The organism is Streptomyces sp. (assembly GCF_035644915.1).
Taxonomy (GTDB): Bacteria; Actinomycetota; Actinomycetes; order Streptomycetales; family Streptomycetaceae; genus Streptomyces.
On record NZ_DASQNP010000070.1, the window covers coordinates 113,170 to 170,296 of the forward strand.

Annotated in this window: 54 protein-coding genes (2 of these 54 running past the window's edge); 35 read left to right on the plus strand and 19 right to left on the minus strand. The window is 72.9% G+C overall.

All coding sequences use genetic code 11. The annotated features are described in order from the left end of the window. The 4 genes from VE546_RS07495 to VE546_RS07510 form a co-directional block, all read left to right on the plus strand. On the plus strand, positions 1-593 hold the final stretch of the coding sequence (locus VE546_RS07495) for a class II fumarate hydratase (protein ID WP_324919844.1). 826 nt of this gene lie to the left of the window's left edge; 593 of the gene's 1,419 nt are visible here — the last part of the coding sequence; the start codon falls outside the window, past its left edge; its stop codon occupies positions 591-593. A 104-nt stretch (positions 594-697) separates the two neighbouring features. Beyond that, positions 698-1,381: a cytidylyl-2-hydroxypropylphosphonate hydrolase gene (fomD, locus tag VE546_RS07500; protein WP_324919846.1), complete on the plus strand. Its 684-nt coding sequence runs from the start codon at positions 698-700 to the stop codon at positions 1,379-1,381. Positions 1,382-1,557: 176 nt separating this feature from the next. Further along, complete coding sequence (locus tag VE546_RS07505; protein WP_324919848.1) at positions 1,558-2,235, plus strand: class I SAM-dependent methyltransferase; 678 nt, start codon at positions 1,558-1,560, stop codon at positions 2,233-2,235. A gap of 56 nt (positions 2,236-2,291) precedes the next feature. After that, positions 2,292-4,382: a SpoIIE family protein phosphatase gene (locus VE546_RS07510; RefSeq protein WP_414720423.1), complete on the plus strand. Its 2,091-nt coding sequence runs from the start codon at positions 2,292-2,294 to the stop codon at positions 4,380-4,382. Positions 4,383-4,522: 140 nt separating this feature from the next. On the opposite strand, the gene VE546_RS07515 is transcribed toward VE546_RS07510, so the two are convergent. Both VE546_RS07515 and VE546_RS07520 read right to left on the minus strand, forming a co-directional pair. Further along, positions 4,523-5,059, minus strand: coding sequence for an alkyl hydroperoxide reductase (locus VE546_RS07515; protein WP_324919852.1), 537 nt, complete (start codon positions 5,057-5,059; stop codon positions 4,523-4,525). Between the two features lie 11 nt (positions 5,060-5,070). Beyond that, entirely contained in the window at positions 5,071-5,625 is a 555-nt protein-coding gene (locus VE546_RS07520; RefSeq protein WP_324919854.1) for a peroxiredoxin, read from the minus strand. A gap of 132 nt (positions 5,626-5,757) precedes the next feature. Here VE546_RS07520 and VE546_RS07525 point away from each other — a divergent pair, with 132 nt between their 5' ends. Further along, on the plus strand, positions 5,758-6,753 hold the full coding sequence (locus VE546_RS07525; RefSeq protein WP_324919856.1) for a LysR substrate-binding domain-containing protein: 996 nt from the start codon (positions 5,758-5,760) through the stop codon (positions 6,751-6,753). Positions 6,754-7,019: 266 nt separating this feature from the next. Further along, positions 7,020-7,379, plus strand: coding sequence for a WhiB family transcriptional regulator (locus VE546_RS07530; protein ID WP_324919858.1), 360 nt, complete (start codon positions 7,020-7,022; stop codon positions 7,377-7,379). Between the two features lie 122 nt (positions 7,380-7,501). On the opposite strand, the gene glpX is transcribed toward VE546_RS07530, so the two are convergent. After that, positions 7,502-8,536, minus strand: coding sequence for a class II fructose-bisphosphatase (glpX, locus tag VE546_RS07535; protein ID WP_324919860.1), 1,035 nt, complete (start codon positions 8,534-8,536; stop codon positions 7,502-7,504). A 236-nt stretch (positions 8,537-8,772) separates the two neighbouring features. On the opposite strand from glpX, the gene VE546_RS07540 reads away from it, so the two are divergent. Beyond that, a complete protein-coding gene (locus VE546_RS07540) occupies positions 8,773-9,267 on the plus strand; it encodes a DUF4245 domain-containing protein (protein ID WP_324919862.1) in 495 nt (164 codons plus the stop codon). A gap of 177 nt (positions 9,268-9,444) precedes the next feature. Here VE546_RS07540 and VE546_RS07545 read toward each other — a convergent pair whose 3' ends face one another. Together VE546_RS07545 and xseA are read right to left on the minus strand one after the other, a co-directional pair. After that, the gene (locus VE546_RS07545; RefSeq protein WP_324919999.1) at positions 9,445-9,726 is read right to left on the minus strand and encodes an exodeoxyribonuclease VII small subunit; all 282 of its coding nucleotides are present in this window, start codon (positions 9,724-9,726) and stop codon (positions 9,445-9,447) included. 58 nt (positions 9,727-9,784) lie between these two features. Next, a complete protein-coding gene (gene xseA, locus VE546_RS07550; RefSeq protein WP_324919864.1) occupies positions 9,785-11,008 on the minus strand; it encodes an exodeoxyribonuclease VII large subunit in 1,224 nt (407 codons plus the stop codon). A 138-nt stretch (positions 11,009-11,146) separates the two neighbouring features. Here xseA and VE546_RS07555 point away from each other — a divergent pair, with 138 nt between their 5' ends. Next, complete coding sequence (locus VE546_RS07555) at positions 11,147-12,130, plus strand: 4-hydroxy-3-methylbut-2-enyl diphosphate reductase (protein ID WP_324919866.1); 984 nt, start codon at positions 11,147-11,149, stop codon at positions 12,128-12,130. On the opposite strand, the gene VE546_RS07560 is transcribed toward VE546_RS07555, so the two are convergent. After that, positions 12,127-12,798, minus strand: coding sequence for a DUF6542 domain-containing protein (locus tag VE546_RS07560; protein ID WP_324919868.1), 672 nt, complete (start codon positions 12,796-12,798; stop codon positions 12,127-12,129). The genes VE546_RS07555 and VE546_RS07560 overlap by 4 nt on opposite strands. 137 nt (positions 12,799-12,935) lie before the next feature. On the opposite strand from VE546_RS07560, the gene ychF reads away from it, so the two are divergent. After that, a complete protein-coding gene (gene ychF, locus VE546_RS07565) occupies positions 12,936-14,024 on the plus strand; it encodes a redox-regulated ATPase YchF (RefSeq protein WP_324919870.1) in 1,089 nt (362 codons plus the stop codon). Between the two features lie 109 nt (positions 14,025-14,133). On the opposite strand, the gene VE546_RS07570 is transcribed toward ychF, so the two are convergent. Continuing rightward, on the minus strand, positions 14,134-14,715 hold the full coding sequence (locus tag VE546_RS07570) for a Uma2 family endonuclease (protein ID WP_324919872.1): 582 nt from the start codon (positions 14,713-14,715) through the stop codon (positions 14,134-14,136). Between the two features lie 343 nt (positions 14,716-15,058). On the opposite strand from VE546_RS07570, the gene VE546_RS07575 reads away from it, so the two are divergent. The 4 genes from VE546_RS07575 to VE546_RS07590 all read left to right on the plus strand — a co-directional run bounded on the left by VE546_RS07575 (position 15,059) and on the right by VE546_RS07590 (position 20,895). After that, positions 15,059-15,811 carry a GntR family transcriptional regulator gene (locus tag VE546_RS07575; RefSeq protein ID WP_324919874.1) on the plus strand — a complete coding sequence of 251 codons (753 nt, stop codon included), beginning with the start codon at positions 15,059-15,061 and terminating at the stop codon, positions 15,809-15,811. Between the two features lie 168 nt (positions 15,812-15,979). Next, positions 15,980-16,207: an SPOR domain-containing protein gene (locus VE546_RS07580; protein WP_324919876.1), complete on the plus strand. Its 228-nt coding sequence runs from the start codon at positions 15,980-15,982 to the stop codon at positions 16,205-16,207. A 90-nt stretch (positions 16,208-16,297) separates the two neighbouring features. Further along, positions 16,298-18,787, plus strand: coding sequence for a SpoIIE family protein phosphatase (locus VE546_RS07585; protein ID WP_324919878.1), 2,490 nt, complete (start codon positions 16,298-16,300; stop codon positions 18,785-18,787). Positions 18,788-19,110: 323 nt separating this feature from the next. After that, positions 19,111-20,895 (plus strand): ATP-binding SpoIIE family protein phosphatase, encoded by a 1,785-nt coding sequence (locus VE546_RS07590; protein WP_324919880.1) that lies wholly within the window; start codon positions 19,111-19,113, stop codon positions 20,893-20,895. 50 nt (positions 20,896-20,945) lie between these two features. On the opposite strand, the gene VE546_RS07595 is transcribed toward VE546_RS07590, so the two are convergent. The 4 genes from VE546_RS07595 to VE546_RS07610 are packed head-to-tail and all read right to left on the minus strand — an operon-like array spanning position 20,946 to position 24,897. After that, on the minus strand, positions 20,946-21,749 hold the full coding sequence (locus tag VE546_RS07595; protein WP_324919882.1) for a succinate dehydrogenase/fumarate reductase iron-sulfur subunit: 804 nt from the start codon (positions 21,747-21,749) through the stop codon (positions 20,946-20,948). Further along, positions 21,746-23,683, minus strand: coding sequence for a fumarate reductase/succinate dehydrogenase flavoprotein subunit (locus VE546_RS07600; RefSeq protein WP_324919884.1), 1,938 nt, complete (start codon positions 23,681-23,683; stop codon positions 21,746-21,748). The genes VE546_RS07595 and VE546_RS07600 overlap by 4 nt, the downstream gene beginning before the upstream one ends. A gap of 16 nt (positions 23,684-23,699) precedes the next feature. Next, entirely contained in the window at positions 23,700-24,521 is an 822-nt protein-coding gene (locus VE546_RS07605) for a hypothetical protein (protein WP_324919886.1), read from the minus strand. Positions 24,522-24,579: 58 nt separating this feature from the next. Further along, positions 24,580-24,897: a hypothetical protein gene (locus VE546_RS07610; protein WP_324919887.1), complete on the minus strand. Its 318-nt coding sequence runs from the start codon at positions 24,895-24,897 to the stop codon at positions 24,580-24,582. Positions 24,898-25,216: 319 nt separating this feature from the next. On the opposite strand from VE546_RS07610, the gene typA reads away from it, so the two are divergent. The 6 genes from typA to VE546_RS07640 all read left to right on the plus strand — a co-directional run bounded on the left by typA (position 25,217) and on the right by VE546_RS07640 (position 34,009). Further along, positions 25,217-27,082 (plus strand): translational GTPase TypA, encoded by a 1,866-nt coding sequence (gene typA, locus VE546_RS07615; RefSeq protein ID WP_324919890.1) that lies wholly within the window; start codon positions 25,217-25,219, stop codon positions 27,080-27,082. A 662-nt stretch (positions 27,083-27,744) separates the two neighbouring features. Next, complete coding sequence (locus tag VE546_RS07620; RefSeq protein ID WP_324919892.1) at positions 27,745-28,779, plus strand: ABC transporter permease; 1,035 nt, start codon at positions 27,745-27,747, stop codon at positions 28,777-28,779. 97 nt (positions 28,780-28,876) lie between these two features. Then, a complete protein-coding gene (locus tag VE546_RS07625) occupies positions 28,877-30,676 on the plus strand; it encodes an ABC transporter substrate-binding protein (protein WP_324919894.1) in 1,800 nt (599 codons plus the stop codon). 122 nt (positions 30,677-30,798) lie between these two features. Beyond that, positions 30,799-31,776, plus strand: a complete 978-nt coding sequence (locus VE546_RS07630) for an ABC transporter permease (protein WP_324919896.1) — start codon at positions 30,799-30,801, stop codon at positions 31,774-31,776. A 10-nt stretch (positions 31,777-31,786) separates the two neighbouring features. Beyond that, a complete protein-coding gene (locus VE546_RS07635; protein WP_324919898.1) occupies positions 31,787-32,851 on the plus strand; it encodes an ABC transporter ATP-binding protein in 1,065 nt (354 codons plus the stop codon). A 12-nt stretch (positions 32,852-32,863) separates the two neighbouring features. After that, positions 32,864-34,009 (plus strand): dipeptide ABC transporter ATP-binding protein, encoded by a 1,146-nt coding sequence (locus tag VE546_RS07640; protein WP_324919900.1) that lies wholly within the window; start codon positions 32,864-32,866, stop codon positions 34,007-34,009. A gap of 93 nt (positions 34,010-34,102) precedes the next feature. Here the strand turns inward: VE546_RS07640 and VE546_RS07645 are convergent, their stop codons facing one another. Then, positions 34,103-36,310: a S9 family peptidase gene (locus VE546_RS07645; protein ID WP_324919902.1), complete on the minus strand. Its 2,208-nt coding sequence runs from the start codon at positions 36,308-36,310 to the stop codon at positions 34,103-34,105. 309 nt (positions 36,311-36,619) lie between these two features. Between VE546_RS07645 and VE546_RS07650 the strand changes: the two genes are divergently transcribed. From VE546_RS07650 to VE546_RS07665, 4 genes are all read left to right on the plus strand, one after another. Beyond that, positions 36,620-36,814, plus strand: coding sequence for a hypothetical protein (locus tag VE546_RS07650; protein ID WP_324919904.1), 195 nt, complete (start codon positions 36,620-36,622; stop codon positions 36,812-36,814). Positions 36,815-36,842: 28 nt separating this feature from the next. Further along, on the plus strand, positions 36,843-37,763 hold the full coding sequence (mshB, locus tag VE546_RS07655; RefSeq protein ID WP_324919906.1) for an N-acetyl-1-D-myo-inositol-2-amino-2-deoxy-alpha-D-glucopyranoside deacetylase: 921 nt from the start codon (positions 36,843-36,845) through the stop codon (positions 37,761-37,763). After that, complete coding sequence (locus VE546_RS07660; RefSeq protein ID WP_324919908.1) at positions 37,760-38,152, plus strand: DUF6113 family protein; 393 nt, start codon at positions 37,760-37,762, stop codon at positions 38,150-38,152. Before mshB ends, VE546_RS07660 begins: the two co-directional genes overlap by 4 nt. A gap of 238 nt (positions 38,153-38,390) precedes the next feature. Continuing rightward, positions 38,391-40,487 (plus strand): hypothetical protein, encoded by a 2,097-nt coding sequence (locus VE546_RS07665; protein ID WP_324919910.1) that lies wholly within the window; start codon positions 38,391-38,393, stop codon positions 40,485-40,487. A gap of 39 nt (positions 40,488-40,526) precedes the next feature. Here the strand turns inward: VE546_RS07665 and VE546_RS07670 are convergent, their stop codons facing one another. Both VE546_RS07670 and VE546_RS07675 read right to left on the minus strand, forming a co-directional pair. Then, complete coding sequence (locus VE546_RS07670) at positions 40,527-41,366, minus strand: transglutaminase-like domain-containing protein (RefSeq protein WP_324919912.1); 840 nt, start codon at positions 41,364-41,366, stop codon at positions 40,527-40,529. Between the two features lie 20 nt (positions 41,367-41,386). Continuing rightward, positions 41,387-42,400: a GNAT family N-acetyltransferase gene (locus VE546_RS07675; RefSeq protein WP_324919914.1), complete on the minus strand. Its 1,014-nt coding sequence runs from the start codon at positions 42,398-42,400 to the stop codon at positions 41,387-41,389. A gap of 144 nt (positions 42,401-42,544) precedes the next feature. Between VE546_RS07675 and fdxA the strand changes: the two genes are divergently transcribed. Together fdxA and dapC are read left to right on the plus strand one after the other, a co-directional pair. Next, a complete protein-coding gene (fdxA, locus tag VE546_RS07680; protein WP_093661226.1) occupies positions 42,545-42,871 on the plus strand; it encodes a ferredoxin in 327 nt (108 codons plus the stop codon). A gap of 117 nt (positions 42,872-42,988) precedes the next feature. Beyond that, positions 42,989-44,086: a succinyldiaminopimelate transaminase gene (gene dapC / locus VE546_RS07685; RefSeq protein WP_324919918.1), complete on the plus strand. Its 1,098-nt coding sequence runs from the start codon at positions 42,989-42,991 to the stop codon at positions 44,084-44,086. A gap of 132 nt (positions 44,087-44,218) precedes the next feature. Here the strand turns inward: dapC and VE546_RS07690 are convergent, their stop codons facing one another. Both VE546_RS07690 and VE546_RS07695 read right to left on the minus strand, forming a co-directional pair. Continuing rightward, positions 44,219-44,821 (minus strand): ATP-binding protein, encoded by a 603-nt coding sequence (locus VE546_RS07690; protein WP_324919921.1) that lies wholly within the window; start codon positions 44,819-44,821, stop codon positions 44,219-44,221. Between the two features lie 362 nt (positions 44,822-45,183). Continuing rightward, a complete protein-coding gene (locus VE546_RS07695; protein WP_324919923.1) occupies positions 45,184-46,107 on the minus strand; it encodes a heavy metal transporter in 924 nt (307 codons plus the stop codon). A 127-nt stretch (positions 46,108-46,234) separates the two neighbouring features. Between VE546_RS07695 and dapE the strand changes: the two genes are divergently transcribed. Next, a complete protein-coding gene (dapE, locus tag VE546_RS07700; RefSeq protein WP_324919925.1) occupies positions 46,235-47,377 on the plus strand; it encodes a succinyl-diaminopimelate desuccinylase in 1,143 nt (380 codons plus the stop codon). A 228-nt stretch (positions 47,378-47,605) separates the two neighbouring features. Continuing rightward, positions 47,606-48,406, plus strand: a complete 801-nt coding sequence (locus VE546_RS07705; RefSeq protein ID WP_324919927.1) for a TIGR00730 family Rossman fold protein — start codon at positions 47,606-47,608, stop codon at positions 48,404-48,406. A 10-nt stretch (positions 48,407-48,416) separates the two neighbouring features. Here VE546_RS07705 and folP read toward each other — a convergent pair whose 3' ends face one another. After that, positions 48,417-49,277, minus strand: a complete 861-nt coding sequence (gene folP / locus VE546_RS07710; protein ID WP_324919929.1) for a dihydropteroate synthase — start codon at positions 49,275-49,277, stop codon at positions 48,417-48,419. Between the two features lie 166 nt (positions 49,278-49,443). Between folP and VE546_RS07715 the strand changes: the two genes are divergently transcribed. Beyond that, positions 49,444-49,821, plus strand: coding sequence for a DivIVA domain-containing protein (locus VE546_RS07715; RefSeq protein ID WP_324919931.1), 378 nt, complete (start codon positions 49,444-49,446; stop codon positions 49,819-49,821). Next, complete coding sequence (locus VE546_RS07720) at positions 49,818-50,435, plus strand: DNA-3-methyladenine glycosylase I (protein ID WP_324919933.1); 618 nt, start codon at positions 49,818-49,820, stop codon at positions 50,433-50,435. The genes VE546_RS07715 and VE546_RS07720 overlap by 4 nt, the downstream gene beginning before the upstream one ends. 54 nt (positions 50,436-50,489) lie before the next feature. Here VE546_RS07720 and VE546_RS07725 read toward each other — a convergent pair whose 3' ends face one another. After that, positions 50,490-51,278: an enoyl-CoA hydratase/isomerase family protein gene (locus VE546_RS07725; RefSeq protein ID WP_324919935.1), complete on the minus strand. Its 789-nt coding sequence runs from the start codon at positions 51,276-51,278 to the stop codon at positions 50,490-50,492. A gap of 278 nt (positions 51,279-51,556) precedes the next feature. Here VE546_RS07725 and VE546_RS07730 point away from each other — a divergent pair, with 278 nt between their 5' ends. Next, positions 51,557-51,724, plus strand: a complete 168-nt coding sequence (locus VE546_RS07730; RefSeq protein WP_014137929.1) for a DUF3117 domain-containing protein — start codon at positions 51,557-51,559, stop codon at positions 51,722-51,724. Positions 51,725-51,847: 123 nt separating this feature from the next. Here the strand turns inward: VE546_RS07730 and VE546_RS07735 are convergent, their stop codons facing one another. Beyond that, positions 51,848-52,537, minus strand: coding sequence for an O-methyltransferase (locus VE546_RS07735; RefSeq protein ID WP_324919944.1), 690 nt, complete (start codon positions 52,535-52,537; stop codon positions 51,848-51,850). Between the two features lie 152 nt (positions 52,538-52,689). Here VE546_RS07735 and sigE point away from each other — a divergent pair, with 152 nt between their 5' ends. The 5 genes from sigE to VE546_RS07760 form a co-directional block, all read left to right on the plus strand. Beyond that, positions 52,690-53,460, plus strand: a complete 771-nt coding sequence (sigE, locus tag VE546_RS07740; protein ID WP_324919946.1) for an RNA polymerase sigma factor SigE — start codon at positions 52,690-52,692, stop codon at positions 53,458-53,460. Positions 53,461-53,480: 20 nt separating this feature from the next. Further along, positions 53,481-54,350 (plus strand): zf-HC2 domain-containing protein, encoded by an 870-nt coding sequence (locus VE546_RS07745; RefSeq protein WP_324920000.1) that lies wholly within the window; start codon positions 53,481-53,483, stop codon positions 54,348-54,350. Positions 54,351-54,534: 184 nt separating this feature from the next. Next, entirely contained in the window at positions 54,535-56,028 is a 1,494-nt protein-coding gene (locus tag VE546_RS07750) for a S1C family serine protease (RefSeq protein WP_324919948.1), read from the plus strand. A 110-nt stretch (positions 56,029-56,138) separates the two neighbouring features. After that, positions 56,139-56,654 carry a sec-independent translocase gene (locus VE546_RS07755; protein WP_324919950.1) on the plus strand — a complete coding sequence of 172 codons (516 nt, stop codon included), beginning with the start codon at positions 56,139-56,141 and terminating at the stop codon, positions 56,652-56,654. 162 nt (positions 56,655-56,816) lie between these two features. Continuing rightward, a protein-coding gene (locus VE546_RS07760) for a hypothetical protein (RefSeq protein WP_324919952.1) crosses the window boundary here: on the plus strand, positions 56,817-57,127 show its start. Its footprint extends 331 nt past the window's final position; only the first 311 of its 642 coding nucleotides appear in the window; it begins with the start codon at positions 56,817-56,819; the stop codon falls past the right edge of the window.

Genomic DNA, 57,127 nt, shown 5'->3' on the forward strand with positions numbered 1-57,127 from the left:
GGGACGGCCTGGTGGAGACCTCCGGCCAGCTCCGCACGATCGCCGTCGGCCTGACCAAGATCGCCAATGATCTGCGCTGGATGGCCTCCGGCCCGCGCACCGGCCTGGCCGAGATCCGCCTGCCGGACCTCCAGCCCGGCTCCTCGATCATGCCCGGCAAGGTCAACCCGGTGATCCCCGAGGCGGTCCTGATGGTGGCCGCCCAGGTCATGGGCAACGACACCACGGTCGCGGTGGCCGGGGCGTCCGGCAACTTCGAGCTGAACGTGATGCTCCCGGTGATCGCCAGGAACCTGCTGGAGTCGATCCGGCTGCTGGCGAACGCCTCCCGCCTGCTGGCCGACCGCACGGTCACGGGCATCGAGGCGAACGTCGAGCGCGCCCGCGAGTACGCGGAGTCCTCGCCCTCCGTGGTGACCCCGCTGAACAGGTACATCGGCTACGAGGAGGCCGCGAAGGTCGCCAAGCGGTCCCTGGCCGAGCGCAAGACGATCCGCGAGGTGGTCCTGGAGTCGGGCTACGTCGAGCGCGGCCTGATCACGCCGGAGCAGCTCGACGAGGCCCTGGACGTGCTGCGCATGACCCGCCCCTGAGGCCCGTGGCGCCCGCCCGGCCCGTCCCCGCCGCCCTCCCGCGGCGGGGACGGGCTGTGGCGTGGATCGCGGAACGTTCCGCCGGCCGCGACTAGGATCCGTGCATGACAGCGCAAACGGAGGACAACACGGACACGGCGGGCGGCACCCGCTGGAGAGTCGGCGAGCACATCCTGTGGCGCTACCGGGCCAACGGGAGCGATCACCTCCACATCTGCCGGCCCATGACCGTCGTCCGCGACACCCCGGAGCTGCTCGCCGTGTGGATGGCTCCCGGAACCGCTTGCGTCAAGCCGCAGCTCGCCGACGGCACGCCCGTGCACCGCGAACCGCTCGCCACCCGCTACACCAAGCCGCGCAGGACCGTCCGGTCGCGGTGGTTCGGCACCGGGGTGCTGAAGCTGGCGCGGGCCGGCGAGCCCTGGTCGGTGTGGCTGTTCTGGGAGCCCGGCTGGCGGTTCAAGAACTGGTACGTGAACCTGGAGGAGCCGCTGCGCCGCTGGGCGGGCGGCGTGGACTCCGAGGACCACTTCCTGGACATCGTCGTCCACCCCGACCGCACCTGGGAGTGGCGGGACGAGGACGAGTTCGCCCAGGCGCAGCGCGCCGGCCTGATGGACGCCGCCCAGGCCGAGCGGGTGCGGGCCGCGGGGCGCCGGGCCGTGGAGGTGATCCGCGCGTGGGGCAGCCCCTTCCGCGACGGGTGGGAGGACTGGCGGCCCGACCCCGCCTGGCCCGTGCCCCGGCTGCCGCTGGACTGGGACCGCGAACCGGCCCGGATCGGTTGAAAGGACTGGTGGGGGCGCCCCTGCTTCTCGCATGATGGCGACGGACATTCCGCAACCCCTTGCTGTGCCCCCGGACGGCGACCGTAGGATCGACCCGGACTGCCGGACAGCCCACCCGCACGAACTCCTGGGCCCCACAAGGGACTTGGCGCACGGCCGCGAGAGGAGCCCCAGACGTGAGCAACACGGACGGTCATCGGACGTACGCGGGCTACGACCGGACGGCGATCGACCGCACCGGGCAGGCCGAGGCCTTCGACGCCATCGGGGACCGCTACGACGAAGCCTTCCCCCACAAGGAGGGGCAGCTCGCCGCCGGTGCCTGGCTGGCGGAGCAGCTCCCCGCCGGGTCGCGGATACTGGACGTCGGGTGCGGCACCGGGGTCCCCACGGCCCGCCAGCTCACCGAGGCCGGTCACCGGGTCGTCGGCATCGACCTGTCCCCGGGCATGGTCAAGCTCAGCCGGGACAACGTCCCCGGCGCCGAGTTCCACCGGATGGACCTCGCCGACCTGGAGAGCCGCGGCCTGGGGCCCTTCGACGGCGTCGCCGCCTTCTTCGCCCTGCTGATGCTGCCCCGCGGGGAGATCCCCGTCGCCCTGCGCACGCTGCACGGCCAGTTGCGGCCCGGCGGGCTGCTGGCCCTGGGCATGGTCGAGGCGGACGTGGACGACTTCGCTATCCCGTTCCTGGGGAATACGATCCGGGTATCCGGCTATCTACGGGACGAACTGCGCCAGGTGGTGCGCGACGCGGGCTTCGAGATCGCCGGGGAGGAGTCGTTCGCCTACGCACCGGCCAGTACGGACGTCTCCCCCGAGATCCAGCTCTTCCTGCACTGCCGACGCCCCTAGCCCCCAAGCGCTGGGCACGCCCGATGCGCGGCCCCGGACGGATGGAAACCCAACGCGTGACGGAGTATCCGACCCCCCAGCAGTCCGCTGCCCGGCCGACGGGCGGCGGCGCCCGCACGGCCACGCCCGTGGCGGGCCACGCCGACGCCGCGCGCGCCGCGCTTCCCGAGCCCCGCGACGACCGGCGCGCGTCCGAGCGCACGGCCACCGCGTCCCAGGACGCCCCCCACAGCATCCCCGCCCAGCCTCCCGATCCGGCGGCGTCCCCGCCCGCGCCGGAGACGGGCCACACCCGGCCCGCCGGCGGTGACGAGGAACACGCGAGCCGCCTCAGGCCCGGCGCGCCGGACAGACCGGGCCGGGGCACCGCGCCCGGCGCGGTCGAGCACCCGACCGGGGACGAGCGGGCCGAGCGGGAGCGGCGCGGGGGCGACCGGCTGCGCTTCGTGGGCGCCGCCACCCGCCGGATCGCCCGGGGCGTGGACCTGGACGAGACCGTGCTCGGACTGTGCCGGGCCACCGTGCCCGCGTTCGCCGACGCGATCCTGGTCTACCTGCGCGATCCGCTGCCGGTGGGGGACGAGCGGCCCACCGGCCCCGCCCTGCTGCGGCTGCGGCGCACCGACCGGCTGCCGGACTACGCCGCCCCGGCCCCCGCCGACCAGGACGGGTCCGACACCGGTGAGTTCCCGCTGCCCCTGCTCGCCGTCCCGCCGGAGGGGGCCGGCAGCGGCGCGTCGGAGCTGATCGAGGTGCGCGGCGGCGGTCCGCTGGCCGAGGTGCTGCGCGGGGTGCGGCCGGTCTTCGGCGACGCGCCCACCGCCCGCGAGGCCCTGCCCGAGCTCCTCGGTCCCGGGCGCGACGTCCCGGCCGGGCGCCGGGCGATCCTCGCCCCGCTGCGCGGCCGCCGCCGGGTGATCGGCGCGGCCGTGTTCCTGCGCCGCCCGGACCGGGCCGCCTTCGAGTCCGACGACCTGCTGGTCGCCGCGCAGCTCGCCACGCACACCGCGCTGGGCGTGGACAAGGCGGTGCTCTACGGCCGCGAGGCGTACATCGCCGACGAGCTGCAGCGCACCATGCTCCCCGACGAGCTGCCCCAGCCCACCGGGGTGACGCTGGCCAGCCGCTACCTCCCGGCGGCCGAGACCGCCCGCGTCGGCGGCGACTGGTACGACGCCATACCGCTGCCCGGCGGCCGGGTGGCGCTGGTCGTCGGGGACGTCATGGGCCACTCCATGACCTCCGCGGCGATCATGGGCCAGCTCCGCACCACCGCGCAGACCCTGGCCGGTCTGGACCTGCCGCCGCAGGAGGTGCTGCACCACCTCGACGAGCAGGCCCAGCGCCTCGGCAGCGACCGCATGGCGACCTGCCTGTACGCCGTCTACGACCCGGTCGCGCACCGGATCGTGGTGGCCAACGCCGGGCACCCGCCGCCGGTGATGCTCCACCGCGACGGCCGGGCGGAGGTGCTGCGCATCCCGGCGGGCGCGCCCATCGGGGTGGGCGGCGTGGACTTCGAGGCGGTGGAGCTGGACGCCCCGGCGGGCGCGACGCTGCTGCTCTACACCGACGGCCTGGTGGAGTCCCGGCACCGCGACGTGTGGACCGGGATCGAGCACCTGCGCGAGAAGCTCACCGAGACGGCCGGGCTGACCCGCCCCGACACCCCGCCGCCGCTGGAGCCGCTCTGCGACGAGGTGCTGGACATCCTGGGGCCGGGCGACCGGGACGACGACATCGCGCTGCTGGCGGCCCGCTTCGACGGGATTCCGCCGAGCGACGTGGCGTACTGGTACCTCGACCCGCGCGCCCAGACCGCGCGCCAGGCCCGCCGCCTGGCGCGGCGCGCCCTGGAGCGCTGGGGTCTGGAGGAGCTGACGGACTCCGTCGAGCTGCTGGTCAGCGAGGTGGTGACCAACGCCGTCCGCTACGCCGAGCGGCCCATCACGCTGCGGCTGCTCCGTACCGACGTGCTGCGCTGCGAGGTCGGGGACGACGTGCCGCAGCTCCCGCGGCTGCGGCAGGCCCGGGCCACGGACGAGGGCGGCCGGGGCCTGTACCTGGTCAACCGGCTCGCCCGGCGCTGGGGCGCGACCCGGCTGAGCACCGGCAAGGTGGTGTGGTTCGAGATCCCGCTGCCGTGACGTGACCGGACGCAGCGGGCCGGACCGCCGCGGACCGGACGCCGCGGAGGAGGGACGGACCGGAACGGACCGGACGGCCCCGCACCCAGGGGGGTGCGGGGCCGTCCGCCTCCGCGTGCGGCGCGGGGCGCCGGGCCGTGTCAGACGCCGGCCAGCGTGGCCTCGGCGTCCAGCACCGTGCCGACGGCCTGGATGACGGCGGCGATCTTGAACGCCTCCTGGATCGTCTCGCGGTCCACCCCGGCCTTGCGCAGCACCTGCTCGTGGGAGTCCAGGCACTGCCCGCAGCCGTTGACGGCGGAGACGGCCAGCGACCACAGCTCGAAGTCGGTCTTGTCCACGCCCGGGTTGCCGATGACGTTCATCCGCAGACCCGCGCGCAGGTTGCCGTACTCCGGGTCCGACAGCAGGTGCCGGGTGCGGTAGAAGACGTTGTTCATCGCCATGATGGCGGCGGCCGCCTTGGCCGCGGTGTACGCCTCGGGGGAGAGGTTGGCCTTCGCCTCCGGCTCCAGCTCGGCCAGCACCTTCGGCGAGCGCGAGGCGATCGCGCAGGCCAGCACCGTGCCCCACAGCTGCTGCTGGGGCAGGTCGGAGTTGCCTATCACGGAGCCGAGGTTGAGCTTGAGGTCCTTGGCGTAGTCGGGCAGGGCCGACTTCAGGTCGTCCAGAGCCATGGGTCGGATCCTCACTCGCCGGCGAGCAGCTTGACCGGGTCGAGGGTCTCCTCGCCCTTGGTCCAGTTGCAGGGGCACAGCTCGTCGGTCTGCAGGGCGTCCAGCACCCGCAGGACCTCCTTGGGGTTACGGCCGACGGAGCCGGCGGTCACCATGGTGAACTGGATCTCGTTGTTCTGGTCGACGATGAAGACCGCACGCTGGGCGTAGCCGTCCTCGCCCTCGACGCCGCAGGCCCGCATCAGCTCGTGCTTGGGGTCGGCCAGCATCGGGAAGGGCAGGTCGCGCAGGTCGGGGTGGTCCTTGCGCCAGGCGTGGTGCACGAACTCCGAGTCACCCGAGACACCGAGGATCTGGGCGTCGCGGTCGGCGAACTCGTCGTTCAGCTTGCCGAAGGCGGCGATCTCGGTCGGGCAGACGAAGGTGAAGTCCTTCGGCCAGAAGAACACGACCTTCCACTTGCCCTCGTAGGTCTTGTGGTTGATCTGCGTGAACGCCTTCTCGGCGTCCAGGTCCACGCAGGCGGTCAGGTCGAACTCGGGGAACTTGTCACCGACAGTGAGCACACGCTCTCCTTGTTGCGCGGAAATGCCCCTGGGTGGGGTTTTCCTGAGGGTTGGACGTGATCCACACTGCCATAGCCAACATTGATCACAGAAATAGCTAGAATCACTGGCGTTGATCGGAGGTGGTTATCGGTGACCCCGTCGGCCCGCAGGCCGCGGCGGCAGTCCCATCGGGCCGGGCGGGCCCGTCAGCCCAGCCTGTCCCAGCTCAGAGCGTTCGCGGCCGTGGCGGAGCATCTGCACTTCCGGGAGGCAGCCGCGGAGATCGGCATGAGCCAGCCCGCCCTCTCGGGCGCCGTCGCGGCGCTGGAGGACTCGCTGGGAATTCAGCTTTTGGAGCGTACGACGCGCAGAGTACTGCTCTCCCCTGCGGGTGAACGGCTGGCCGTCCGGGCCCGCACGGTCCTGGACGCGGTGGGCGAGCTGATGGAGGAGGCCGAGGCGGTGCGGGCGCCCTTCACGGGCGTCCTGCGGCTCGGTGTGATCCCGACCTGCGCGCCGTACCTGTTGCCGACGGTGCTGCGACTCGTTCACGATCGCTATCCCGAACTCGACCTCCAGGTGCACGAGGAGCAGACCGCCTCGCTGCTCGACGGACTCCTGGACGGGCGGCTCGACCTGCTGATGCTCGCGGTGCCGCCGGGCGCGCCGGAGCGGGCGGACGCCGACGGCGTGGTGACGGTGCCGCTGTTCGACGAGGACTTCGTGCTGGTGACGCCCCGCCACCACGAGCTGGCCGGCCGGGACGGGGTGCCGCGCGAGGCGCTGCGCGAGCTGGACCTGCTCCTTCTGGACGAGGGCCACTGCCTGCGCCAACAGGCCCTGGACGTCTGCCGGGAGGTCGGGCGGTCCGAGGGCGTGTCGGCCACCACGAGCGCCGCCGGGCTCTCCACGTTGGTCCAGCTCGTGGCGGGCGGGCTGGGCGTGACGCTGCTGCCGCGCACCTCGCTGCACGTGGAGACGGAGCGGAACGAGCTGCTGGCGACCGCCCGCTTCGCCGACCCGGCGCCCTCGCGGCGGATCGGCCTGGCGATGCGGGCGGGCGCGGCCCGGCGGCACGAGTTCGAGACGCTCGCCAAGGATTTGCGGGAGGCAATGCGTCCGCTTCCGGTGCGGATCGTGGCCTGACGGCCCGGCGGCGGGGCGCCGCCCCGCTGGTCGCACCGCGCTCACGCTGCGCACACCGTGCCGTGCGCCCTGCCGTGCGCCGCCGGCGGCGGCGGGGACGGGGGCTGCCGGTGATACGCCACCGTATGCATAAGCGCGCGCACAGTGGGTAGGCCGCATGCATCGTCTCTCGTACGGCCGCAGCGCGAACTGCCGTGCGCAGCAAGGCGGAACAGGGTGACTCAATCGACAGATCGAACAGCCGTAGCCGTCGTCAGGAGTAGACCGTGCTGCCAACGCCGCATCAGTCTCTGCAGGCCGCCGCCGTCCCCGTCCAGCGCACGTCCTCGCGGGAGCAAGCCGGACCGTGGCACTCCGAGGCGGTCTGCCGCAGGGACGAGGCCGGGTTGTTCTTCGCGCCCTCCAAGGAGCCCACTGCCGCCCGTCTTTCCCGGGAACAGGCGGCCAAACGGGTCTGCGCGCGCTGCCCGGTGCTCATCGAGTGCCGTGAGCACGCGCTGCTCCAGCCCGAACCCTACGGCGTGTGGGGCGGGCTGACGGCGGCCGAGCGCAGGGTGATGCTCGCCCGTCGCCGCCGCCGCGACACCGACCTGGGCCAGTCCGCGCAGGTGTCCCGCATCGCCTGACCGGACCGGCCGCCTGACCGGACCGGCCGTCCCCGGCCGACCCGGTCACCGGGCCGTGCCGGTGCGCACGCCCGTCGCGGCGCCCCGCGAGGCGGCGGGCCCGCGGCCCGCCGCCGGGGCGGTCAGCGGGCCCGGTCGAAGTCGATGGCGCTGTAGGCGCGCAGCTTCGACAGCTTGTGGGTGGAGTCGATCAGCCGGATCGTGCCGGACTTCGACCGCATCACCAGCGACTGGGTGGTGGCGGTCTCCGCGCGGTAGCGCACCCCCCGCAGCAGCTCGCCGTCGGTGATGCCGGTGGCGACGAAGAACACGTTGTCGCCGCTGACCAGGTCGTCGGTGGTCAGGATCCGGTCCAGGTCGTGGCCGGCGTCGAGGGCCTTCTGCCGTTCCGCGTCGTCCTTCGGCCACAGCCTGCCCTGGATGACGCCGCCCAGGCACTTGATCGCGCAGGCGGCGATGATGCCCTCCGGCGTGCCGCCGATGCCCAGCAGCAGGTCGACGCCCGTGCCCTCCCGCGCGGCCATGATCGCGCCCGCCACGTCGCCGTCCGAGATGAACTTGATCCGGGCGCCCGACTCCCGGATCTCCTTCACGATGCCCTCGTGGCGGGGCCGGTCGAGGATCACCACGGTGACGTCCTCGGGGGCGCCGCCCTTGGCCTTGGCCACCCGGCGGATGTTGACCGAGGGCGGGGCCGTGATGTCGACGAACTCGGCCGCTTCGGGGCCGGTGACCAGCTTGTCCATGTAGAACACGGCGCTCGGGTCGAACATCGAGCCGCGCTCGGCCACGGCCAGCACCGACACCGCGTTGGCCATGCCCTTGGCGGTCAGCGTCGTGCCGTCCACCGGGTCCACGGCCACGTCGCACTCCGGGCCGGTCCCGTCGCCCACGCGCTCGCCGTTGTAGAGCATCGGGGCCTCGTCCTTCTCCCCCTCGCCGATGACGACGACGCCGTTCATCGAGACGGTGGAGATCAGGGTGCGCATGGCCTTGACGGCGGCGCCGTCCACGCCGTTCTTGTCGCCGCGGCCGACCCAGCGGCCCGACGCCATGGCGCCGGCCTCGGTCACCCGGACGAGTTCGAGGGCGAGGTTGCGGTCGGGGGCCTCGGGGCTCACTTCGAGCTGGGAGGGGAGGTGGTGGTGATCGGTCATCGTGACGCACCTTTCTGCACGTCTGTACGGCGTCCGAACGCGACGGCCGAAGCTTGAGGGTGCCTTCGACCCTAACCGGGATGACGACAAAGTGAGCAGGGTGCCCCACGGATGAGCGCTTCGGGGCGCTTCGAGGGGCGGCGGAGGCGTGACGGGGGGTGGTGGCCCGGACGGGGGCGGGCATGGGGGACGATGGAGACGTGGAAAGAAAGCGCGGCAGCCAGACAGCGCGGGACATGACACTGTCGATGCTGGTGATCCTCCTCGGCGCCGGCTTGGTGTACCTGTTCATCCCGCACGACGACTCCCTGGACCCGGTCCGCCCGATCAGCTACGACATGGAGCTGGTCACGGCCCGGCGCGCGGCGCCGTACCCGGTGGCCGCACCGGTGGGTCTGCCCGGGACCTGGCGCGCGACCTCGGTGGAGTACGAGGCGCGAAGCGACCACGGAGCCGCCTGGCACCTGGGCTTCATGGACCCGGAGAACGAGTACGCGGCCGTCGAGCAGAGCGACGGCAGGCCCGCGCCGTTCATCGACGAGGTCACCCACGGGGCGGAGCCGACCGGGCGCACCCAGACGATCGACGGCAGGAAGTGGACCCGCTACGAGGGGCCCAAGTACGACGCGCTGGTGCTGGAGGAGAAGGCGGTGACCACGGTGGTCACCGGCACGGCACCGTTCGACAGCCTCGCACGGCTGGCCGCCTCGCTGGAGGCCCGGAAGGGCTGACCCGGCCGGGAAGGGCACGGCCCGGGGGCGTGGCTCCGGCCCTGCCTGCGCCGACCGCGGCCGGCGCCCTGCCGGCCGCCACCGGTCCCCGCGTCCGGGCGGGTGGCTCACACGCGCGCCCCGGTTCCGGCGGGGAGGGCCGGCCGTTCGGCGACCGCCTCCGCCGCGCGGCCCCCGCTACGCGTCCTCCTCCTCGCCCTCCTCGGCCTCTTCTTCCTCTTCGCCCTCCCCGGTGTCCCCGGCTTCCCCGGCGGCGTCCTCCGCCAGCACCGCGTCCAGCCGGGCCCGGGCCCCCTCCAGCCGGCGGCGGCAGACCGCCGCCAGCTCCTCGCCGCGCTCCCACAGGGCGAGCGACTCCTCCAGGGTGGAGCCGCCCGCCTCCAGGCGCCGGACCACGGCGATCAGTTCGTCGCGCGCCTGCTCGTAGCCCATCTCCCCGATCGGCGGCGGGGTGCTCATGTCTGTCATGCGGCCCAGCCTAGGGCCGGGATGCGACACCCCGGCCGCCTCACCGGCCTCACCCGTCCTCGCCGCCGCGCCGCGCGACGACCGTCAGCCCGCCCTCGGCGACGCGGGCGCGCAGCTCCTCGCCGTCCGCCACCTCCCGCGCCGCCCGCACCACGGTCCCGTCGGCCCGCTGGAGCACCGCGTAACCACGCCTGAGCGTCGCCGCGGGCGACAGCGCGACGACCCGGGCGACGGTGTGCTCCAGCTCCGTCGCGGCCCGGTCCAGCAGGTGCCCGAACGTCCGGCGGCTCCGGTCGAGCAGCGCCTCGACCTGCTCCTCGCGCTCCTCCACCATCGTGTACGGCCGGGCCATCACCGGGCGGCTCATCGTGTCCGCCAGGCCGCGCTCCTGCCGCTCCAGCATCCCGCCGAACGCCCGCCGCGCCCGCTCGCGGAGCTGCTCCACCCGCAGCAGCTCCTCGCGGACGTCCGGGACGACGTCCTTGGCCGCGTGCGTCGGGGTGCGGGAGCGCAGGTCGGCGACCAGGTCCAGCAGGGGGGTGTCCGGCTCGTGCCCGATGGCCGAGACCACCGGCGTGACGCAGTCGGCCACCGTCCGCACCAACTGCTCGTCGGAGAAGGGCAGCAGGTCCTCCACGCTGCCGCCACCCCGGGCCACGATGATCACGTCCACGGCCGGGTCGGCGTCCAGCTCCTTGACCGCCTGGATCACCTGCGGCACCGCGTGCACGCCCTGCACGGCCACGTTGCGCACGGCGAAGCGGACGGCGGGCCAGCGCTGCCGGGCCGTCTCCAGCACGTCCCGCTCGGCGGCGGAGGCCCGGCCGGTGACCAGGCCGACCAGCCGGGGCAGGAAGGGCAGCGGCTTCTTCCGCTCGGCCGCGAACAGGCCCTCGGCGGCCAGGGACTTCTTGAGCTGCTCCAGGCGGGCGAGCAGTTCGCCGACCCCGACCAGCCGGATCTCCGCCACCCGCAGGGAGAGCTGGCCGCGCGGCGCGTACCACTCGGGCTTGCCGTGCACCACCACCCGGGCCCCCTCGCCCACCATGTCCGCGACCTTGTCGAAGACGGCGCGGTAGCAGGTCACGGTCAGGGAGACGTCGTACGAGGGATCGCGCAGGGTCAGGAACACCACCCCCGCGCCGGGGCGCCGGGAGAGCTGGGTGATCTGCCCCTCCACCCAGACGGCGCCGAGCCGGTCGATCCACCCGCCGATCAGCCGCGACACCTCACCGACGGGAACCGGCGCCTCGGGCGACGTGTTGAGAGCCATGCCAGGAGGCTAGCCGCCCGTGCCGACACCCCGCAGGCACCGGCCCGGCCGGGAGCCCGTTCCCGTCCCTTTCCCCATCCCCGTCGTGTCCGTCGCACCGGCCCCGGGGCCCGCCGCGCCGGCCCGTACGATGGGCCCATGACTGCTACGACCGCACGCCGGGTGCTCCTCGCCGCTCCCCGCGGCTACTGCGCGGGGGTCGACCGCGCCGTGATCGCCGTCGAGAAGGCCCTGGAGCAGTACGGCGCGCCGATCTACGTGCGCAAGGAGATCGTCCACAACAAGTACGTCGTGGAGACCCTGCGCAAGAAGGGCGCGATCTTCGTCGACGAGACCGAGGAGGTGCCCGAGGGCTCCATCGTGATCTTCTCCGCGCACGGTGTCGCCCCGGTCGTCCACGAGGAGGCCGAGCAGCGCAAGCTCGCGACCATCGACGCGACCTGCCCGCTGGTGACCAAGGTCCACAAGGAGGCCGTCCGGTTCGCCAGGGAGGACTACGACATCCTCCTGATCGGCCACGAGGGCCACGAGGAGGTCATCGGCACCAGCGGCGAGGCGCCCGACCACATCCAGCTCGTCGACGGCCCCGAGGACGTGGAGAACGTCCGGGTGCGCGACCCCGAGAAGGTCGTCTGGCTCTCCCAGACCACGCTCTCGGTCGACGAGACGATGGAGACGGTGGACGCGCTCAAGCGGCGGTTCCCCAAACTGGTCAGCCCGCCGAGCGACGACATCTGCTACGCCACGCAGAACCGGCAGACCGCGGTCAAGCAGGTCGCCGCCGAGGCGGACCTCGTCATCGTCGTCGGCTCGAAGAACTCCTCCAACTCCGTCCGCCTGGTCGAGGTGGCGCTCGGCGCGGGCGCCAAGGCCGGGCACCTGGTCGACAACGCCTCCGAGATCGACGAGGCGTGGCTGGAGGGCGTCACCACGGTGGGCGTCACCTCGGGCGCCTCGGTGCCGGACGTGCTGGTCCAGGGCGTTCTGGAGTGGCTCGCGGAGCGCGGCTTCGACGACGTGGAGGTCGTCCAGCCGATGGAGGAGAAGCTGACCTTCTCCCTGCCCAAGGAGCTGCGCCGGGACCTGCGCGCCGAGGCGGCGCGGAAGGTCGCCGCCGGCTAGGCCCGGTCGGCGGACCGGCCGGACCTGAGGAGCCTGGCGGACCTGAGGAGCCTGGCGGGTCCGAGGAACCGGCCGGACCCGCCGGACCTGGCGAGCCTCCTGGTGCCCCGGGCCCGTCCGGGGCCGAGGTTGACGCGGGCGACGACGACCAGTACGGCGGCCAGCGTGCCGCCGTACACCCACCCGGCGTTGACGGCCAGCGCGGTCGCCAGGTCCACCAGCCACCCGGTGAATCCGTCGGAGTCGCCGCCGAGGAACAGCAGCCCGGCGGTGAAGGCGATCGGCGCCGTGATCGGCGCGGCGGCCAGGTCCGCCGGCCTCACCCACAGCGCGCACACCGCGCTGACCAGGACGAAGCAGATCCCGTACACGGCGGTGCGGCCGTCCAATAGCAGCGCGTCCAGCCCGCCGACCGCCGTCATCGACCCTCCGGCCAGCAGCCCGCAGCCCAGCCCGGTGAGCCGCGCGCCCGGCGGCCAGGTGCGCCGGGCGGGCCCGGCCCGTCCCGCCGCCCCGGCGTCCGCGCGCGGCCGGCCTCCCGCGCTCCGCTCCCGTCCGGTCCGCTCCCGTCCGGCCCGCCGCTCACCGGGCCGGGCGCCGGCGGGAGGGGGCTGCGCCGCACGGCGTGGCCGAGGGTCGCGTTCGATGTGCGCACTGTGTTGCTCCACCGCACCAACGTAGGACGCCGACCGGCCCGGAGCCGGGCACGGACACGCCCGGGCCGCCCATTGGGTGCCCGTAGACTGGGGGATCGGCCCCACCCGGGGCGTCCCACCCAGATCCTCTCGCTACGGGAAGTCGCCACGTGTCGCTCACGATCGGAATCGTCGGCCTGCCCAATGTCGGCAAGTCGACCCTGTTCAACGCCCTGACCAAGAACGACGTCCTGGCGGCCAACTACCCGTTCGCCACCATCGAGCCCAACATCGGCGTCGTCGGCGTCCCCGACGCGCGGCTGGCCAGGCTCGCCGAGATCTTCGACTCGGAGCGCATCGTCCCGGCGACCGTGGACTTCGTCGACATCGCGGGCATCGTGCGCGGCGCGAGCGAGGGCGAGGGGCTGGGCAACAAGTTCCTGGCGAACATCCGCGAGTCGGACGCGATCTGCCAGGTCATCCGGGCCTTCAAGGACGAGAACGTCGTCCACGTCGACGGCAAGGTCTCGCCGAAGGACGACATCGAGACGATCAACACCGAGCTGATCCTCGCCGACCTCCAGACCATCGAGAAGGTCCTGCCCCGGCTCCAGAAGGAGGCCCGGGTCAAGAAGGACGTCCAGCCCAAGGTGAAGGCCGTCGAGGAGGCCAAGGCCCTCCTGGACGAGGGCCGCACCCTGTTCTCCGTGGGCATCGCCCAGGGCACCGAGCGGGCCGCGCTCCTGCACGACCTGCACCTGCTCACCACCAAGCCCTTCCTGTACGTCTTCAACGTGGACGAGGAGGAGCTGACCGACGAGTCCTTCAAGGAGGAGCAGCGCGCGCTGGTCGCCCCGGCCGAGGCGATCTTCCTCAACGCCAAGCTGGAGTCCGACCTCGCCGAGCTGGACGAGGCCGACGCCCTCGAACTCCTCCAGTCCGTCGGCCAGGACGAGCCGGGCCTGGCCACCCTCGCCCGCGTCGGCTTCGACACGCTCGGCCTGCAGACCTACCTCACGGCGGGCCCGAAGGAGGCCCGCGCCTGGACGATCAAGAAGGGCGCCACGGCCCCGGAGGCGGCCGGTGTGATCCACACCGACTTCCAGAAGGGCTTCATCAAGGCCGAGGTCATCTCCTTCGAGGACCTGGTCGAGGCGGGCTCGGTCGCCGAGGCCCGCGCCCGGGGCAAGGCCCGCATGGAGGGCAAGGACTACGTGATGCAGGACGGCGACGTGGTGGAGTTCCGCTTCAACGTGTAGCCGCTCCGTTGCCCAGGGCTGGGGAACGCGTCAGGTTCGCAGGTCTGAGGGGTCGAGCCGGCCGGAGCTCGACCCCTTCGCCGATCCTGTGCCGGCTTGGCGCTCACTCTCAGCGGCGGGGGTCCGGAACGAGCTTGTCCAGGTCGAGGGAGATCTCGAAGGGCACCGGTCGCCGGAGCGCGCCGCGGAAGATGCCGGCGGGGGCGTAGGCGCCGGTCGGCTCGTCCAGTTCGTATGCGTGGACCACGGGGGCGCCTTTTTCGTCCTCGACGCACCAGTAGTGCGGGATGCCCGCCTCCGCGTACTTGCGGAGCTTCACCGTGCGGTCCCGGTGGGCGGACTCGGGAGAGACGACCTCGATCACGAGCCGTACTTCGTCCGGTTGGAAGCACGTGCGGTCGGGGTCGTAGGGGGCGGTCGTCAGGAGGATGTCCGGCTCGGGGCGGTTGCGGGCGTCGAGCCGGATGGTCATCTCCCGCTCGACCTCGAAGCCCTCCGGTGCTTGTGCCATGAGGGTGGTGGTCAAAGCGGTGACGAGGCGGCCGTGCCAGGACCGCTGCGGCGACATCATGAAGACGAGGGCTCCGTCGATGAGTTCGGTGTGGCGGGGCGCCTCGGGGAGGCGGTCCAGATCCTCCGCGAACCAGCCTTCCTCGCGTGGCGGGCGCATCCAGTCGGGAAGTGCGGTCATGGCTCAACCGTAGCGACTCGACGGGGCCCGGATCACGGGGACGTCAACGGCGTGATCGTCCTGTCCGGGGACCGACGCGTCAGGTCTGCCACCGGTGCCGATCCTGTGCCGCCTTGGCTCTCTCAGGAGCATGTTTCCGCAGGTCGCAGTGGTGTGTTGAATGTTCCGCCGCAATGCCTGACGGAGCGTGACCATCTCCGGTCCCTGCGGCCCACAACAGGAGGGGACGAAACCCGCGCTGAGCAGCGCTTCATCACATCGGGTGAAACCGTGGCCGATTATTGCGGCTTGTAACGTTCTGTTGCCAAGCTGTTGCACAACGTCAAGCCGTTGGGAGGACACGGTGCCTTTCGGTGAGCAGCCCGCATATCTGCGTGTGGCCGGAGACCTGCGGCGGAAGATCGTCGACGGTACGCTTCCGCCGCGCACCCGGCTGCCGTCCCAGGCCCGCATCCGCGCGGAGTACGGCGTCTCGGACACCGTCGCCCTGGAGGCCCGCAAGGTGCTGATGGCCGAGGGGCTGGTCGAGGGGCGCTCCGGGTCGGGGACGTACGTGCGCGAGCGGCCCGTGCCGCGCAGGGTGATCCGCACCGGCTACCGGGCGGTCGGCGACGCCAGCCCGTTCCGGCAGGAGCAGGCCGACGACCGGGTGGGCGGCACCTGGGAGTCCTACAGCGAGCAGGAGGACGCCAGTCCCGCGATCGCGGAGCGGCTGCGGATCAAGGAGGGGGAGCGGGTGATGCGCACCCGCTACCTGTTCCGGGTCGGCGGCGAGCCGTCGATGCTCTCCACCTCCTGGGAGCCGCTGGCCCTCACCGGGCGCACCCCCGTGATGCTGCCGGAGGAGGGGCCGCTCGGCGGACGGGGGGTGGTCGAGCGGATGGCGGCCATCGACCTGGTGGTGGACAACGTGGTGGAGGAGGTCGGCGCCCGCCCCGGGCTGGCGGAGGAGATGATCGAGCTGGGCGGGGTGCCCGGGCACACGGTGCTGGTGATCGAGCGGACGTACCGCGCCGGGGGACGTCCGGTGGAGACGGCGGACGTGGTCGTCCCCGCGGACCGCCACCGCATGGTGTACCACCTGCCCGTGCGCTGACGCGCTCCGCGCGCCCCCTCCCCGCTCGTACAGGTGGCCGAAACCATGTCGCATCGTGCCAAGGCGAATGCGGTGAGTGAGACCCGGGCGTAGGCTCGGGCATATGCAGATCGGCAGATCGTTAGGGGACGGCGCACGGCACGGGGCGTGGGGCGCGGGGAGCACACGATGAGCGAGAGCGGGATCGCGCTCCCCTGGATGGTCATCCGGCAGGACGCGAACGGCAACCGCTACCGCGTCGGCCGGTACGCCACCCGCGCCGAGGCGCAGAGCATGGCCGAACGCCTGAGCGCGCACCGTCCGGGCGGCTCCGGCGCGGAGGGGGCGGACGGCGGCGCGGGGGAGAGGCGCTATCTGGTGGAGCGTCTGCGGCGCGGAAGCGGTGATCACGTCTGATGCCATGCACAATCGGGTATATGGACATTTAGTCCTCATTGGCCGGATCATGACGGTCTGGTGATGACCCGAGCATGGACTGAGGACGGTGTGAACGACACCCCCGAGACATTCCAGGGCGCGGTCGAGAGGGTGGCCACCTCGCTGCTCGACACCCTCCGCGTCGGTGTCGTCATGTTCGACACCGACGGGTACGTCCTGCTGTGGAGTCCCACGGTGGAGGAGATCCTCGGCTGGCCGGCCGAGCACATCGTCGGCCGGTACTACGGGGACTACCTCGTCCGCGACCCCTCCTCCACCGCCAACCCCATCGAGGCCGGGAGCATCTACGACGTCCTGAGGGAGGAGAAGTACTGGCGCGGCATCCTCCGCGTGCGCCACCTGGACGGCCACATCGTGGAGGTCGAGGGCCGGGCCTCGCTCATCACCCCGTCGGACGCCAAACCGTTCATTCTGGCCAACATCGTCGAGACCTCCCGGCTGCGCGCCGTCGAGCACGACCTCGCCGCCCTCGACGCCCTCTTCACCACCTCCCCGCTCGGCATCGCCGTCTTCGACACCGAGCACCGGTACGTCCGCGTCAACGAGGCGCTGGCCCGGCTCACCGGAAAGCCGGTCCCCGAGATCCTCGGCAAGACCCTCCACGAGGTGCTGCCCAGGCGCATGGCCGACGACCTCGCCCAGATCCAGTCGCTCGTGCTGGAGACCGGCCGCCCCGTCGTGGACACGGTCCTCATGGCGCCCGACGGACACGGCTGGCGCTCGGTGTCGTACGGCAGGCTCACCGGCCGCGACGGCCGGGTCCTCGGGGTCAGCTCCACGGTGATGGACGTCACCGAGCGGCGTGACGCGATGGAGAAGATCGAGCGCGCCCGCCAGCGGCTGAAGCTCCTGGACGACGTCGGAGTCGCCCTCGGCGACCTGCTGGACGTCCGCAGGATCGCCACGACGCTCGCCACCGCGCTCGTCCCGCGCTTCGCCGACTACTCCAGCGTGATGCTGTACAGCGCCGTCGCGTACGGCGGCGAGCTGCCCCGCCCCGACCACCCGCCGGACATCCCGCTGCTCCAGCTCGGCACCGCGGCCAAGAAGCGCGGCCCCGTCGTCGACCGCCTGCTGCGGACCGGCCAGGACATCGCCTTCGAACCGGACTCGGTCTTCGGCAAGGTGCTCACCTCCGCCGTCCCCCACCTGGTGATGTCCCAGCACGAGCTGCTCTCCGCCACCTATCCGGGCGACCCCAAGGCCCAGGCGGCCCTCGACCTGGGCATCCACTCCCTGATGGTCGTCCCCCTGCGCGCCCGCGACACCGTCCTGGGACTGCTGGTGCTCGGCCGGGCCGACGGCCGCGTCCCCTTCGACCGCGACGACCTGGCGCTCACCGTGGAGCTGGCCGGGCGCGCCGGGATCAGCCTGGACAACGCCCGCCTCTACGCCCGCGAGCGCGAGAGCGCCCTGATGCTCCAGCGCAGCCTGCTGCCCCAGCACGTGCCCTCCCCGACCGGCGTGCAGGTCGCCTACCGCTACGTCCCCGGCGGCAGCACCTCGGAGACCGACGCCGAGGCGGGCGGCGACTGGTTCGACGTCATCCCCCTCGCCGGCGGCCGGGTCGCCTTCGTCGTCGGCGACGTGATGGGCCACGGGCTGCGCGCCGCGGCCACCATGGGCCGCCTGCGCACCGCCGTGCGCACCCTGGCCGGGATCGACCTGCCCCCCGACGAACTGCTGCGCCGGATCAACGACATCGCCGACGACCTCGCCCAGGGGCCCGACGAACCCCTGATGGCCACCTGCGTCTACGCCGTCTACGACCCCTCCAGCCGCCGGTGCACCGTCGCCGTGGCCGGGCACGTGCCGCCGCTGCTGCTGGTGGACCGGCACACCGGCACCTGGAGCGTCGTCCCCGTCGAGGCGCCCTCCGGCGCCCCGCTCGGCATCGACGGCGTGGCGTTCGAGTCCACGGACCTGCGCGTGGAGGAGGGAGCGGTCCTCGTCCTCTACACCGACGGGCTGATCGAGCACCGCGGCGAGGACATCACCGAGGGCCTGGACCGCCTGGTGTCCCTGCTCGGCGGCCTCCCGGTCCGGCCCGGCCTGGAGGACATCTGCGACCACGTGCTCGCCGGCATGGACCCGGGCGGCGCCTCCGGCGCTCCCGGCGGCGTCGACGACGTGGCCCTGCTGGTCGCCCAGCTCGGCGGCCTCCCCGAGGGCATCGCCACCTCCTGGACCTTCCCCGCCGAGACGTACGCCGCGCGCCGGGCCCGGGAGGCCGTCCGCCGGACGCTGCACGACTGGGAGCTGGACCCGCTGATCGACGACACGGTGCTGCTCGTCAGCGAACTGGTCACCAACTCCCTGCGCCACGCGCGCGGTCCCATCGGCGTGCGGATGGTGCGCGGCACCACCCTGCTGGTGGAGGTCTCCGACCCGCTGCCCGTCCCGCCCCGCGAACGCACCGCCACCGTGGACGACGAGGGCGGACGCGGCATCCAGCTCGTCGCCCGCGCGGCGCGCCGCTGGGGCACCCGGCACGGCCCCATCGGCAAGACCGTGTGGTTCGAGCTGACGCTGCCCTGAGGGCACTGGGCTCGATTCCACCAGGTCCCGCCCCGGTCGTGACCACTTCGCGCCTTGACGCTGTGTCGAGAGCACCGGAAAAATTGCGCCTCGCCACGCCACGTGTCTCCGCTCTTTCCGCGGTGCCGCCGGGCCCGGTCCGCACGGCCGCACTGCCACGGCGTGTGGTTCGAGCCCACTCCGCCTGGTTAGGAGAAAGGGGGGAACGGGACCGGCTCGGGTCCTGTCGGAAGTGGCAGGGACCGTGCGGTGAACGGGACCGGTGTGTTCCGGGTGGTCAGTACACCTGGGAGGATGCTGGACCGGGACAGGAAGGGGCGGCGTTGAGCGACATTCCAGCCGAGGCGGGAAAGCCGGACGACGTACGCCGGGCCCTGGCCTTGCTGAACGCCGCGGGGGCCCGGATCGGCAACTCCCTGGACCTGGACACCACCGCCCGCGAACTGCTCGACGTCGCCGTGCCGCAGTTCTGCGACCTGGCCTCCGTGGACCTGTTCCCCGAGGTGTTCTCCGGGGAGGGCCCCCGGGCGGGCGAGGGCCTGGACGGCACCCGCCCGCTGCGGCGCGTGGCCTTCGCCAGCGCCGTCTCCGACGGCCCGATCACCCTCGGCCACCGCACGAGCGGCGCCCCCGACCCCGAGCCCGTCGAACTCGGCAGCATCCACCGCTACCCCGCCGGCTCCCCGTACGCCGACGCGCTGCGCACCGCGCGCGTCCAGCGCGCCGCGGGCACCCTGGTGCAGTCCACCCTCGCCGTGCCGATGGTCGCGCGCGGCCGGGTGCTCGGGCTGGTGCAGTTCTCCCGCACCAAGGGCAGCGAGCCCTTCGGCGAGCGCGACGCCGCTCTCGGCGCGGAGTTGGCCTCCCGCGCCGCCGTGTGCATCGACAACGCGCGGCTGTACCGCAGGGAGCACGAGCGCGCCCTGATACTCCAGCGCAGCCTGCTGCCGCCGGACGACCCCGAGGCCGCCGGCCTGGACATCGCCTGCCGCTACCTGCCGGGCAGTACGGCGACCGAGGTGGGCGGCGACTGGTTCGACGTCATCGAACTGCCCGGCCACCGCACCGCCCTGGTCGTCGGCGACGTGATGGGGCGCGGGCTGCGCGCGGCCGTGGCCATGGGCGAACTGCGCACGGCCGTACGGACGCTGGCCCTGCTGGACCTGGAGCCCGCCGAGGTGCTGGGCGCCCTCGACGAGATCGCCAGGGGGCTCGGCGCCCCCCGCGGCGGACGCAGCGAGCAGTCCGGCAGGTCCGCCGACCTCTCCGAGGTCTACCTGGCCACCTGCGTCTACGCCGTCTACGACCCCGTCACCCGCCGCTGCACCTTCGCCAACGCCGGCCATCTGCCGCCCGTGCTCGTCGAACCCCGCGAGGACGGCGACGACCAGCCCGCGCTGCTGCTGGAGGTCCCCAAGGGGGTACCGCTGGGCGTGGGCGGCGAGCCCTTCGAGGAGACGGAGGTCGAGCTGCCGGACGGCTCCCTGCTCGCCCTGTACACCGACGGCCTGGTGGAGTCCCGCTACCAGCCGCTGGACGAGGGGCTGCAGGCCCTGCGCACCACCCTCGCGGGTCCCGACCGCCCGCTGGAGGACGTCTGCGACGAGGTGCTGGGCGCGCTGGAGACCCACCACGGCGAGGACGACATAGCCCTGCTGCTGGCCCGGATCCAGGGGCTGCCCGAGGGGGCGGTGGGCGACTGGCAGTTGCCCGCCGAGCCCCGTTCGGTCGCCCGCGCCCGCGACCTGGCGTGCCGCCAGCTCGCCGCCTGGGAGCTGGACGACCTCAGCGACACCGCCGAACTGCTCGTCAGCGAACTGGTCACCAACGCGCTGCGCCACGGCGAGGGGGACATACGCCTGCGCCTGCTGCTGGACCGCACCCTGGTCTGCGAGGTCTGGGACACCAACCTGGTGCAGCCGCGCCGCCGCCGCGCCCGCGACACCGACGAGGGCGGACGCGGCCTCCAGCTCGTCGACCTGCTCTCGGCGGGCTGGGGCAGCCGCCGCACCCCCCGGGGCAAGATCGTCTGGTTCGAACTCAACCTCCCGGAGGACGGGGAGCCCAAACCCCCGGACACGGCGGAGGCCCTGCTGAGCATGTTCTGACGCCGGACGGCCCGGGCGGCCCGCCGTCGGTCGCGCCGCCGGCCGCGCCGTCAGCCGCGGCGGCGCCGGATCCTGCTGCCGAGCCAGACCAGCGGGTCGTACTTGCGGTCCGCCGCGCGCTCCTTCAGGGGGATCAGCGCGTTGTCGGTGATCCTGATGCCCTCCGGGCAGACCTCGGTGCAGCACTTGGTGATGTTGCAGTAGCCCAGGCCGTGCTCGTCCTGGGCCGCGGCCCGGCGGTCCAGCCCCCGTTCCGCGGCCGCGTCCAGCGGGTGCATGTCGAGCTCCGCGACGCGCATCAGGAAACGCGGACCGGCGAACGCCGTCTTGTTCTCCTCGTGGTCGCGGATCACGTGGCAGGTGTCCTGGCAGAGGAAGCACTCGATGCACTTGCGGAACTCCTGCGAGCGCCCGACGTCCTCCTGCATCATCCGGTACTCGCCGGGAGCCAGCCCCTCGGGCGGTACGAAGGCGGGGACCTCGCGGGCCTTGGCGTAGTTGTAGCCCACGTCCGTCACCAGGTCGCGCAGGACGGGGAAGGCGCGCAGCGGGGTGACGGTGACGGTCTCGGCGCGGTCGAAGACCGACATCCGGGTCATGCACAGCAGCCGGGGGCGGCCGTTGATCTCCGCGCTGCACGAGCCGCACTTGCCCGCCTTGCAGTTCCAGCGCACCGCCAGGTCGGGGGCCTGGGTCGCCTGGAGGCGGTGGATGACGTCGAGGACCACCTCGCCGTCGTTGACCTCGACGGTGAAGTCCTGGAGCCCGCCGCCACCGTCGTCGCCGCGCCAGACGCGGAAGTGGGCCCGGTAGCCGCCGTCCGCGGTGCCCGCACTCTCCTGCCGTTCGCTCACTTCGCCGTCAGCTCCTCGTCGGTCAGGTACTTCACCAGCTCCTCCTTCTCGAAGAGTGCGAGGAGGTCGGGGCGGATGGGCGGCATCTCGCGGCGGGTCAGGGAGATCCGGCCGCCGGACGCGCCGGACCCGCCGGGCTCCTCCGCGGCGAGCGCGCACAGCAGGTTCACGCGGCGCCAGGAGCGCTCCATCCCCGGATGGTCGTCGCGGGTGTGGCCGCCGCGGGACTCGGTGCGCTCCAGGGCGGCACGGGCCACGCACTCGCTGACCAGCAGCATGTTCCGCAGGTCGAGGGCCAGGTGCCAGCCGGGGTTGAACTGCCGGTGCCCCTCCACGCGGGCCCGCTCGGCCCGCTCCCCCAGGGCGGCCAGGCGCCTGAGCGCCTCGGCCATCTCGCTCTCGCGGCGGATGATGCCGACGAGGTCGTTCATGGTCTCCTGCAGCTCCCGGTGGACCGTGTACGGGTTCTCGGCCGGTCCCCCGGCGGCCCCGGTGTCCTCCGCGGTGCCGAACGGGCGCAGCGCCTCGGCCACCGCGGCGTCGACGTCCTCCCCGGCGACCGCCGGACGGTCGGCACCGGCCAGCGCCGCCGCGTACCGCGCCGCGTGGAGCCCGGCCCGGCGGCCGAAGACCAGCAGGTCCGACAGGGAGTTGCCGCCCAGCCGGTTGGAGCCGTGCATGCCGCCGGCCACCTCGCCCGCGGCGAACAGGCCGGGGACACCGGTGGCCGCGGTGGTGTCCGGGTCCACGTCCACGCCGCCCATCACGTAGTGGCAGGTCGGGCCGACCTCCATCGGCTCGGCGGTGATGTCCACGTCCGCCAGCTCCTTGAACTGGTGGTACATCGACGGCAGCCGCCGCCGGATCACCTCGGCGGGCATCCGGGTGGAGACGTCCAGGAACACCCCGCCGTGCGGGGAGCCCCGGCCCGCCTTGACCTCGGCGTTGATGGCGCGGGCCACCTCGTCGCGGGGCAGCAGCTCGGGCGGGCGGCGGTTGTGGTCGGGGTCGTCGTACCAGCGGTCGGCCTCGTCCTCGGTCTCGGCGTACTTGTCCCGGAAGACGTCCGGGACGTAGTCGAACATGAACCGCCGGCCCTCGCTGTTGCGCAGCACGCCGCCGTCGCCGCGCACGGACTCGGTGACGAGGATGCCCTTCACCGACGGCGGCCAGACCATGCCGGTCGGATGGAACTGGACGAACTCCATGTTGACCAGCGGCGCCCCGGCGAGCAGGGCGAGGGCGTGGCCGTCCCCGGTGTACTCCCAGGAGTTGGACGTCACCTTGAACGACTTGCCGATGCCGCCGGTGGCCAGCACCACGGCCGGCGCCTCGAAGACGAAGAAGCGCCCCGACTCGCGCTCGTAGCCGAAGACGCCCGCCACCCGCCCGTCCCGCTTCAGCACGCGCGTGACCGTGCACTCCTGGAAGACCTTCAGCCGCGCCTCGTAGTCGCCCGAGGCGCGGAAGTCCTCCTGCTGGAGGGAGACCACCTTCTGCTGGAGGGTGCGGATCAGCTCCAGGCCGGTGCGGTCGCCGACGTGGGCCAGCCGGGGGTACTCGTGGCCGCCGAAGTTCCGCTGGGAGATCCGCCCGTCCTCCGTACGGTCGAACAGCGCGCCCCAGGTCTCCAGCTCCCACACCCGCTCGGGGGCCTCGCGGGCGTGCAGTTCGGCCATCCGCCACTGGTTGAGGAACTTCCCGCCGCGCAGGGTGTCGCGGAAGTGGACCTGCCAGTTGTCGCCCTCGTTGACGTTGCCCATGCTGGCCGCGATGCCGCCCTCGGCCATCACCGTGTGGGCCTTGCCGAAGAGGGACTTGCAGATCACGGCGGTCCGCAGCCCCTGCTCGCGGGCCTCGATCGCCGCCCGCAGCCCGGCGCCGCCCGCCCCGACGATCACCACGTCCCACTGCCGGCGCGTCACGTGCGTCATCTCTGGTGCATCCCTCTCAGAAGAAGCGGGGGTCGGTGAACACGCCCGTGGCCAGCAGGTAGACGTAGAGGTCGCAGAGCGCGACGCTGACCAGCGACGCCCACGCGAGCTCCATGTGCCGTGCGTTGAGCCTGCTGACCCAGCCCCACATGCGGTAGCGCACCGGGTGCTTCGAGAAGTGCCGCAGCCGGCCGCCGACGATGTGGCGGCAGGAGTGGCAGGAGAGCGTGTACGCCCAGATCAGCACGGTGTTGACCAGGAAGACCACCGTGCCCAGCCCCATGTGGCCCCACTCGTAGTCCGCGTTGCGGAAGGTGAGCAGGGCGTCGTAGGTGAGGACCGCCGCGACGGCGACCGCGGCGTAGAAGAAGTAGCGGTGGCTGTTCTGCAGGATCAGCGGGAAGCGGCTCTCCCCGGAGTACTTCCGGTGCGGCTCGGCGACCGCGCAGGCGGGCGGCGAGGCCCAGAAGCCGCGGTAGTACGCCTTGCGGTAGTAGTAGCAGGTCAGCCGGAAGCCCAGGGGCAGGATCAGGATGACCAGGGCGGGGGAGAGGGTCCACCACCCGCCCACCAGGGCGGCGTTGGGGCCGCCCTCCATCGGGACGCAGTTCTCCGACAGGCACGGCGAGTAGAACGGCGAGACGTAGGGCGCCGCGTAGTAGTCGCCGTTCGCGAAGGCCCGCCAGGTGGAGTACACGACGAAGGCGAGCAGTCCGGCGACGGTGGCGGCCGGGGCGAGCCACCAGCGGTCCGTTCTCAGATGCCGGTCGGCGATGGCGGCGCGCGTGCGGCCGCGCACGCCGCCGTCGTTCGGATGGGGTTCGGTACCAGTGGCCAACGGGCTTCTCCGGGGGTCTCCGGGCGGGGGCGTGAGGCGGCTGGGCCGTGCCCCGCCGCTACGGCGTGCGCCGGTCGCGCGGTGCCCCGAGCCCCTCGTCCTCGGCTCCGGCCCACAGCGCGCTGTCGTACGGGGTGTCCGGGACGATCACGACGTCCGGGGGACTCTCCCCGTCGAGCGCCCCGCCGAGCGCCCCGTCGCGCGGGCGCGGTACGGAGGCGCGGAGCAGGGCGAGGCTCTCGCGCAGGTGCTCCGTGTCGCTCCTGACCCGCCGGATCTCCAGCCCGCCGCCGACCTCCCGCTCCATCCGGCCGATGGTGCGGGCGAGCTCGTCGAGGCAGCGCTGGGCCGTTGTCAGCTCGTCCTGTAACGACATGACGTGCCCACCTCCCAGGGGTGGTGCTGGCATGACCATGGGAGTGTCGCGCGTCACACTCCTCTTGTGAAGGGCGCCGCGGCGGTTTCCCGGAAGGCGGGGGAAAGTTCCCGGCCACCGGGCGGACGCCGGCCCCGCCGGCCCGCCCCGGCCGGCGCGGGCGGACGCGGGGAGACGCGGGGGCGGGCCGGCGTGCCCCGTCCACCGGGCCCGGGCCCGTACCATGGGAGGACGAAGGCCGTGGCGATGATCAGCCCGGCGGGCGCGCGACGAGCCGGTCGCGCAGCCATCCACGACCCCCGGGAGAAGCGCCCCCAGCATGCCCACGCGCCACGACATCCGTAACGTCGCCATCGTCGCCCACGTCGACCACGGCAAGACCACCCTGGTCGACGCCATGCTCAAGCAGGCCGGTGCCTTCGCGGCACACCAGCACGTGGACGACCGCGTGATGGACTCCAACGACCTGGAACGCGAGAAGGGCATCACCATTCTCGCCAAGAACACCGCGGTCAAGTACCACCCCAAGGACGGCGGCGACCCCGTCACCATCAACATCATCGACACCCCCGGCCACGCCGACTTCGGCGGCGAGGTGGAGCGCGGCCTGTCCATGGTGGACGCGGTGGTGCTGCTGGTGGACGCCTCCGAGGGGCCGCTGCCGCAGACCCGCTTCGTCCTGCGCAAGGCGCTCCAGGCCCGGCTGCCGGTCATCCTGTGCATCAACAAGACCGACCGCCCCGACGCCCGGATCGACGAGGTCGTCGACGAGACCTACGACCTCTTCCTGGACCTGGACGCGGACGAGAGCCAGATCGAGTTCCCGATCGTCTACGCCTGCGCCCGCGACGGCGTCGCCTCGCTGACCAAGCCGGAGGACGGCACCGTGCCGGCCGACAGCGACAGCCTGGAGCCGTTCTTCACCACCCTGCTGGAGACGGTCCCGGCACCGGTGTACGAGGAGGGCGCCCCCCTGCAGGCGCACGTCACCAACCTCGACGCCGACAACTTCCTCGGCCGCATCGCGCTGTGCCGGATCCGGCAGGGCACGCTGCGCAAGGGCCAGACCGTGGCCTGGATGAAGCGCGACGGGTCCGTGCAGAACGTCCGCATCACCGAGCTGCTGATGACCGAGGCGCTCACCCGCAAGCCCGCCGAGGAGGCGGGCCCGGGCGACATCTGCGCGGTCGCGGGCATCTCCGACATCATGATCGGCGAGACCCTGGCCGACCCGGAGAACCCGGTGGCGCTGCCGCTGATCACGGTGGACGAGCCCGCCATCTCGATGACCATCGGGACGAACACCTCGCCGCTGGTCGGCAAGGGCGGCAAGGGCCACAAGGTCACCGCCCGCCTGGTGAAGGACCGGCTCGACCGGGAGCTGATCGGCAACGTCTCGCTGCGCGTGCTGCCCACCGAGCGCCCCGACGCCTGGGAGGTCCAGGGCCGCGGCGAGCTGGCGCTGGCCATCCTGGTGGAGACCATGCGCCGTGAGGGCTTCGAGCTGACCGTCGGCAAGCCCGAGGTGGTCACCAAGGAGATCGACGGCAAGGTGTACGAGCCGGTCGAGCGGATGACCATCGACGCCCCCGAGGAGTACCTGGGCGCCATCACCCAGCTCATGGCGAGCCGCAAGGGCCGCATGGAGACGATGACGAACCACGGGTCCGGCTGGGTCCGGATGGAGTTCGTGGTGCCCTCGCGGGGCCTGATCGGCTTCCGCACGGAGTTCCTGACCGAGACGCGGGGCACCGGCATCGCGCACAGCATCTTCGAGGGCCACGAGCCGTGGTTCGGCGAACTGCGCACCCGCAACAGCGGCTCGCTGGTGGCCGACCGGGCGGGGGTGGCGACGCCGTACGCGATGCTCAACCTCCAGGAGCGCGGCACGCTCTTCGTCGAGCCGGGCACCGAGGTGTACGAGGGCATGATCGTCGGCGAGAACTCCCGCGCCGACGACATGGACGTCAACATCACCAAGGAGAAGAAGCTCACCAACATGCGGGCGGCCGCCGCGGACACCACGGAGAACCTGGTGCCGCCGCGCAAGCTGTCGCTGGAGCAGTGCCTGGAGTTCTGCCGCGAGGACGAGTGCATCGAGGTGACCCCGGAGACGGTGCGCATCCGCAAGGTCGTCCTGGACCAGAAGGAGCGCGCCCGCGCCGCGGCCCGCGCCAAGCGCTGAGCACCCGCCCCTCCAGGCGGCGCAAGAGGGTGCGAGGGGGCGCCCGGACGTATGGTCCGGGCGCCCTTTCGCGCCGCGCCGGAGCGCGCGGAACGTCCGGCATCCGGGGGGCCCGGGGCGTGCGCCGCGGGTACGCTCGGCGTATCGGCGGGGAATGCCGCCCTTGAGGTGGTATGGGTCCGGTGAGAGGAACCCCGGACACCGAGGAGACAGTCATGTGCGGAGCCGTGCGCCCGACCGGCGCCCCCGCGGGGCCCCCGGTCCGCCGCGACCGTGACGGCCGCCCGGCGGGGCCCGTCCGCCGTGCCCGCGGGGCCGGAGGGGGAACGCCGTGGGGCCGGAGCCGTGGTCACCGGACGGTCGTACGCAGTTCAGAACCGCGCGTTCGTATATCGGCGCAGCGACAGCTAGGTTGCGGATTTATTAACGTCTTTACGGGTTCAATCTGACTATATGTCCGATCGTGACTGACGGTGTCAAGCACGTTAGGACCTCGATCTGCCAAACCTTCGCTCAAGATGTGAGGAGCGGGCCCGACGGAGGGCCTGGACCTCTTGACTGGGCTGGGAGCCGATTGCGAAAGTCCCGCTCAGCCATGGCATTTCGCAGTGCCGAAGAATGAGCGGGTTCCGCCAACACCCACAGCGCGGGGGCGCAACGCGATGACGAGTCCAACCCAGGCCGCGACGGTCGGGGCCGACAACCCTGGCCCGGACACCGAGAGCCTGAGCAAGGAGCTGACGGCCGGCAACGGCGAGCTCGCAGGCCGGTCGCCCGGCCAACTGATGTGGATGCGCTTCAAGCGTGACCGTACCGGCGTGATCAGTGCCTGCGTAGTGATTTTCTTCTTCGCGATCGCTGCTCTCGCGCCGGTGATCTCCTGGCTCTACGGCAAGGACCCGTACACGCTGTACGGCCAGCAGAACTACGAACTGCTGGACGAGTTCGGCTTCCCGGCCGGCCCCAACGGCGGCATGTCGTCCGAGCACTGGTTCGGCATCGAGCCCGAGCTCGGCCGTGACGTCTTCATGCAGCTCCTGTACGGCATGCGGACCTCGCTCTACACCGCGCTGGCGGTGACGATCCCCATGGTGGTCACCGGTGTGCTGATCGGCCTGGTCGGCGGGTACTTCGGCGGGAAGGTCGACTACTGGCTCGGCCGGTTCACGGACTTCATGATGGCCCTGCCCAGCCAGCTCACCCTGATCGCGACGATGCCGGTCGTGGTGGCGGTCTTCGTGTCGCCCACCGAGGAGACCCCGGTCTACGTCCGGGCGTGCGCGATCATCATCGTCCTGTGGATCCTCGGCTGGATGGGCATGGCGCGCCTGGTGCGCAGCCAGGCGCTCACCCTGCGCGAGCGCGAGTTCGTGGAGGCGGCGAAGGTCTCGGGCGCCTCGCCCTGGCGGATCATCCGCAAGGAACTCCTCCCGAACCTGGTCACCCCCATCCTGGTGCAGGCCACCTACATGCTTCCCTCGGCGATCCTGACCGTGGCCTTCCTGTCCTACGTGGGCGTGGGCTACGTGGAGCCGACGCCGGACTGGGGGCGGATGTTCAAGACCGCCGCCACCATCTACGAGAACGACCCGACGTACATGTTCTTCCCCGGCGTGGCCATGGTGATCTTCGTGGTGGCCTTCAACCTCCTCGGCGACTCCGTGCGGGACGCCTTCGACCCCAAGTCCGGACGCTGATCGCGTCCAAGAGGGGGGCTGCCACCCCAATACCGGGTGACCGGACGCGACAGGGCAGCAGACGGATCCCAACTGACAGGCAGGTGCAGCAAGCATCATGAATCCCATCCGATCGCGCAGAGCGCGCGGCGCACTCATCGCCCTCGCGGCAGGCTCGCTGGTGCTGACCGGCTGCGGCGGCGGCAGCGACAACAAGGACGGCGGCAAGGACACCGGCGTCTCCAAGGAGGAGGCCAAGGCCCAGGCCCTCGCCGTCGAGTACGGCGACGCCGCCGCTTCCAAGGGCCCGGCCGCGGATGTCGAGGGTGCCAAGGAGGGGGGCACGATCCGGGTCTACCAGGAGGACGACTTCTCCCACCTGGACCCGGGTCAGATCTACGTCAGCGACGCCAACCAGCTCTCCTCCCTGATCCACCGTGGTCTGACCACGTACAAGGAGGACGGCAAGGGCGGCATGACCGTGGTCGGCGACCTCGCCACCGACTCCGGCAAGGAGTCCGACGGGGGCCGCACCTGGACGTACACCCTCAAGGACGGCATCAAGGACGAAGAGGGCGACCCGATCACCTCGAAGGACGTCCGCCACACCATCGAGCGCCTGTACGCCCCGCACATCACCGACGGCCCGATGTACATCCAGCAGTGGCTCTCCGGTGACGGCACCACCTACCGCAAGGCCCTGCCCGACGGTCCGTACAAGGGCAAGCACCTGCCGGACTCCGTCCTGGAGACCCCGGACGAGAAGACGATCGTCTTCCACTTCAAGGAGCCCCGTCCGGACCTCCCGCAGGCGCTCGCCATGGCCGGGTACTCCATCGTGCCCGAGGAGGACGACACCAAGGCGAAGTACGACCACGCCCCCGTCGCCCTGGGCCCGTACAAGATCGCCGAGTTCAAGCCCGGCAAGACCATGCAGCTGGTCAAGAACACCGAGTGGGACCCGAAGACCGACCCGGTGCGCCACCAGTACGTCGACGGCTGGAACATCACCTTCAACCACAGCCGCGCCGACCAGACCGAGCGCATCCTGTCCGACCAGGGCGAGTCCAAGAACGCCATCCAGATGAACGGCTCGGTGGACTCCACCAAGGTCCGGCAGGTCATCCAGCGGGCCAACAACCGCACGATCAAGGGCTACCAGCCGTACGTGTGGCAGCTCAACATGAACATGGACCGCATCAAGGACAAGCGGATCCGTGACGCCATCACCTACGCGCTGCCCAACGCCCAGATCCTGCGGCCCGACGGCGGCTCGTACGGCGGTGAGCCCGCCGGCGGTCTGCTCGCCCCGACCCTGCCGGGCTACGAGGACGGCTACGACCCGTACGGCAAGCTCGACAAGCCCAACGGCGACCCGGAGAAGGCCAAGCAGCTCCTGAAGGAGGCCGGCGCCGAGGGCATGAGGCTCGTCTACGGCTACGCCAACGTGCCGCACCGCCAGAAGCAGGCCGTCATCATCGAGAAGGCCCTGGAGAACGTCGGCTTCGACGTCCAGAAGAAGGACATCGACCAGGCCACCTGGTACGAGCAGGTCGGCAAGGTCAAGAACGGCCTGGACATCTACATGACCGGCTGGGGCCAGGACTGGCCGTCCCCGTCCACCGTCATCCCGCCGTCCTACGACGGTGAGCAGATCGCGGACGGTTCGGCGAACTACTCGCACATCAACGACAAGCACGTCAACGCCGAGTCCGACCGGATCCTGAAGATCCAGGACCCGGAGGAGGCCACCGCCGAGTGGGTCAAGCTGCACAAGTACATCGTGGAGAAGGTCAACCCGGCCGCTCCGCTGTACTACACCAAGCAGCTCCAGATCTACGGCTCCAACATCGGTGGTGCCCGGTACAGCACGGTGAAGAGCTACATCGACCTCACCCGCCTGTACCTCAAGAAGTAACCGGCCCAGGCTCAGGCGGTGGGTTCCCGGGGAGCGCGCTCCCCGGGAACCCACCCGCGGGCTTTCGCTCCGCTCGTCCCCTCCCGTCGTTGTCGCCGTGCTGAGAGCAGCGAACCACCACCATGTTTAAATTCCTCCTTCGCCGGTCGCTCGGCGCCATCGTCATCCTGATCCTGATCAGCGCCTTCACGTTCTTCATGTTCTTCGCCATCCCGCAGGACCCGGCCATGCTGGCGTGCGGCAAGAACTGCACCGAGCCCGCGCTGGAAATCATCCGCAAGAACCTCGGGCTCGACCAGCCGGTCCTGGTGCAGTACTGGGAGTTCATGAAGGGCATCGTGGCCGGGCGCGACTTCTCCGTCGGCCACTGCGACGCGCCCTGCTTCGGCGTCTCGTTCGACGACAACCAGATGGTCTGGGACACGATCATGGACCGCCTTCCGCTGACGGTCTCCCTCACCGTCGGCGGACTGGTCATCTTCCTCACCCTGGGCGTCGGCGCCGGCATGATCGCCGCCCGCAAGAAGGGCACGCTGATCGACAAGACGTTCAGCTCCGCCTCGCTGGTCCTCAGCTCGATGCAGATCTACTTCCTCGGCCCGATCGTGCTGGGCGTCCTGGTCTACAGCACCGGCTGGATGTCGGCCCCCAAGTACGTGCCCTTCACCGAGGACCCGGGGGCCTGGTTCGTCGGCCTGCTGATCCCGTGGTTCGTGATGTCGCTCATCTTCACCGCGAACTACACCCGTATGGCGCGCTCCACGCTGATCGAGCAGTTGCAGGAGGACCACGTCCGCACGGCGAAGGCCAAGGGCATGTCCCAGCGGTACGTCTTCTTCCGCTACGCCTGGCGCGGTTCGCTGACCCCGATCGTCACCATCCTGGGCATCGACCTGGGCGCGCTGCTCGGCGGCGCGATCGTGACCGAGTTCACCTTCAGCCTGGCCGGCGTCGGCCGCCTCGCCGTCAACTCGGTCCTCAACAAGGACCTGCCGCTGACCATGGGCGTCATGCTGGTCAGCGCCGCGTTCATCCTGCTCTGCAACCTTGTCGTGGACGCCGTCTACGGTCTCATCGACCCGCGCGTGCGTCTGTCCTAGGAGAACGACCGTGACCACACTCACCAAGACCGAGGACGCGTCGTCCCCGACCGGGGCGGGTTCCTTCCTCTCGGTTCGCGACCTCCACGTCCGGTTCTCCACCGAGGACGGCATCGTCAAGGCCGTGAGCGGCCTCTCCTTCGACGTGGAGCGGGGCACGACGCTCGGCATCGTCGGTGAGTCCGGATCCGGGAAGTCGGTCACCAACCTCGCCATCCTGGGCCTGCACAACCCGCAGTCCACGGAGATCACCGGCGAGATCGTGCTGGACGGCCAGCAGTTGATCGGGGCGCCGGAGAAGACGCTGGAGTCGCTGCGCGGCAACAAGATGGCGATGATCTTCCAGGACCCGCTGACCGCGCTGTCGCCGTACTACACCATCGGCCGCCAGATCGGGGAGCCGTACCGCAAGCACATGGGGGCCTCCAAGCGCGAGGCGCGCGAGCGCGCGATCGAGATGCTGGGGAAGGTCGGCATCCCCAACCCCAAGACGCGGGTGGACGACTACCCGCACCAGTTCAGCGGCGGCATGCGGCAGCGCGCCATGATCGCCATGGCGCTGGTGTGCAACCCCGACCTGCTGATCGCGGACGAGCCGACCACCGCCCTGGACGTCACCGTCCAGGCCCAGATCCTCGACCTGCTCAAGGACCTCCAGCAGGAGTTCGGCTCGGCGATCATCTTCATCACCCACGACCTGGGCGTGATCGCCAACATGGCGGACGACATCATGGTGATGTACGGCGGCCGGGCGGTCGAGCGCGGTACGGCCAGGGAGGTGCTGCGCGCTCCCCAGCACCCGTACACCTGGGGGCTGCTCAGCTCCATGCCCCGGCTCACCGGCGACGTCGGCCAGGAGCTCAGGCCGATCGAGGGCACCCCGCCCAGCCTGCTCAACCCGCCGTCGGGCTGCCCCTTCCACCCGCGCTGCGAGTTCAAGGACAAGGTGCCCGGCGGGGTGTCCTGCTCCCAGGACAGGCCCCTGCTGCCCGAGGGGCGCGGGGCGGCCTGCCACCTGACGGCGGAGCAGAAGCGGACCTACTTCATCGAGCAGATCAAGCCCCGGCTGGGCTAGGGAGACCGAGAGATGAGCGACGAACTCACCCTGACCAAGCCGGAGAGCGCCGCGCCGCGTACCGGCGAGCCCCTGATGGAGGCCAGGGGGCTGACCAAGCACTTCCCGATCAAGGGCGGCTTCCCGATCCGGCGGACCGTCGGCGCGGTCCAGGCCGTCGACGAGGTCGACCTCACCGTCTACGAGGGCGAGAGCTTCGGCCTCGTCGGCGAGTCCGGCTGCGGCAAGTCCACCACCGGACGCCTGCTGACCCGCCTGCTGGAGCCGACGGGCGGCACGATCACCTACCGGGGCCGGGACATCACCCACGCCAAGCGCAGGGAACTGGCGCCGATCCGGTCCGAGATCCAGATGATCTTCCAGGACCCGTACTCGTCGCTGAACCCGCGCCAGACGGTCGGCACGATCATCGGCGGGCCGATGGAGATCAACGGCATCAACCCGCCCGGTGGCCGTGAGAAGCGGGTGCGGGAGCTGCTGGAGATCGTCGGCCTCAACCCCGAGCACTACAACCGCTTCCCGCACGAGTTCTCCGGCGGCCAGCGGCAGCGCATCGGGGTCGCCCGCGCCCTGGCCCTGGAGCCGAAGCTGATCGTGGCCGACGAGCCGGTCTCCGCCCTCGACGTCTCCATCCAGGCGCAGGTCGTCAACCTGCTCCAGCAGGTGCAGCGCGACATGGGCATCGCCTTCGTCTTCATCGCCCACGACCTGGCGGTGGTCCGGCACTTCTCCCAGCGCGTCGCGGTGATGTACCTCGGCAGGATCGTGGAGGTCGGCGACCGCGACTCGATCTACACCCGGCCGCGGCACCCGTACACCCACGCCCTGCTGTCCGCCGTGCCCGAGGCGGTGCTGCGCGACGAGGACGAGGGCGAGCAGCGCGAGCGCATCCGGCTCGCCGGCGACGTGCCGTCGCCCATCTCGCCCCCCTCCGGCTGCCGCTTCCGCACGCGCTGCTGGAAGGCGCAGGACAAGTGCGCGACGGAGGTGCCCCCGCTGGTGCGGATCGAGGGCAACGCCGAGGGCCACCTGACGGCGTGCCACTTCCCCGAGGAGGGCAGCGTCACCCGGGACGCGGAGATCGTGCTCGACCCGGGGCTCGCCGCCATGGAGGGCAGGGACGGGAAGGACGGCGGCCCGGCCGCCAAGACCTCCTGAACCGGCCGTACGCGCACGGGTGCCGCCGCGGCCGGGCCGCGGCGGCACCCGTGCGTCGTGCCGGGGGACGGCCGCACCGCCGTCAGGCCGCCGTCACGCCACCCCCAGCGACCGCTTGAGGAAGGCGACCTGGAGCAGCAGCAGGTTCTCCGCGACCTGCTCCTGCGGGGTCATGTGCGTCACCCCGGACAGCGGCAGCACCTCGTGCGGACGGCCCGCGGCCAGCAGCGCCGAGGACAGCCGCAGGGTGTGGGCGGCCACCACGTTGTCGTCCGCCAGACCGTGGACGATCATCAGCGGCCGGTGCCGCCCGGCCGGCGCGGACAGCCCGTCGTCGGTGACCAGGGAGTTGGCCGCGTACACCTCGGGCCGCTCCCCGGGCAGGCCGAGGTAGCGCTCGGTGTAGTGGGTGTCGTACAGCCGCCAGTCCGTCACGGGCGCGCCCGCCACGGCCGCGTGGAAGACGTCCGGGCGGCGCAGGACGGCCAGCGCCGCCAGGTAGCCGCCGTAGGACCAGCCGCGGATGCCCACCCGGTCCAGGTCCAGCGGATGGGTCTCGGCCAGCGCGTGCAGCGCCTCGACCTGGTCGTCCAGGGTGACGCCCGCCAGATCGCCCGCCACCGCCTTCTCCCAGGCGGGGGAGTGGCCGGGGGTGCCGCGGCCGTCCGCGACCACCACGGCGAAGCCCTGGTCGGCGAACCACTGCGAGGTCAGGTGCGCGTTGTGCGCGGCCACCACGCGCTGGCCGTGCGGGCCGCCGTAGGGGTCCATCAGGACCGGCAGCACCCCGTCCCCGTCGCGGTAGCCGGTGGGCAGCAGCACGGCGGCGGGGATCCGGCGCCCGCCCGCCCGCAGCAGCCGGGGGCGGGCGGTCAGCACGGGGGTCTCGGCGTGGGAGGCGATGACCGCCGGCGGCTCCGGGGCGCCCCCGCCGCTCCCGGGCAGGCGCAGCACCTCGGCGCGGGAACCGGGGCGGTCCGGGGTCGCGGTGGAGAGCACCACCGTGTCCCCGCCGCGGACGGCGGAGGCGACGTGCGGGGTGCCCTCGGGGGAGACCCGCTCCCAGCCGCTCCGGCCGCCGCGGAACCAGGCCCGGTAGACGGCGATCTCGCCCACCGGGGTGTCCTCGGGGGCCTCCGGCCCGGCGGAGGCGGAGAACAGCACGTCCTCCTCGCCGATGTCCAGCACCGCCCGCACGTGCAGCGCGGCGGAGGTCAGCGGGCGGTCCCCGACCACCAGGACCCGGGCCCCGTCCCGGTCCGCGATCCGCACCAGGCGCCCGTCGGGCGCCCAGGCGGGCACCCCGGGGAACAGCTCCAGCCACGCCGGGTCCTGCTCCTCGTGCAGCGGCGCGGTACGGCCGGTGGCGGTGTCCACGGTCAGGTGGAGCTGGCTCTTCTGGTCGCGGGACTGGACGAGCAGCAGGGGCGGTCCGGCGGCCGACCAGTGGACGCGCGCCAGGTACGGGTAGCGGTCCCGGTCCCAGACCACCTCGGTGCGGCCCGCACCGCCCCCGTCCGCCGCACCGGCCGCGTCCCCGGGGCCTTCGAGGTCGATCAGATGGAGCGTCACCTCGGCGTTGGGCGTGCCGGCGGCCGGGTAGGCGACCCGGGCCGGCTCGCTGCCGGGGTGGGCCGGGTCGGCGATCCACCAGCGGCGCACGGCCGAGTCGTCCACCCGGGCGGCCAGCAGCCGGGTGCCGTCCGGGGACCACCAGAAGCCGCGGGAGCGGTCCATCTCCTCGGCCGCGACGAACTCCGCCAGACCCCATGTCGTACGGCCGCCGCCCGGGGTCTCCTCCGGCTCGGCCAGCACCCGGTCGGAGCCGCCGCCGGCGTCGGTCACGCGCAGGGCGCCGCCCGCCACATAGGCGATGCGCCGTCCGTCCGGGGACGGGCGGGGGTCCACCACCGGGGTGGGCGTGGGCAGTTCGCGCGCGGTGGCGGTGCGCAGGTCGGCGGTGAACAGCCGTCCCGAGAGGGCGAAGGCCGCCGTCTCCACCGCGGAGTCGGTCGCGTAGCCGACCACCCCGGCCGACCCCTCGCGGCTCCGCTCGCGCCGGGCGCGCTCCTCCGGCGACAGCTCCTCGTCCGCCCCGCCGAGCAGGGCCACGGGATCGGCCGCCACGCGCTCCCCGGGCCCGTCCGGGGCGAGATCCCGCACCCACAGCAGGTTCGCCCGGTCGGTGCCGCCGCGGGAGCGGAGGAAGACGATCCGGGAACCGTCCGGTGCCACGGTGAACGCGCGCGGCGCCCCCAGGGTGAAGCGCTGCGTCCTGGCGTACTGGCGTGGAAACGACATGACCATGGCCCGAGCGTACGGCGTGGACCCGCCCGCCTCCCGGTGCCGCCGCTCCCCGCCCTTCCGGCGCCCCCTGCGCACCCCGCGTCCGCCGCTGCCCGGCCGCCCCCGGCACCCCGTCACGGACGGGCGTGACCAAGGTCACAGGGGTGTGCGCCCCTCTTCTGCATCCGTGCACCGATCCATGCCGTCTAACGGAAAGTTAAGATCCGTTGCGCATCGTCCGTGATGGGGTATGTAGTTCCTGACAGTCCCCGTCGTACAAGTGTCCTGTCCCGTTCGACCGCGCGCTCTTGGAGGTGAACCGCCGTGGCACTCTCGATTTCGGCGGTGGTGCTGCTGGCGATCATCGTCTTCCTGCTGATCAAGAAATCAGGGCTGAAGGCCGGGCACGCCCTGGTCTGCATGCTGCTGGGCTTCTACCTGGCCAGTTCGTCCGTGGCGCCCACGATCAGCGAGTTGACCTCCAGCGTTGCGGGGATGATCGGCGGCATCAAGTTCTGACGGGCGCGCGCGGCGTAGGCTCGGCACCATGACCGAGCTTCCCGCGCGCCGCCTGATGCTGGTCCACGCGCATCCCGACGACGAGTCGATCACCAATGGCGTCACCATGGCGCGATACGCCGCCGAAGGGGCGCACGTCACCCTGGTGACCTGCACGCTGGGCGAGGAGGGCGAGGTCATCCCGCCCGCCCTGGCGCACCTCGCGGCCGACCGCGAGGACGCGCTGGGCCCGCACCGGATCGGCGAACTGCGTTCGGCCATGCGGGAGTTGGGCGTGGCCGACCACCGCTTCCTCGGCGGGCCGGGCCGCTACCGCGACTCGGGGATGCTCGGCACCGGGGCCAACGAGCGCGCCGACTGCTTCTGGCGGGCGGACGTCGACGAGGCCGCCGCCCACCTCGTGGAGGCGATCCGCCAGGTGCGCCCCCAGGTGCTCGTCACCTACGACCCCGACGGGGGCTACGGCCACCCCGACCACATCCAGACCCACCGGGTGGCGATGCGCGCGGTGGAACTGGCGGCCGACCCGGCGTACCGCGACGGGCGGGGCGAGCCGCACCGGGTCGGACGCGTCTACTGGAACTGCGCCGCGCGGTCGGTGGTCGAGGAGGGCTTCGCCCGGCTGCGCGCCGACGGCGGCGGTCCGTTCCCGGACCTCGCCTCGGCCGACGACGTGCCGGGGGTGGTGGACGACTCCGAGGTGGCCGCCGTCATCGAGGGCAGCGAGGCCGAGGCGGCCGCCAAGGCGGCGGCGATGCGCGCCCACGCCACCCAGATCGTGGTGGCGGACTCCCCGTCAGGTCCCGCCCGGTCCTTCGCCCTCTCCAACCGGTTGAGCCAACCGCTTCTGCACACCGAGCACTTCCGGCGGGCCGACGGCGTCGTGCCGGCCGAGCCGGTGCGCGACCTCTTCGAAGGCATCGTGGAGACCGAGGGAGCCGCGGGATGAACGCGAGGGCGGGACGGATCGCCGCGTACGCCGTACTGGCCGTGCTGGGCGGGGTGGTGGCCCTGGCGGGCGCGCTCGTCCAGGCCGGCTGGTTCCCGCTGGGGCTGCTGCTGGCGCTCGGCGGGGCCGTGGCGCTGTTCTACGGCGGCGCGCGGCTCACCCGTACGAAGGTGGGCGCGGCGGCACCGGCGGGCGGGTGGATGCTGGCGGTGCTGCTGCTGACCACCACGCGCGCCGAGGGGGACTTCCTCTTCGGCACCGGAGCGGGCACCTACGTCTTCCTGCTGGGCGGGATGTTCGCCGCTGTGATGTGCGCCACGGTCGCACCGTCCGAACACTTTCCCCCACCGATCGGCGGGCGCGGTGAAAGCGGTATGCAGGCGCGGTGAAGCGGTCGTGAAACGGTCGGCGACGATCGGCCCGCGGTCGACAACAGGCCAGGACATGGCCCACAATCCGCCGGGTGATATGCCGGTATGACCCCGCCGCGGGCCGTACCGGGACGGTGATTCGGTACTCCCGGGGTTCGTGGCGGCGGCCCCCAGTAAGGTGGTGCGCGCCGGCGAGCCGCTCGTGCGAGCCGATCGGAACCATGGCGGGCGGCGAATCCAACCGGGAGATCCTGCTTTGAGTCGTGAAACTGAGAGTCCGTCCTCCGGCCCCCAGGCGCGGGGCGGTACCGCGTACCCGTCGGGGACCGAGCCGTACGGCACGCCGGCCAACGGCGTGCCGACCAACGGCGCGCCGGGCGAGCCCGCGGAGCGGGGCGCCGCACAGCCGGGCGAGCCGAAGACCGAGACCACGCTGACCACCCGCATCCGGATCAACATCCCGGGTTCCCGGCCCATCCCTCCGGTCGTCGTGCGCAAACCCGTCGGCGAGGACGCCGCCGCCGGCGAGAAGACGGCGGGGACGGGCGCCCCGTCGGACACCGCCGGCGGCGCGAACGGCACGGGGGCGGCGACCGCCGCGGGCGCGCCGAAGGCGGCCCAGGGGGCGAACGGCGCGGCCGGAGCCGCCGGCTCCCCCGCGGCGGGCTCCTCCGCACCGGGGGGCTCCTCGTCCTCCGGCGGCAGCCAGACGACCAGTTCCTGGTTCGTCCCGCGCAAGCCTCCGGCCGCCGGCAAGTCCGGCGGTACGCCCGCGGGCACGTCCGGCGGTACGTCCGGTTCCGGGACGGGGTCCCCGGTCTCCACCGCCGCCCCGCCCGGACCGCCGCGGCAGCGCACCGACACCCCGCCGCACGGCTTCGCCACCGGCCCGCTGGAGAGCACCGGCCCCCTGGAGGCGACCGGTCCGCTGGAGACCACCGGTCCGATCGCCACCGGCCGCGCCGACGCGTCCCCGCCGCCGGGCCCGGGCCACACCCCGCCGCACGGCTTCCCCGCCGCGGCTCCGCCGCCCGCGCCGGGCCGCGGTCCCAGCGGGCCGACCACCGGGCCGGGCACCGGCGACATGCCGCTGCTGCCGCCCGGGTTCCAGCAGCAGGGCGGCGGACGGTCTCCGTTCTCCCCGGCGGACTCCCCGACGTCCTCCCCGGCGGACACCGGACTGCAGCCCGCCGTGCCCGGGGCCGACGCCGCGCCCGAGCCCCCGCGGACCGGCGGTCCGCAGTCCGACCTCGGCCGTCCCGCCTCCGCCGGCGGCCGGGTCTCCGGCGACACCCTGGTCAGCGGCATCCCCGCCGTACCGCCGCTCGACGACGACGGCCGGGCCGCGCCGCCCGGCGGGCACGGCGCCCCGGCGCCGCCGCCCGCCCCGGTGGCCCCCAGGCGGGGCCGCTCCAAGCTGGTCCTGGTCGGCGTCGCCGCCTTCGGCGTGCTCGGCGTCGCGTACGGCGCCGGCCTGCTGCTCGACCACGCCGACGTGCCCAACGGCACCACCGTGCTCGGCGTGGAGATCGGCGGCACCAGCAAGGAGGCGGCGGTGGACAAGCTCGACGCCGTCCTCGCCGAGCGCGCGGAGAAGCCGCTGGTCCTCACGGTCGAGGGCCAGGACAAGGCGCTCAAGCCCAGCGTCGCGGGTCTGGCGCTCGACACCGAGACCACCGTGCGCAACGCCTCCGGACGGGACTACAACCCCGTCTCCGTCATCGGTTCGCTCATCGGCGGCGCCCGCCACGCCGAGCCGGTCTTCACGGTCGACGAGGAGAAGCTCACCGCGGCCCTGAAGGACCTGTCCGGCGAGAGCCCGGACGGCGCGGCCCAGGACGGCATGGTCAAGTTCGTCGACGGCAAGGCCGTCGGCGTCCCCGGCAAGCCGCACAAGGCGGTCGACGTCGCCAAGGGCGCCGACCTCGTGGAGGACGCCTACCGCCGGCAGGTCGCCACCGGCCAGGACGCCGCCGTCACGCTGCCGGTCTCCCTGCAGCAGCCCGAGGTGGACCAGGCGGAGATCGACCGGGCGATCCGGGAGTTCGGCGAGCCGGCGATGTCCGGCATGGTCACGGTCAAGGCGGGCGACAGGTCGATCCCGTTCAGCCCCACCGGATCGCTGCCGAAGTTCCTGTCCATGAAGCCGGTCAACGGCAAGCTCGTGGACACCTACGACCTGAAGGTGCTCAAGGAGCTGTACGGGAGCACCTTCGACGGCATCCTGATCACCCGCGGCAACGGGACCAAGACCCCGGTCACCCCCCAGGACGTCGCGGGCGCGCTGCGCGAGGCGCTCAAGGAGACGGACCCCGCCAAGCGGGTCGGCGTGATCGAACTCGACCCGCAGTAGCCCCCCGGCCCGCCACCGCCGCCACCGGCCCGCACCCGGCTAGTTGAGCCGGGCGCGGGCCGCCCGCGCCTGGCGGCGGACGGCGTCGGCGGTGGCGGGCTCCATCGCGGCGATCGCGTCGGCGTAGCCCTCCAGCTCCCGGGCACCGCCGGGGAAGTCGCCCCGCTCGACCAGCAGCCGGGCACGCTCGTAGCGCAGCCGGGCCGGAGGGTGCGGCAGCAGGAGCGACAGCTCCACCGCCCACAGTTGGACGTCCGTGTGCTCGGGGCGGGCCGCCGCCCAGGCGCGGATGTTGTTCAGCACGCGCAGCACGATCTCCAGCGGACCGGCGGGCCGCAGCATCGCCTCCGACAGCACCACGCCCGCCGAACTCGCCACGAGCAGCTCCACGTCCTGCTCGTCCAGCAGCCGGCCCCCGGCGAAGGGATCGGCCAGTACGTGCTCGCCGTCGGGGTCCCCGAAACCGACCACGAAGTGCCCCGGGAGCGCGACCCCGTACACCGGCGCGCCCGCCCGGCGCGCGACCTCCATCCACACCACCGACAGCAGGATCGGCAGGCCGCGCCGCCGCCTCAGCACCTCGCCCAGGAGCGAGGACTCCAGCCGGCGGTAGTCGTCGCCGGTGCCCCGGAAGCCGTGCTTCTCGCCGAGCAGGACGGCCAGGGCGCGCGCCCAGCCGCGCGCGTCCCGCGCGGACTCGTACGGCAGCAGGCCCGTGAGCCGGTCCAGCTCGATCTGCGCGGCGTCGATGCCCTCCTCGCCCAGCGCGGGATCGGCCTCGGCGTTGATCAGCAGGCACAGCAGCGCCAGGTCGGGCCGCCCGGACCGGGCGGCCTCCGCGAAACGCTCCCGCACCGCAGGGGTGTCACCGCTGTCCATGAACCACTCCGTACCCGGGTTCAGCCGCGCGGAGCGCGGCGGTAGTGGTAACTGTGGTGATCGGCGAAGCCCAGCCGGTCGTACAGCGCCCGGGCGGCCGTGTTCTCCGGCTCGACCTGCAGGTACGCCGCCGAGGCCCCCTCCGCCAGCGCCGCGCGGGCCAGCTCGGCCATCACCGCCGTCGCCAGCCCCTCGCGCCGCCGCGCCGGGGCGACCTCGACGGCGGCGAACCCCGCCCACCGGCCGTCCACCACACACCGCCCGATGGCGGCCGGCGGGGCGTCCTCGTCCCCGCTCCCGCCGGGCACGGTGGCGAACCACACCGACGGACCGCCGGTCAGCACCGTCAGCGCGGCACCGGCCGGCCCCGAGCCGCTGCGGCGGTACGCGCCCAGCCAGGCCGCGTCCGGCCGCCGCGACAGCCGCACCCGTCCGTCCGGCTCGCGGTCGGCCAGCGGGGCGAGCGCGGCCGTGCGGAGGACGGCGAACCGCTCGGCCGTCCAGCCGCGCCGCTCCAGTTCGGCGCCCAGCAGCTCGTCGCTGTCGGCGCCGCCCGTGGTGACCTGGACCAGGGCGGGCAGCCCGCGCTCGCCGTACCAGCGCACGACCTCCGCCAGGGCCGTATCCAGCGCCCTGCCCGGGTCGCCGAGGGGGAGGACGGAGTTGGCGCGGCCGGTGAAGCCGCCGGAGGCGCGGAGCGTCCACCCGCCCAGGCGCGCCGTCTCCACCGCGGGCCAGCCGCGCGCCGCCACCTCCGTCAGCTCCCGCACGCTCGCCGCCGGGCCCCTGCGGCGGGCGGGCTCGGCGGGCACGACCTTCCCCGCCACCAGGGCCGATTCCTCGATGCGCACGATCCGGCCGCCGCGCCGGGTGATCGAGAGCACACCGTCCGTCCACGATGTGAGAACGCCGACGGTGTCGGTGAAGGCCGGACCAGCCCCGCCGGAACCGGTCAAACTGCGCACCGACACCCGTTTCCCCACGTCCGCGGCGCTGATGCGGACCTCAAGACGTCCGCCCACGGTGAATTCCACGATCCTGACCACCCCTCCTGTTCGTCTCCTGCCCGGGAACGGAGATACTAGGTGCGGGCATCGACGACGCCGCGCTCCCGCGCGCCACGCGGCTCAGCCACAAACCGGACCGGCTGCCGCGCCCTACCGAGGAGGAACGACAGCGTGACCTACGTCATCGCGCAGCCTTGTGTCGACCTGAAGGACAAGGCATGCATCGAGGAGTGCCCCGTCGACTGCATCTATGAGGGCCAGCGGTCCTTGTACATCCACCCGGACGAATGCGTCGACTGCGGGGCCTGCGAGCCGGTCTGCCCGGTCGAGGCGATCTTCTACGAGGACGACGTGCCCGAGGAGTGGAAGGACTACTACAAGGCCAACGTCGAGTTCTTCGACGAGCTGGGATCGCCCGGCGGAGCCAGCAAGCTCGGCCTGATCGAGCGCGACCACCCCTTCGTCGCCGCGCTCCCGCCGCAGAGCCACGACGAGTGACCCTGTCCCGGACCTAGCGCCGCCTCCCGGTCCCGCACGGCCTCGCCGCCGTGCGGGACCGGGGCTTTTCCCGGACGAAAGACCCCGGGCCCCGCCCCGGAAGAAAGCGAGCCAGCAGTGCCACCCCTGTCCTCCCGACTGCCGGTCTTCCCGTGGGACCGGCTGGAGCCCTACAAGAAGACCGCGGCCGCGCATCCGGACGGCATCGTGGACCTGTCCGTGGGCACCCCGGTGGACCCGGTGCCCGAGGTGGTCCGGAAGGCGCTCGCCGCCGCCGGCGACAGCCCGGGCTACCCGACGGTGTGGGGCACCACCGAGCTGCGGGACGCGATCGTCGACTGGTGCGGGCGGCGGCTGGGCGCGCGGGGGCTGGCGCACACCCACGTCCTGCCGGTCGTCGGCTCCAAGGAGCTGGTGGCCTGGCTGCCGATCCAGCTCGGGCTGGGGCCCGGGGACAAGGTGGCGTACCCGCGGCTGGCGTACCCGACCTACGAGGTGGGGGCGCGGCTGGCCGGCGCCGAACCGGTCGTCTACGACGAGCCCCGCGAGGTCGATCCCGAGGGGCTGCGGCTGCTGTGGCTGAACTCCCCCTCCAACCCCACCGGCCGGGTGCTGCCCAAGGAGGAGCTGAGGGCGACCGTCGCCTGGGCGCGCGAGCACGGGGTGCTGGTCTTCAGCGACGAGTGCTACCTGGAGCTGGGCTGGGAGGCCGACCCGGTCTCCGTCCTCCACCCGGACGTCTGCGGCGGCGGCCACGAGGGCGTCGTCGCCGTCCACTCGCTCTCCAAGCGCTCCAACCTGGCGGGCTACCGCGCCGCGTTCCTGGCCGGGGACGAGGGGGTGCTCGCCGAGCTGCTGCGCGTGCGCAAGCACGGCGGGATGATGGTGCCGGCCCCGGTGCAGGCCGCCACCGTGGCGGCGCTCGGCGACGACACGCACGTGATCGAGCAGCGCGAGCGCTACGCGGCGCGCCGCTCGGCGCTGCGCACCGCGCTCCAGGCGAGCGGGTTCCGCATCGAGCACAGCGAGGCGTCGCTGTACCTGTGGGCGACGCGGGACGAGCCCTGCTGGGACACGGTGGAGGAGCTGTCCCGGCGCGGCGTGCTGGTGGCCCCCGGCGACTTCTACGGCCCGGCGGGGGAGCGGTTCGTGCGGGTCGCCTTCACGGCGACGGACGAGCGGATCGGGGAGGCCGTACGGCGCCTCACCGCGTGAGGCGTCCCGCCCCGCGCCCGGCACGCACGGACGCGCACGAGGACGCACACACGGACGGGGCCCGGGGATCGGTGTGGATCCCCGGGCCCCGGGCGTATGACGCGGCGGACGGCCGACACGCGCCTACGGGCGTCAGTCCAGCGACAGGTCCTTGAGCGGCAGCTTGCCGACGGCGGGCAGGGAGTCGGCCTTCGGCAGGTTCTTGACGACGGGCAGCTTGCCCTTGCCCTTCCCCTTGCCTTCGGCCTTGCCCTTGCCTTCGGCCTTCCCCTTGCCCTCGGCCTTGCCCTTGCCTTCGGCCTCCGTGCTCCTGGTCGTGGCCTTGCCCTTGCCTTCGGCCTTGCCCTTGCCTTCGGCCTTGCCCTTGCCCTCGGTGGCGGGCTTGGCGGTCTCGCCGAGGAAGGAGTCGGTGGAGCCCACCGCGTCACCGGCGGTCTTCTGCACGGTCGGCGCCGTGGCCCGGCCCGCGGAGCCGAGGGTCCTGCTCGCGGCGGGCACGGCCTTCTTGACGGCCTTGCTGCCCAGGTCGGCCGCCTTGTCGCCGGTGCTCCGCGAGGTGTCGTCGATGGTGTCGCCCAGGTCCGCGCTGTCCAGGTCGCTCAGTCCGCCCAGGTTCTTGGCGGACGGCAGGAGATCGGCGGCGTTCGCGGAACCGGCCGCGCCGATGGCGGTGGCGGCACCCGCTGCGACCAGCAGCGCGGTCCGTGCGATCCGGCGCGAGAGGGGGAGGGACATGTTGCTCCTTCGGCGGAGAAGAGGCTTCTTCAGGAATTCCTACGGACTCGTGCGTCCGAAAGGCGTCGTGCGCTTCCGGCCGGGGCGGCGCCCGCCGGACGCTGTGCCTATCGCGTCGGGAACCCCGGAAGTTGCGGTCGCCCGGGTAAAGGATTGGCAATGCGCCGCATTGTCCGACCGGGATCAGAACGGACAATCGGGCCAGGACGAATGCCGTCGCAAAAGCGCCGGAGCCCCGTGTTTCCAGGGGATCCGGCGGATGCGGAGGGCATGCCGCGCACCGGGCACAGGACCGTCCGGCGGGCCGTTCACGGCCCCCCGTTCGGGTGACGGCGGAAATCACCGCGGGGTGACGCCGGGCACTACTTCGCGGTGACGATGACGACCTCCGGGCGGAACGCGCCCTCGGTCGTGCGCCAGCCCTCCTTCGCCCTTCCGGCTTCCCAGACCCGCTTTCCGTAGGAGACGCGTTCGATCCCCAACTCGGAGGAGTGGGCCACGGCCCAGTGCGCCACCTCCCAGCCGCGGCGGTCGGCGTCCGCCCCGGTGCCGCGCGCCGGGGTGTGGACGGGAACGGAGACCACCGGGCCGGGCGCGCTGCGGCCGCCCCCGCCGCTGCCGCCGACCTCGGCGGGGTCGGGCAGCACGTCCTCGCCGAACTCGCGGATCAGCTTCTCCCGCACCCGCACCGGGTCGCCCGCGGCGGTCCCGTTCGCGGGAACGCAGTTCAGGGCCGCGGCCCGGCGGCCGGTGAGCGCGGCGGTGAGCATCGCCGCCCTGGACTCGTGCTTGGCGTAGGCGTCGGGGAACCCGCTGCGCTGCACCCGCTGCGCGGCGACGGTCAGCGGCAGCCGGGAGTAGCCGGGGATCTCCACCAGGTGCTCGTAGAACTTCCCGGCCGCGTACACCGGGTCCATGATCTGCTCCGGCGTCCCCCAGCCCTGGGAGGGACGCTGCTGGAACAGGCCGACGGAGTCCCGGTCGCCGTAGTCGATGTTGCGCAGCGCCGACTCCTGCATGGCGGTGGCCAGGGCTATGGTGACCGCCCGCTCGGGCAGGCCCCGGGCGGAGGCGACGGCCTCGATGGTCGCGGCGTTGGCGGCCTGTTGAGGCTCTATCACGTACGGGTCACCGCTGCCGTCGGCGGTCACCGTGCAGCTCGCCGGTCCGGACCCGCCGGGATCGTGGCGCACCAACAGGTACCCGGCGAGTCCGAGCAGCACGACGCACGCGGCGGCGGAACGCACCAGCCGGCCGCGACGTGGGGTGGAAGCTCGCTCGGACACGCGACAAAGGTACCGGTGCGTAGCGCGTGCGTGGTCCGCCCGTGCGGCACGGACCGGGGACGGGACCCGGAACGGGCCCGGGACCGGGAGCGGGGCCCGGTACGGGACGGCGGGTAGGGTCGGCGGCATGGAGCGTGCCCACCCCGTCCCCGACACAGTCCCCGACACGGCCCCCGACACGGGTTCCGGCGCCGGCCCCGGTGCCGTCCTCGACCTGACGCAGGACGCGGCGCGGCTGACCGCGCAGCTCGTCGACCTCCCCTCGGTCAGCGGCGGCGAGAAGCCGCTGGCGGACGCGATCGAGACCGCGCTGCGCACCCTGCCGCACCTGCGCGTGGACCGCCACGGCAACAACGTCGTCGCCCGCACCGCACTCGGCCGGGCCGAACGGGTCGTCCTCGCCGGGCACGTCGACACCGTGCCGATCGCCGGCAACGTGCCCTCCCGTCTGGAGGACGGCGTGCTGTGGGGCTGCGGGACCTCGGACATGAAGTCCGGGGTGGCGGTCCAGCTCCGGATCGCCGCCACCGTCCCCGCGCCGAACCGGGACCTGACCTTCGTCTTCTACGACAACGAGGAGGTCGACGCGCACCTCAACGGCCTCGGCCGCCTCGCGGAGGCCCACCCCGACTGGCTGGCCGGGGACTTCGCGGTGCTGCTGGAGCCCTCCGACGGCCGGGTCGAGGGCGGCTGCCAGGGCACGCTGCGGGTGAAGCTGCGGACCGCCGGACAGCGGGCGCACTCCGCGCGGAGCTGGATGGGGGAGAACGCGATCCACGCCGCCGCGCCGATCCTCGCCCGGCTGGCCGCGTACGAGCCGCGCCGTCCGGTGATCGACGGGCTGGAGTACCACGAGGGGCTGAACGCCGTGGGCATCGAGGGCGGCGTCGCGGGCAACGTCATCCCGGACGAGTGCACCGTGACCGTCAACTACCGCTACGCGCCCGACCGCACCGAGGAGGAGGCGCTCGCGCACGTCCGGGAGGTGTTCGCGGACTGCGGGGTGAGCGAGCTGGTGGTGGACGACAGCTCCGGTCCCGCCCGGCCCGGCCTGTCGCACCCGGCCGCCGCGGCCTTCGTGGCGGCCGTCGGCGGCGAGGTGCGGCCGAAGTTCGGCTGGACCGACGTCTCCCGGTTCAGCGCGCTGGGCGTGCCCGCCGTCAACTACGGTCCCGGCGATCCGAACCTGGCGCACCGGCGCGACGAACGCGTCGAGACCGCGGCGATCCTGCGCTGCGAGGAGCGGCTGCGCGCCTGGCTGACCTCCTGACCCCGGCCGGTCTCCCGGTCTCCCCGGCTGATCCGCCGGCCGGCTGGGTATCCGGTGGTGCGGGTCCGCGGCGGAGCGGTCGCCGGAACGCCCGGAGGAATTCCGCTCCGTGTCACGCGGACCTGCGTACCCTGGCGGCCGGCCGGTACGTCACACGCGTCACAGCCGAGTGCGGTCGCGCCGCAGTCGAGGAACAGCCGAGGAACAGCCGAGGAAAGGGAGCACGATATGGCCAATGCGGACGGGTCCGGGCAGCAGGGCAGGCCGCGGGAGCAGCGCCTCGGGCCGGTGGTGCGCCGCCGCGGGCAGGTCCAGTCCAGCACCACCGACCAGCGGCTGCTGGACACCGCCGGCCCCTCGGACTGGGTCCACCAGGACCCCTGGCGGGTCATGCGCATCCAGTCGGAGTTCGTGGAGGGCTTCGGCACCCTCGCCGAGATCGGCCCCGCCATCAGCGTCTTCGGCTCGGCGCGCACGCCCGAGGGCTCGCCCGAGTACAAGGCCGGGGTGCGGATCGGCCGGGCCCTGGCGGAGGCCGGGTTCACGGTGATCACCGGCGGCGGCCCCGGCGCCATGGAGGCGGTCAACCGGGGCGCGAGCGAGGCGGGCGGCGTCTCGGTCGGCCTGGGCATCGAGCTCCCCTTCGAGCAGGGGCTGAACCCGTACGTCGACATCGGTGTCAACTTCCGCTACTTCTTCGTGCGCAAGACGATGTTCGTGAAGTACGCGAGCGGCTTCGTCGTCCTGCCCGGCGGCATGGGCACGATGGACGAGCTGTTCGAGGCGATCACCCTGGTCCAGACGCGGAAGGTCACCCGCTTCCCGATCGTGCTGTTCGGCTCGGACTACTGGCGGGGCCTGGTGGACTGGCTGCGCGAGACCGTCGTGGCGGGCGGCAAGGCGGGCCCGCACGACCTGGAGCTGTTCCACCTCACCGACGACGTGGACGAGACGGTCGCGCTGGTCACCAAGGAGATCGCCACGCCGGACCGGTCGGCGGAGCACGGCCTGCCGAAGGAGCCCTCCTGACCCGCCGCGCTCAGGCCAGGCCGCGGCGGGCGACGGCCGGCGGGCGGTGTCCCGCGATGGAGGCGACCATGTCGAGCACCTGCCGGGTCTCGGCCACCTCGTGGACGCGGAAGACCCGGGCACCCAGCCACGCGGAGACCGCGGTCGTGGCCAGGGTGCCGGTCAGCCGCTCCTTGACGGGCCTGTCCAGGGTCTCCCCGACGAAGTCCTTGTTGGACAGCGACACCAGCACCGGCCACCCCGTGGCCACCATCTCCTCCAGCCGCCGGGTGACCTCCAGGGAGTGCCGGGTGTTCTTGCCGAAGTCGTGACCGGGGTCGATCAGGACCGCGTCCCGCCGCACCCCCAGCTCGACCGCGCGCTCCGCCAGCCGCACGGTGGTCCGCAGCACGTCGGCCATGACGTCGTCGTACGCCACCCGGTGCGGCCGGGTCCGCGGCCTGGCACCGCCGGTGTGCGTGCACACCAGCCCGGCACCGTGGCGCGCCGCCACCTCGGCCAGCTTCGGGTCCGCGCCGCCCCAGGCGTCGTTGAGCAGGTCCGCGCCCGCCTCGCAGACCGCCTCGCCGACCTCGTGCCGCCAGGTGTCCACGCTGATCACCACGTCCGGGTGGCGCCGCCGCACCTCGGCGACGAAGCCCGCCGTGCGCCGCACCTCCTCCTCGACCGTCACCTCCTCGCCGGGGCCGGCCTTCACCCCGCCGACGTCGATGATGGCGGCGCCCTCCGCCACCGCCCGCTCGACCCGCTCCAGCGCCGGTCCGTCGAGGAAGGTGGCGCCCCGGTCGTAGAAGGAATCCGGCGTCCGGTTCACGATGGCCATGACCACCGTCTCGTGTTCGCCGAACTCACGCCGTCCCAGCCGCAGCATCCGTCGTCCTCTCCTCGTGGCTGATCCGTGGCCACTGCACAGATGTCCCGCCGCCGACCCTAGCCGTCGGCGGCGCATGGCACGATCACAGGAGAGCCGTACAGGGCCGCACCGCCGTGTCCGGCCGTACCTGTCGTTGGCGTGACGGATTCGGGGAGATGGCGCCGTGTTCTGGTTTCTGCTGATCGCGCTGGTCGTGGTGGTCACCGCGGTCGCGCTGGCCGTGGTGGGCGGCGGTGACGGCCCGGGCCGCACGGCGACGGGCGGGCTCGCGGACGCCCCGCCGGACCGGCCCGAGGCCTGGCTGCCGCCCGACCGCCCGGTGAACCGCGCGGACCTGGAGGCCCTGCGGCTGCCGGTGGCCGCGCGCGGCTACCGGATGGCGGAGGTCGACGACGTCCTGGACCGGCTCGGCGCCGAACTGGCCGCACGCGACGCCCGGATCGCCGAGCTGGAGGCGTCCCTGGCGGGCGCGCAGGCGGCGTCGATGGGCCGTGACGACCTGTTCCGGAAGCCCGGCGACACCGCCGAGGAGTCCCGGTGACCGCCGCGGGCGGGGCGCTGCCCGGCCCGGACGGACGGCTGCGCTGCCCGTGGGGCGTGGCCACGGAGGACTACACCGCGTACCACGACGACGAGTGGGGCCGCACCGTGCGCGGTGACGACGCGCTGTTCGAGCGGCTGTCCCTGGAGGCCTTCCAGTCCGGTCTGTCCTGGCTGACGATCCTCCGCCGCCGCGAGGGCTTCCGGGCGGCGTTCGCGGGCTTCCGGATCGCCGAGGTGGCGCGGTTCACCGAGGCCGACCGGGAGCGGCTGCTGGCCGACCCGGGCATCATCCGCAACCGCGCCAAGATCGACGCGGTGCTGGCCAACGCCCGGGTCGCGGCCCGGTGGGAACCCGGGGAGCTGGACGCCCTGGTGTGGTCCCACGCCCCCGACCCGGACGGCCGTCCCGTACCGCGCACGCTCGCCGACGTCCCCGCGGTCACCCCGGAGTCCACGGCGTTGTCGAAGGCGCTCAAGAAGCGCGGGTTCCGCTTCGTCGGACCCACTACGGCGTACGCCCTGATGCAGGCGTGCGGCCTGGTCAACGACCACCTGGCGGACTGCTGCGCCCGCACCCCGCACCCCGGCCGTGAACGCCCGGCGGGACCGTGACCGGGGCCGTGACGGGGGCCGTGACCGGGGCCGGGGCGGCGGCGGGCGCGGCGGTCAGCGGCCGAGGTAGGTGGGCTTCTCCTTCCTCACGAACGCCTCCACCGCGATCCTGTGGTCCTCCGAGGCGCCGGCCCGGACCTGGAGTTCGGCCTCCTTCTCCAGCGTCTCGGCCAGGGAGTGCGACGCGCCGTAGGCGAGGGACTCCTTGATCGCGGCGTAGGCGGCCGTCGGGCCCTGGGCGAGCTGCCGGGCCACGGCCACGGCCTCGTCCGCCAGCCGGTCGGCCGGGACGACCCGGTTGGCGATGCCCAGCTCCAGCGCCTCCTGGGCCGTCACGCTGCGGGGGAAGAGCAGCAGGTCGGCGGCGCGGGCCGGGCCGACCAGGCGCGGCAGCGTCCAGGACACCCCCGAGTCGGCGGTGAGCGCCACCCCGGCGAAGGAGGTGTTGAAGGCGGCGGTGTCGGCGACCACGCGGTAGTCGGCCGCGAAGGCGAATCCCGCCCCGGCGCCGGCCGCGACGCCGTTGACGCCCGCCACCACCGGCTTGGGCATGCCGGCGATGGCGAGGGTGATGGGGTTGTAGTGCTCCCGCACGGTGTTCAGGGCGTTGCCGCCGTCCTCCCGCAGCATGCCCACGTGCTCCTTGAGGTCCTGGCCGACGCAGAACGCCCGTCCGCTGCCGGTCAGCAGCACCGCGCGCACGGCGGGATCGCCGGCCGCCCGCCGCAGCGTGTCCCGCAGTGCCTCCTTGAGCGCGGTGTCGAGGGCGTTCATGGCGTCGGGACGGTTGAGGGTGATGGTCGCGAGACCCTCGGACACTTCGTAGAGCACGTTGTCTGCCATGGAGCCAGCATGACAAGGACCGGCGGCGGCCGATATATGCCCGTCCATGTGAGCTGCGTCAAACAAATCGGTCTCGGAAATCCAGAGAAGAGCGCGCAGTATCGCAGCTTGATCGCCGAATTGGGTGGTTTTGTGTGAGCGCGTTGTGCAAGGGATGCGGACCGATGTTGGTCATGCGGTCACGTGATGCGGGATAATGACCGGGAAGCAATGTGTTCGACGCCGGTGACACCTGGGTTGTCGGCGGAGATCAGCTGGTTTCAGGAAGGGGAACGAGCATGGCGGCCATGAAGCCGCGGACGGGCGATGGCCCGCTCGAGGTGACCAAGGAGGGGCGGGGCATCATCATGCGCGTTCCGCTCGAAGGCGGTGGACGACTCGTCGTCGAGCTGACCCCTGACGAAGCGGATGCACTCGGCGAAGCTCTCAAGAAGGCCTGCGGCTGAGGAGCCCCCGGCACCGCTCTCGCCGCACCACTGCCTTCGTCGCACCTTTGTCGCCGCCGCCCCCGGAGCGCCCAGCGCCCGGGGGCGGCGGTGTGTCCGGGGTCCGGCGCCCCGGCCCCCCGGTCAGTGCTCCCGCTTGACCGCGCACAGCAGTCCGTCGCCCACCGGCAGCAGGGACGGCAGCAGCGCGGTGCTGTCCCGGACCGTGCGCAGCAGCTCGCGCAGCCTGAGGACCTCGGCGGGCTGGGCCGAGGAGTCGACGGTGCGGCCGTCGGCGAAGACGCCCTCGAAGCAGACCAGCCCGCCCGGGCGCAGCAGGCGCAACGATTCGTCCAGGTACTCCAGGCACTCCGTCCGGTCGCCGTCGCAGAACACCAGGTCGTACCCGCCGTCCGCGAGCCGCGGCAGGACGTCCAGGGCGCGGCCCGGGATGAAGCGGGCACGGTTGGCCGCGAAACCGGCGGCGCGGAACGCCTGGCGGGCGATCTGCTGGCACTCCGGGTCGGTGTCCACGGTCGTCAGCACGCCGTCCGGCCGCATGCCGTGCAGCAGGTGGATCCCCGAGACCCCGGTGCCGGTGCCGATCTCGGCCACCGCCTTGGCGTCCACGGCGGCCGCCAGCAGCCGCAGCGCCGCACCCGTGCCGTCCGACACCGGGCGCAGCCCCGCCTCCCGGGCACGGTCACGAGCCCAGCGCAGTGCTGCCGAGTGCTCGACGTGCTCGGCGTGCTCGGCGCCGTACGCGTCGGCGAACGCCCAGCTCGTCAGCCGGTTGCCGGTAATCGCCCTCTCCTGTCCCCGGGGTCCACGCAACCGTGACTGTATCCGCTGCCGTCGGGAACCCGCAGATGGGACCGCGCGTTGGTCAAGGACGAGGCCGTACGGCAGGCGGCGGGGGAACGTACATGGCACAAGACCAAAAGACGGTCAAAGAAGCTTATCCGGAGCTAACGGGCGAGGTGGCTATGGTAGGGGCTCCACTGGACACCACCAGAGCCGACAGGGGAGGTGCGGCTGCGGCCGGTGACCGGGGAGTGCTGAGGCGCTTTCTCAGGTCGTCCGGCGAGCCGAAATCCGTGAACGACACCGCTGACCACCGCCACGCCGCCGACTCCGCGACCACCGCGACCTTCGCCACCGACGCGGGCGCTCCGGCGTGGACGCCTCCCACCTGGGAGGAGATCGTCAGCACCCACAGCGGGCGCGTCTACCGGCTCGCGTACCGCCTCACCGGGAACCAGCACGACGCCGAGGACCTCACCCAGGAGGTCTTCGTCAGGGTCTTCCGCTCGCTGTCCACGTACACCCCCGGCACCTTCGAGGGCTGGCTGCACCGCATCACCACGAACCTGTTCCTGGACATGGTGCGGCGCAAGCAGCGCATCCGCTTCGACGCGCTCGGCGAGGACGCGGCCGAGCGGCTGCCCAGCCGTGAGCCCTCGCCGCAGCAGCACTTCAACGACACCCACTTCGACGCCGACATCCAGCAGGCCCTGGACACGCTCGCCCCGGAGTTCCGGGCGGCGGTGGTGCTCTGCGACATCGAAGGGCTGTCGTACGAGGAGATCGCCGCGACGCTCGGCGTGAAGCTCGGCACGGTCCGCAGCCGCATCCACCGCGGCCGTTCCCACCTGCGCAAGGCTCTCAAGCACCGGTCGCCCGAGGCACGCGCCGAGCAGCGCGCGCTGGCCGGAGCGCTCCCCGGTGCCGTGAACGCGGAGGGCGGCACCGCGTGAGTGGCACATACGACTACGACATGGAACCGACCCCGGCCGAACAGCACCTGGGCGACTGTCTGGCGGCCCTGGTGGACGGCGAGCTGGAGCACGAGACGCGCGAGCGGGTCCTCGCCCACCTCGCGACCTGCCACACCTGCAAGGCGGAGGCCGACGCCCAGCGCAGGCTGAAGAGCGTCTTCGCCGACGCCGCGCCCCCGCCCCCCTCGGAGGGGTTCCTCGCGCGGCTCCAGGGGCTCCCCGGAGGCCTTGACGACGATCCGCCGGAGGGGCCGATAGACCGGCCCAGATCCGCCTGGGACTTCGAGTACCTGCCGTCCCGCAGCATGCTCACCCCCGACCGGGGGTTCCGCATCCACGAACCGGACCGGACGTCCTCGCGCGGGCGCCGCTTCGCCTTCGCGGCGGCCGGCGCCGTCTCGCTGGCGGCCTTCGCCATCGGCGGGGCGCTGACCTCCGCCACCGGCGGTCCCACGACGGCCACGGGCGGGGAGGGCGCCACGGCGGCCAGCCCCCTGCGCACGGCCGCGGCCGGCGCGGAACGCGGCGGTGAACGGTCCGGCGGGCGCGGCCGGGAGGAGGTCGGCACGCTGAGCGGGCCCACCACGGCGCCGACGCCGGTGCCCTCGCCCACCCGGTCCACGGCCCCGCCGGAGTCCGGGTACACGCCCCGGCCGTGGCAGTACGGGCCGATGACCGTACCGGTGCTCGACGTGTCCCCCACGGTGCACCCGCCCCTGATACGTCCGACCCAGTACACGGCCCAGCGGCTGGACACCGGACTGTCGGGGCAGCACGCCCCCGTGGGCCGGCCGTTCGCCGACGCGTCGCCCTCCGTCACGGTCACCGTCGCGGCCCCCACGTCCACCGCCTCCGCACCGGGCCGCTGACCGGCCGCCCACGCCGGTCCTCCCCGGGCACGGACCGGGGCGCGGACTCTCCCTCCGGCTCCGCCGGGGGCGCTTCCGGCGCCTCCGGCGGGCCTGCCCGCGCCCGGTGGCCGGGGCCTGGTTGAATCGTGGCGATGTGGTGCTGGTCCGCGCACAGGGCGGCGCGGGCGAATGTGGAGAGAGCATGGACGAGGGGAAGGCCACCGGGCCGCAGCCGACGTGGTGGAGCCGTCCACGCGGGACCTCCGCCCCGCGCCCGGTGGGAGGAGGCCGGACCACCGAGGCCGCGCCGCGGCCGCTGCACGCGGAGGACCCGTACAGCACGCCGCCCTACGGCGGTCCGGGCCCCTGGGCCCCCGCACCGCCCGTCCAGCGGCCCGTGGCGACTCCCGCGCAGGGCACCCGGCTGCCGCCGCAGGCCCCCGCACAGGAGGCCGCGGCGCTCCCGGGCGCACCGTTCGCGCGGTACGACCCGTGGGCCCCGCCATCCTCGGCGCCGTCCCCGGTGCCGCCGGCGCCGGCGCCCGCCCCGTACGGCCCGCAGCTCCCGCCCCCGGCACCGCCGGTGCCGCCGCGCCGGCGCAGAAGCCGGACGGTCGCCGCGGCCGTCGTCCTGGCGCTGTTCGCCGGAGGCGTGGGCGGCGGTTTCGGTGCGTATCTGGAGCGCCACGGCGGGCTCGGCGCCGTCGAGCTGCCCCAGGCGCCCGCCGAGGACATCGACCGCGCCCCGGACAGCGTGGCGGGGATCGCCGAGCGGGCCCTGCCCGGCGTGGTGACCATCCACGTCCGGGGCTCCGGCGAGCGGGGCACCGGCACCGGCTTCGTCCTCGACCGGCGCGGCCACCTCCTCACCAACCACCACGTGGTGGAGCCCGCGGGCGGCGGCGGTGAGATCAGGGTCACCTTCAACGACGGCGAGACCGCCGCCGCCGAGGTCGTCGGCACCGACAGCGGCTACGACCTGGCCGTGCTGAAGGTGGAGGGGAGCCACGAGCTGCACCCGCTGCCGCTGGGCAACTCCGACTCGGTGCGGGTGGGCGACCCGGTCGTGGCGATCGGCGCGCCGTACGACCTGGCGGGCACGGTCACCGCGGGGATCATCAGCGCCACGGAGCGTCCCATCACGGCGGGCGGCGAGCACGACGGCAGCGACGTCAGCTACGTGGACGCGCTGCAGACCGACGCCCCGATCAACCCCGGCAACTCCGGCGGCCCGCTGATGGACGCCCGCGGCCGGGTCATCGGCATCAACAGCGCGATCCGCGCCGCCGGCGACGGTGCGCCGGAGACCGGCCGCGGCGGCAGCATCGGCCTGGGCTTCGCCATCCCGGTCAACCAGGCCAAGCGGGTGGCCGAGGAGCTGATCAACACCGGCCGGGCCACCCATCCGGTGATCGGCGTCACAGTCGACATGGAGTACTCCGGCGACGGCGCCCGGGTCGGCCTCGCCCCCGGCCAGGCGGGCACGCCCGTCGTGCCGGGCGGACCGGCCGACCGGGCGGGGATCGAGGAGGGCGACGTCATCACCGCGGTGGACGGCACCCGGGTGCGGGGCGGCGAGGAGCTGATCGTGAAGATCCGCAGCCACCGCCCCGGCGACCGGCTGGAACTGACCGTCGAGCGCGGTGGCCGGGAGAGGTCCGTGACGGTCGTCCTCGGCTCGGCGACCGGGCCGTGACCGCCGCCGTGACGACCGTTGTTCGCGGCGGTGACTCCCGCCCCGGGGCGCCGGGCGGGTACCGTGACTGTGGCCGCACGGGTCGTGGACTTATCTGAGGGAGCTGCACGGTGTTCTTCGACATAGGGCCCCTGGAGCTGATCGCGCTCATCATCCTGGCGGTCCTTGTCTTCGGGCCGGAGAAGCTGCCGAAGGTCATCCAGGACGTCGCCCGGTTCATCCGCAAGGTCCGGGAGTTCTCGGACAACGCCCGGGACGACATCCGCAGGGAACTGGGGCCGGAGTTCAAGGACTTCGAATTCGAGGACCTCAACCCCAAGAACTTCGCCCGCAAGCACCTGCTGGACAACGACGACCTGGGCCTGAAGGAGATCCGCAACGGCTTCGACCTGCGCCAGGAGCTCGCCGAGGTCACGGACGCGGTCAACGGCAGGGAGATCGCCCCCGGCGGCGCCAAGGACTCCCCGGGCACCTCCGCGGGGGCGGCCGGAGCCGCGGGAACGGCGGCCCCGGGCGGCCCTTCCGCCGACCGGCTCCGCAAGGGCGGCCCTTCCGCCGACCGGCTCCGCAAGGACGGCCCGGCCGCCGGGGACGAGCCGCCGCCGTTCGACGCGGACGCCACCTGACGCACTCCTCGCCGGTGAACCGGGAGGGCCACCTCCCGTAGAACACAGCCGGTCCTGTCCGATTCGGCGGACAAGGGTGGCTATCCTCCCTGTGTCCGAGGCCGGGCCGCCCGAGGGGGCGGGCCCACCACGACACGGGGCACACGAGGAGGCGTCGCACAGATGGAGACGACGGGCCGGGCAGGGCCGCTGGGCGCGTCCGCGTCCGGGGCGGACCGGGTGATCGATGGCTATCTGATGGCCAGCTTCCCCTGGTACGGCCTCGACGAGGCCTTCACCGGTCCGCGCTGGCTGATGCGGGTGGGCGCCGCCGCCGACGGCACGGTGGAGCACGGTTCCACCGGCCACGGGGAGGAGCCCTCCTTCCGGTCCGAGGCCGGCCCGCACAACCAGCGGTTCGTCGTCGTCGTGACGGTCGTCGACCGTCCGGTGCGCAGCAGCCCCGACGGCACGGGCGTCCTGGAGGCCACCTC

Excerpts from the sequence above, each read along its gene's own strand:
- VE546_RS07660 (WP_324919908.1), top strand. The coding sequence starts at position 37,760 with ATGAACGCGAGGGCGGGACGGATCGCCGCGTACGCCGTACTGGCCGTG.
- VE546_RS07570 (WP_324919872.1), bottom strand. The coding sequence starts at position 14,715 with ATGACCGCACTTCCCGACTGGATGCGCCCGCCACGCGAGGAAGGCTGG.
- VE546_RS07555 (WP_324919866.1), top strand. The coding sequence starts at position 11,147 with ATGACTGCTACGACCGCACGCCGGGTGCTCCTCGCCGCTCCCCGCGGC.
- xseA (WP_324919864.1), bottom strand. The coding sequence starts at position 11,008 with ATGGCTCTCAACACGTCGCCCGAGGCGCCGGTTCCCGTCGGTGAGGTG.
- VE546_RS07545 (WP_324919999.1), bottom strand. The coding sequence starts at position 9,726 with ATGAGCACCCCGCCGCCGATCGGGGAGATGGGCTACGAGCAGGCGCGC.
- VE546_RS07750 (WP_324919948.1), top strand. The coding sequence starts at position 54,535 with ATGGACGAGGGGAAGGCCACCGGGCCGCAGCCGACGTGGTGGAGCCGT.
- VE546_RS07580 (WP_324919876.1), top strand. The coding sequence starts at position 15,980 with ATGAGCGAGAGCGGGATCGCGCTCCCCTGGATGGTCATCCGGCAGGAC.
- VE546_RS07640 (WP_324919900.1), top strand. The coding sequence starts at position 32,864 with ATGAGCGACGAACTCACCCTGACCAAGCCGGAGAGCGCCGCGCCGCGT.
- VE546_RS07610 (WP_324919887.1), bottom strand. The coding sequence starts at position 24,897 with ATGTCGTTACAGGACGAGCTGACAACGGCCCAGCGCTGCCTCGACGAG.
- VE546_RS07730 (WP_014137929.1), top strand. The coding sequence starts at position 51,557 with ATGGCGGCCATGAAGCCGCGGACGGGCGATGGCCCGCTCGAGGTGACC.
- typA (WP_324919890.1), top strand. The coding sequence starts at position 25,217 with ATGCCCACGCGCCACGACATCCGTAACGTCGCCATCGTCGCCCACGTC.
- VE546_RS07725 (WP_324919935.1), bottom strand. The coding sequence starts at position 51,278 with ATGGCAGACAACGTGCTCTACGAAGTGTCCGAGGGTCTCGCGACCATC.
- fomD (WP_324919846.1), top strand. The coding sequence starts at position 698 with ATGACAGCGCAAACGGAGGACAACACGGACACGGCGGGCGGCACCCGC.
- VE546_RS07600 (WP_324919884.1), bottom strand. The coding sequence starts at position 23,683 with ATGACGCACGTGACGCGCCGGCAGTGGGACGTGGTGATCGTCGGGGCG.
- VE546_RS07690 (WP_324919921.1), bottom strand. The coding sequence starts at position 44,821 with ATGTCCCTCCCCCTCTCGCGCCGGATCGCACGGACCGCGCTGCTGGTC.
- VE546_RS07705 (WP_324919927.1), top strand. The coding sequence starts at position 47,606 with ATGGCCAATGCGGACGGGTCCGGGCAGCAGGGCAGGCCGCGGGAGCAG.
- glpX (WP_324919860.1), bottom strand. The coding sequence starts at position 8,536 with ATGACCGATCACCACCACCTCCCCTCCCAGCTCGAAGTGAGCCCCGAG.
- VE546_RS07540 (WP_324919862.1), top strand. The coding sequence starts at position 8,773 with ATGACACTGTCGATGCTGGTGATCCTCCTCGGCGCCGGCTTGGTGTAC.
- dapE (WP_324919925.1), top strand. The coding sequence starts at position 46,235 with ATGGAGCGTGCCCACCCCGTCCCCGACACAGTCCCCGACACGGCCCCC.
- sigE (WP_324919946.1), top strand. The coding sequence starts at position 52,690 with ATGGTAGGGGCTCCACTGGACACCACCAGAGCCGACAGGGGAGGTGCG.
- mshB (WP_324919906.1), top strand. The coding sequence starts at position 36,843 with ATGACCGAGCTTCCCGCGCGCCGCCTGATGCTGGTCCACGCGCATCCC.
- VE546_RS07625 (WP_324919894.1), top strand. The coding sequence starts at position 28,877 with ATGAATCCCATCCGATCGCGCAGAGCGCGCGGCGCACTCATCGCCCTC.
- VE546_RS07620 (WP_324919892.1), top strand. The coding sequence starts at position 27,745 with ATGACGAGTCCAACCCAGGCCGCGACGGTCGGGGCCGACAACCCTGGC.
- folP (WP_324919929.1), bottom strand. The coding sequence starts at position 49,277 with ATGCTGCGGCTGGGACGGCGTGAGTTCGGCGAACACGAGACGGTGGTC.
- VE546_RS07515 (WP_324919852.1), bottom strand. The coding sequence starts at position 5,059 with ATGGCTCTGGACGACCTGAAGTCGGCCCTGCCCGACTACGCCAAGGAC.
- VE546_RS07745 (WP_324920000.1), top strand. The coding sequence starts at position 53,481 with ATGGAACCGACCCCGGCCGAACAGCACCTGGGCGACTGTCTGGCGGCC.
- VE546_RS07630 (WP_324919896.1), top strand. The coding sequence starts at position 30,799 with ATGTTTAAATTCCTCCTTCGCCGGTCGCTCGGCGCCATCGTCATCCTG.
- VE546_RS07670 (WP_324919912.1), bottom strand. The coding sequence starts at position 41,366 with ATGGACAGCGGTGACACCCCTGCGGTGCGGGAGCGTTTCGCGGAGGCC.
- VE546_RS07645 (WP_324919902.1), bottom strand. The coding sequence starts at position 36,310 with ATGTCGTTTCCACGCCAGTACGCCAGGACGCAGCGCTTCACCCTGGGG.